The organism is Saccharopolyspora terrae (genome assembly GCF_004348435.1).
Taxonomy (GTDB): Bacteria; Actinomycetota; Actinomycetes; order Mycobacteriales; family Pseudonocardiaceae; genus Saccharopolyspora; species Saccharopolyspora endophytica.
The window spans coordinates 113,921-168,462 of the sequence record NZ_SMKS01000006.1 but is presented as its reverse complement, the minus strand read 5'-3'; the positions used below and the strand labels follow the sequence as shown (position 1 = coordinate 168,462).

The window sequence follows — 54,542 nt, the reverse complement described above, 5'->3', positions numbered from 1 at the left end:
AACTCGGAACCCTGATTTCCACTGAAATCCGGTCAACGGGTGGGTCAGGGCGTCCAGTGGATGACTGTGGCGTCGTCGTGGTGCTTGGCTCTTCTCGGTGGAGTGCCGTTGGTCTCGGCTCGGCGGACCTCGGCGAGGAGGCTGGCTGGGCCTCGCTCGTCGAGGAGGTCGAGGAGGCCGGGCCAGTCGGTGAGGGCGAAGTGGTCGACGTGGCGGGAGGCGCCGTCGGTGAGCAGGGCCGCCCTGCGGAACGGCTCGGTCGTGCCGGTGACGGCGTGGTGGGCGGCTTCGGGAACCGTTGAGGCGACCCAGAACCCGTCCCGGGAGTTGCGGAGTTCGGCCACCGCTTCGCGGGTGTAGCTGGGGAGGCGGTCGATGCGCCCGTCGACGATCGTGCGGACCTCGCCGTCGACGTCGAGGACCAGCGGGCTGTCGGCCAGGACCAGGTGTTCCGCCTGGTCGCGGAGCCGCAGCAGCGTCACCGTCGAGGACGGGCTGTTCGGGTTGTTGAGGTCGCAGGTGTCGGCGTGGGCCCGGCGGACGCGGTCGATCGCCTCGGCCAGGACGTCGGTGAGCGCGTCGTCGCTGGTCGTGAGCAGTTCGGCGAGCGCCCCGCCGAGATGCCGGACGAGCCAGACGACGTCGTGCACGCAGCCGCTGTCGACCCCCGCCGGAGCGGTGGCGCCGTCGAGGACGAACGCCCAGTCGGGACCGATCGCGAAGTGGTCCTCGTTGCGGCGGCCCGGGGCCGCGATGGTCGCTGCCGTCGCGGGCATCTACTCGCCGAGCTGCGGTAGCCGGTGCAACGCCTCGACCAGCGGAGCGAGCTCGGGGACCTGCTCGGCCTCCGCGAGCGCCTTCTCCAGGGTCTCGTCGTGGGTGGGCCTGGCCTTCTCCAGCAGCGCGCGACCGTCGTCGGTGAGCTCGGTGTAGATGCCGCGGCGGTCGTCGCGGCACAGCACCCGGGTCAGCAGCATCCGGTCTTCGAGCCTGCTGACCAGGCGCGTCGTGGCGCTGCCGCTGAGAGCCGTGGCGCGGCCGAGCTGCTGCATCCGCATGTGCCAGCCGTCCTGCCTGCTCAGCGCGTCGAGCACGGTGTACTCGACCACCGACAGGCCGTGATCGGCCTGCAGCGCCTTCTCCAGCGCGGTCTCGATCCTGCCGTGCAGGGCTGCGAGCGTGCGCCAGCCGCGCGCCCGGATCTCCACCGCATCGTCGGCGATCCCCACTGCACACCTCCCCTGCCGGTGACGTCCACCTCTTCCCCACTGTAGCCGTTTGCGCCGATAGAGCGCGCGTGCAACTATTTATGACGCGTGTGCAACTACCTGCGCACGCTATCTACCCACAAACGCACTTAAGGAGCGTACGGGGATGCCCGTTGCACTCGTGGCCCTCGCACTCGGCGGGTTCGGCATCGGCCTGACCGAGTTCGTCATCATGGGCCTGCTCCCGGAGGTGGCAGGCGACTTCGACGTCAGCATCCCGGTCGCCGGCTACCTGATCTCCGGGTACGCGCTGGCCGTGGCGGTCGGTGCGATCTTCCTGACCGCCGCCGTCACCAGGCTTCCGCGCAAGAAGGTCCTGGTCTCGCTGATGTTCCTGTTCATCGCGGGCAACCTGCTCTCCGCCGTCGCCCCGGCCTACGAGCTGATGCTGGCCGGCCGGATCCTCGCCGCGCTCACCCACGGCACGTTCTTCGGAATCGGCTCGGTGGTCGCCGCCGCGCTGGTCCCGCCGAACCGCAAGGCCGGCGCCGTGGCGATCATGTTCACCGGCCTGACCACCGCGAACGTCTTGGGCGTGCCGCTGGGCACGTTCCTGGGGCAGGCGCTGGGATGGCGCTCGACGTTCTGGGCGATCACCGCGATCGGACTGGTCGCGCTGGTCGGCATCCAGCTGCTGGTGCCCGGCGCGAAGGTCGACGCCGACGTGGCCCCGACGCGGCTGCGGGCCGAGCTCACCGCGCTGCGCCACCCGCAGGTGTGGTGGACCGTGGCGATCACGATCCTGGCCTTCGGAGGCATGTTCGGCGCCTTCACCTACATCGCGCCGCTGGTCACCGAGGTCTCCGGCTTCGCGGCCGGCACCGTGCCGTGGCTGATGCTGGTGTTCGGCGTGGGCCTGTTCGCGGGCAACCTGTTCGGCGCGCGGATGGCCGACCGCAACCTCGACGCGACGATGCTGGTGCTGCTCGTCGGCCTGACCGCCGTGATGGCGGCCTTCGGGCTCCTCGCCGGGTTCAAGGTGATCACCGTCGTGGCGATCCTGCTGATGGGCGGCTTCGGTTTCGGCACCGTGCCGCCGCTGCAGACCCGGGTGATGACCTACGGCGGCGACGCGCCGACGATGGCCTCGGCCATCAACATCGCGGCGTTCAACGTGGGCAACGCGCTCGGCGCGTGGCTCGGCGGCCTGACCATCGCGGCCGGGCTCGGCTTCACCTCACCGCTGTGGGTCGGCGCCGCGCTGGCCGCCGTGAGCGTCGTCCTGATGGCCACCGCAGCGGCGACCAAGCCGGAAAGGCGCGCGGACACCGCGATTCCGACCCCGGTCGGCTGATCCGCGCCGGTGGCGCCGCCTCGCCCGCGACGCCACCGGCTGACCGGATCAGTAGTCGTCTTCGGGGAAGAACATCTCCTCGAGGTGGTCGGCCGTTTCGGCGACGAAGTTCAGCGGGTCGACGAACTCGTTGATGTCGAGGTTGACCAGCGGGACGGCGTGCCGGAGCACGACGTGCTCGCCGATGACCACCGCACCGCACACCACCGAGGTCTGGCCCAGCTCGTCGAGGAGCTTGTGCAGGTCGACCTGGTCGGCTCGGCCGATCACCGAGACCACCTGCACCCAGTCCTCGGAGTCGTCGAGCCGCTCGCGAGCGACGATGACGATCTGGCTGCGGTCGTCCTCGTACTCGACGAGGATCCGGATCTCCTCCTCGCTGGACTCGATGATCCGGAACTCCGGTTCTTCCTCCAGCTCCTCGTTGTCATCGTCCTCCGGAGCCGGCTGGTACTCCGTGCGGATGAACGTGCTCAGGTCTTCCCAGGTCGCCACGTGGCCCTCCCAGCAACGGCGCGCGCATGTCGCGGCGAAGTGTAGGGGATCTCCGGCCGCCTCAGGGAGGTTTCGCCGACGATGATCCGAAGCGGACCGACCGGCTCCGCCGACGACGATGACCTGCGACTACACAAGTCCTTTGTGGGCTCACCAGTTGTTCGTGTTTCCCCTCCGGCCGATCCCGCGCCTAGCGTCGGGCTCGGGAGTCGATGACGAGGAGGGACGATGGTTTCGGACGGTGTGCGGGACGCGGTCGTGCTGGTCGGCGGAGGCGCGAAGAACCTCGGCGGCCTGCTGTCGCGGACGCTCGCGGAGGACGGCGCGAAGATCGTCGTGCACTACCACAGCGAGTCCTCGGCGCCCGACGCCGAGAAGACCGTGCGAGCGGTGCAGGAAGCCGGCAGCCAGGCCGTAGCGGTGCAGGCCGACCTGACCGCGGTCGCCGACGTGCGGCGGCTCTTCGACACGGCGGTGGACACCTTCGGTGGTCTCGACATCGCGGTGAACACGACGGGGATGGTGCTGCGCAAGCCGATCCTGGAGACCTCGGAGGAGGAGTTCGACCGGATGTTCGCGGTCAACGCGAAGGCCGGCTACTTCTTCATCCAGGAGGCCGGGCGGCGCCTCAACGACGGCGGCAAGATCATCAGCTTGGGAACGTCGCTGCTGGCCGCCTTCACCGACGGCTACTCCACCTACGCCGGCGGCAAGGCCCCGCTGGAGCACTTCACCCGGGCCGCCGCCAAGGAGTTCGCCGACCGCGGGATCTCGGTGAACGTGGTCGCACCGGGCCCGATGGACACCCCGTTCTTCTACCCGCAGGAGACGCCGGAGCGCGTCGAGTTCCACAAGTCCCAGGCGCTGGGCGGTCAGCTGACCAAGATCGAGGACATCGTCCCGATCATCCGGCACCTGGCCACCGAGGGCTGGTGGTTCACCGGGCAGACGCTGTTCCCCAACGGTGGCTACACCACTCGCTGACCGAGGGCGAGCGGGAGCCGGCGCGGGTGCGGAGGGGGCGCCCACGCCGGCTCATCGGAGCAACGGGCTGCGCACGTCGCCGACCTGGGGATACGGTCGGCACGTGCGCTGCAACCCGATCCGCTCGGCGGTCCGATCCCGATGACGCTCGACCTGAACAAGCTCGGTCATCTCATCGCGGTCGCGGAAGAGGGCGGTTTCACGCGGGCGGCGCGACGCCTGCACCTGTCGCAGCAAGCGCTGTCCACCTCGATCCGCGCGCTGGAGCGCGAGGTGGGCGTGGAACTGCTCGACCGCGCCGGTGCGAAGCTGACCGTCCTGCCCGCCGGTGAGGCGCTGATCGCCGACGCGAGGCTGCTGCACGGCGCCGCCCGGTCGGCGTTGCTGCGCGCCCGGCGGATCGGGCGCGGCGAGGCCGACGTGCTGCGGATCGGCCACACCCCCGCGGTCACCGGGGACGAGGTGACCGCGCTGCTGCACCGGGTGCACGACGTGCAGCCGGAGCTGTCCACGCAGGTCAACCAGCGCTACCCGGGCGAGCTCACCGACGGGCTGGTGGCCGGGGAGCTCGACCTCGGGCTGTGCCGCGGCATGGCGCCCGACCGCGGGCTGGTCGCCACCACGCTGGCGCACCACCGGCTCCGGGTGGCGGTGGCCGCCGATCACCGGCTCGCGCGGCGCGATTCGGTCGAGCTCGGGGAGCTCGCCGACGAGACGATCGTGGTGTGGGGCCTGCCGGGACGTTCCGGCTACACCGACCTGCTGATCGAGTGCTGCCGCCAGGCCGGTTTCGAACCGGACATCCGGCGCAATCCCATCCAGGGCACGCCTCCGGTCACCGCGGTGCAGGGCACCCGCGACCTCGCGCTGGTCACCGCGGCCGCGGGACCCGCCGCGGGCGGCACCGTGCAGGTGCTCGAACTGCTCCCACCCACGTTCGTGCCGCTGCACGCGCTGTGGCCGCAGCACACCAATTCGCCTGCGCGCGAAGACTTCCTGGCCGCCGCCACCGAGGCGTGACGTCCGCAGCAGTTCCACTGTGGATCTTGTGAAAGTTTCGGCGCCACAAGGCTTCACGTCCGATCGGACCATCAAACCGCACTGCGAACGGATGATTGACCGGACGTTCATCACTCCCGTACCGTCCCGAACGATGTCCGACTGGTCGAACATCGTTCGCGACAACGACGGAGATGGGAACCATGGCACTGGCAGCGGACGACCTCAGGTTGTCGATGAACTGGATGGACACGCTCATCCTGGTCATCTACTTCGCCGTGGTCCTCGGCATCGCGCTGGCCGCGCGCCGCAGCGTCAGCAACAGCCTTGACTTCTTCCTGGCAGGCCGAGCGCTGCCGGCGTGGGTCACGGGTTTGGCGTTCGTCTCGGCCAACCTCGGAGCAACCGAGATCCTGGGCATGGCCGCCAACGGCGCGCAGTACGGCGCCTACACGGTGCACTGGTACTGGATCGGCGCGATCCCGGCCATGGTGTTCCTCGGCCTGGTGATGATGCCCTTCTACTACAACTCGAAGGTGCGCAGCGTTCCCGAGTTCCTGCTGCTGCGGTTCAGCCGCTCGTCGCACCTGCTCAGCGCGGTCATCTTCGCGGTCGCTTCGGTGCTGATCGCCGGGGTGAACCTCTACGCGCTGGCGATCGTGCTCAAGGCGCTGCTGGGCTGGCCGCTGCCGATCTCGATCCTGCTGGCCGGGATCTTCGTGCTCGCCTACATCGTCATCGGCGGGCTGTCCTCGGCGATCTACAACGAGGTGCTGCAGTTCTTCGTGATCGTCGCCGCGCTGATCCCGCTGACCGTGCTCGGACTGGTCCGGGTCGGCGGCATCGACGGGCTGATCGAGAAGGTCACCTCGCAGCAGGGCGAGATGTTCCTGTCCACCTGGGCCGGAACGGGTTTCGGCGAGACCAACCCGCTGGGCACCAACTGGCTGACCATCACCCTCGGCCTCGGTTTCGCGATCTCCTTCGGCTACTGGACGACGAACTTCGCCGAGGTGCAGCGATCCCTGTCGGCCAAGAACCTCTCGGCCGCGCGCAGGACCCCGCTGATCGCAGCGTTCCCGAAGATCTTCATCCCGCTGATCGTGGTGCTGCCGGGCATCATCGCGATGGTCATCGAGCCGACGATCGGCAAGACCGGTGGTTACGACTACAACGACGCGATCCCGATCCTGATGCGCGACCTGCTGCCCAACGGCGTGCTCGGTCTCGCGGTCACGGGCCTGATGGCCTCGTTCATGGCGGGCATGGCGGCCAACGTGTCGAGCTTCAACACGGTGTTCACCACCGACATCTGGCGCGCCTACATCAAGCCGCACATGCCCGACGGGCACTACCTGAAGGTGGGCCGGGCGATCACCGCGATCGGCGTGGTCATCGGCATGGGCACGGCGTTCCTGGCGGCGTCGTTCAGCAACATCATGAACTACATGCAGACGTTGTTCGCCTTCTTCAACGTCCCGCTGTTCGCGACGTTCATCCTGGCCCTGTTCTGGAAGCGGATGACCGCCAAGGCCGGTTTCTGGGGCCTGCTGCTGGGAACCGCGGCACCGATCGCGTTCTACTTCTCCTACCAGGCCGGCATCGTGGAGATGGGCTCCGACCAGGACGCGAACATGACCGCATCGATGATCGCCTTCGCGGTCGACCTGCTGGTCAGCGTCCCGATCGCGCTGGCGACCAAGCCGAAGCCCGCCGCCGAGCTCGAAGGGCTGGTCTACAGCCGGGCCTCCGCCCGGGACAAGGGAGTCGTGGCCCCCGGTGACGACGCGTGGTACCGCAAGCCGGCCGTTCTCGGCTGGAGCGCGCTGATCCTGTCCGCCCTCTGCTACATCCCGTTCACCCTCTAGGAGCCCGCGATGGCCGAAAAACCGCGCGAAGAAACCGAGATCGCCCACCACGCAGCCGAGATCGACGACCTGGAGCGCAAGTCCGGCACGGCGTCGCAGCTCTTCGACGTCCGAACGGTGATCGGCGGCCTGTTCCTCGTCTACGGCCTGCTCATCAGCGCCGCCGGGATCTCCCCCGACGCCGCCGAGCTCGACAAGGCGCAGGGCATCAACATCAACCTGTGGACGGGGTTGTCGATGCTGGTCGTCGGCGCGCTGTTCATCCTCTGGCTGCGGTTGCGACCGCTGCAGGCGCCGTCGAAGGAGTAGCCGACCGCGAGACCGAGGCCGTCACCGTCCTCGCCCGAAACCGTTGACTCTCATCGTGGGTTGATGTTCATAATGTGAGCCGCTGCTCGTCAGCGCAGTGCAACGGCGCACGACGGAACGGACCCACATGTCAGACACGGCAATCCTGATCAACACGGGCGTGGCGGTGGCGGCCATCGTGCTGCTCATCGTCAGGTTCAAGCTCAACCCGGTGATCGCGCTGGTCCTGGGCGCCTGCTACCTGGGACTCTCCACCGGACTCGGCGTGGAGAAGACGGTCGACGCGATCACCACCGGGTTCGGCGACATCATGGCCGAGATCGGCCTGCTGGTCGCCTTCGGCGTGCTGATCGGCGCCGTGCTGCGCGATCTGCGGGCCATCGACCGGCTGGTGGAACTGCTGCTGCGCAGATTCGGCCCCGACCGGTTGCCGCACGCGATGGGCCTGACCATCGCGACCTTCCTGCAGTCCATCTTCCTGGACGTGCTGCTGATCATCTCCGCGCCGCTGGCCAGGGCGATCGCCCCGAAGCTCGGCCGCTACGGCACCGCGAGGATGGCCACCGCGCTGGCCATCTCGCTGGAGTGCGGCATCGTGTTCACCGTTCCCGGGGTCGGCGCGCTGGCGCTCGCCGGGCTGCTGCACGTGCCGCTGGGCACCTACCTGCTCTACGGGCTGGTCGTGATCATCCCGACCGTGGCGATCTCGATCTCGCTGATGACCTTCGTGCTCACCCGAGGTTGGTGGAATCCCGAGCTCGACGAGCTGCCCGCCACCACCCCGGACGAGCCGGTCCGCACCGAAGGGCCCGGCGCGATGGTCGCGCGGGAAACCGGCGAGCAGGCGCCGCTGCTGCTGGCGTTCGGCCCGCTGCTGGCCGCCCTCCTGCTCATCGCCGCCGGTGCCCTCGCCGACGCGGTGGACCTGCACAACCCCGTGCTGGCGCTGCTGTCGGACCCGGTCGTCGCACTGCTGCTCGGACTCGTCGGCACCTGCCTGGTCGGCCACCGCCACCTGGGCCAGTCCGCGCTGGACGCCTCGCTGAGCCGCGGATTGCGGGACAGCGGCCAGATCCTGCTGCTCAACGGCGTCGGCGGCTGCCTCGCCGGAGTCATCGACCAGGCCGGCCTCGGCGACATCCTGGGCGAGTTCTTCTCCGCCAACACCTTCGCCCCGCTGCTCGTGGTCTGGCTGATGGCCGCCGTCCTGCACGTGGCGGTCGGCTCGGTGACCATCTCGGCGATCACCGCGGCCGGTCTGCTCGCCCCGCTGGCTCCCGTCCTGGGTGTCAACCCGGTGCTCATCGCGCTCGCCGCGGGAGCCGGATCGCTGTTCATGGTCCACCTGACCAGCAACACCTTCTGGTTGCTGCAGTCGCTGCTCGGCCAGACGACCCGGGGCGCCCTCAAGACCTGCTCGGTCGGCGTGTCCGTCGCCTCGGTGGTGGCCATGGGGCCCGTGTTGGCGCTCAGCCTCGTTCTGTAGAACCACCTTTCGCGAAGAGGGAAGCAATGGGCAACGACAGCACCCGGTATCCGCTGGAGGGCGTGCGCGTCCTCGAACTGGGCAACTACATCGCCGCGCCGACGGCCGGCCGGATGTTGGCCGACTTCGGCGCCGAAGTGATCAAGGTCGAGCGGCCGGGCACCGGCGACGAGCTGCGCGGCTGGCGGCTGCACGGCGGCTCCACGTCGATGTTCTTCCACACCATCAACCGGAACAAGAAGTCCGTGGTCCTGGACCTGCGCAGCGACGAGGGAAGAGCGACGGTGCTGGAGCTGGTCCGGCACTGCGACGTGGTCCTGGAGAACTTCCGCCCCGGCACGCTGGAGAAGTGGGGCCTGGGACCGGAGGCGCTGGAAGCCGCAAACCCCGACGTGGTGCTGGCCCGCATCTCCGGGTTCGGCCAGACCGGGCCGCTCTCGCAGCAACCCGGGTTCGCCGCCGTCGCCGAGGCCATGGGCGGCATGCGGGAGCTCGTGGGCGAGGCCGACCGGCCGCCCTCGCGGGTCGGGGTGTCCATCGGGGACTCCATCGCCGGGCTGCACGCGGCCTTCGGGATCGTCGTCTCGCTGCTGGAGCGCAGGTCGGGGCGCGGAACGGGAACGCCGCTGGCCGACCGGGTCGTCGACATCGCCCTGCACGAGGCGGTCTTCTCGATGATGGAGTCGCTGGTCCCCGACCACCTCGCGCACGGGGTGCGGCGGCAGCGCGTCGGCGGCCGGATGGAGGGCATCGCGCCCACCAACGCCTACCCGTGCGGTGACGGCAGCAGCGTGGTCATCGCGGGCAACGGCGATTCCATCTTCCGCCGCTACATGCAGGCGATCGGACGTCCCGACCTGGCCGAAGACCCGGCCCTGGCGACCAACGCCGGGCGCTGGGCGCGCCGCGACGAGCTGGACCGGGCCATCGGCGACTGGACCTCGGCCCGCTCCCGCGACGACGTGCTGGCGGCCCTGGACGAGGCGGGCGTGCCGGCCGGCCCGATCTACACCGCCGCCGACATCTGCGAGGACGAGCAGTACCGGGCGCGGGACATGATCCAGGACATGCGCGTGGACACCGGCGGCGACGAGCCGGTCGACGTCGGCTTCCCCGGTGTCGTGCCGGTCATCGGCCGCACTTCGCTGCCGCTGCGCACACCCGGCCCCGAGCTCGGTGAGCACACCGCGGAGGTGCTCGGTTCGCTGCTGGTCACGACGTCCGAGAACACCGAGGAGCGGAAATGACGCACGGATTCCGGCCGCAGGCCACGCTGCGGGACGTGACGCTGCGGGACGGCCTGCAGCTGACCGGCAAGCAGCTGTCCACCGAGCGCAAGGTCTCGATCGTCCGGGAGCTGCTGGCCCTGGGCGTGCCGAACGTCGAGGTCGGTTCGCTGGCCCGCCCCGACCTGGTCCCCTCGATGGCCAACACGCTGGAGGTCGTCGAGGCGCTCACCGCCGAGGAGCGGGCGCGCTGCTGGGTGTGGGTGGCGACGCCGCGCCACGTGGAGCGGGCCGCCGCTGCCGGGGCCGTCAACTTCCAGTACTGCCTGTCGGCCTCGGACGCGCACAACCAGGCCAACATCGGACGGTCCACTGAGGACAGCATGGCCGCGATGCCGCGCGCCGTGGAGCTGAGCCGGGAGGCGGGCGGCCGGATCCAGCTGTGCATCGCCACCGCGTTCACCTGCCCCTTCGACGGCTACGTGCCCGAGCAGCGGGTGCTGGACATCGCCGCCGATCCGCGTGCCGACGGCGCCGCCGACGTCGTCCTGGCCGACACCCTGGGCCAGGCCGTTCCCGCGCAGGTCAGCAGCCTGATCACGCAGGTCGCCGAGCGCACCCCGCAGCGCCGGATCGTCTACCACGGGCACGACACGTGGGGGCTGGGCGTGGCCAACACGCTCGCCGCGGTCCAGGCCGGGGCCGAGGAGGTCGACGGGGCGCTGGGCGGTCTCGGCGGCTGCCCGTTCGCGCCCGGCGCCAGCGGCAACGCCGCCACCGAGGACCTGCTGTTCGCGCTGCGCCCGGACTGGCTGAGCACGGAGGTCTTCGCCCGGCTGGTCGCGTTGTCGGGCGGAGTGCTGGACGAGCTCGGCGAGCCCAACCGCTCCCGCGCCGCCCAGGGCTCCCGGTCCAGCGCCACCGCGTTCCCGTGGGCGCTGGGGACGGAGGGGACCTGCCGGTGAGAGGTCAGCGCGGGAGCCGGCCGCCGAGCGCGCGCGTGATGCGCTCGGCGTGCTCGATCACCACGTCGACCCACGCCTCGCACCGCTCGTAGGGCATCCGCAGCGTCGGCCCGTGCACCATCACCGCGCCCAGGAGTTCCGCGCTCGCGTCGAAAACCGGTGCGGCCAGGCCGGAAGCGCCGTCGACCCGCTCGCCGACGGTGATCGCGTAGCCGTCGGCCGCGGTCTTCTTGATCAGCCGGGCGAGCTCGTCCCGGTCGGTCACGGTGCTCTCGGTCAGCTGCGGAAGCTCCTCCGCCAGCGCGCGCTCGGCCGATGCGGGTCCCCACGCGAGCAGGACCCTGCCGGCCGAGCCGACCGTGATCGGCGCGATGCTGCCGACCGAGACCTCCCGGCGCAGTGCGTGGCGGGTCTCGGCGACCGCCACGCACACCCGGTGCGTTCCCTCGGCGCGGAAGAAGCACGCGGTCTCACCGGTGATGTCGCGGAGGTCCTTGAGCACCGGGTTGACCACGCCCAGCACGTCCAGGTCCTTGCCGGCCGCCGCCCCCCAGTAGGCCATCCGGACGCCGATGCGGAACCGGTCCTCCGCGCGGTCCAGGAATCCGTGCGCGACGAGGTTGGTCACCAGCCGCTGCACCGTGGACTGCGGCAACCCGGTGATCTGCTGGATCTCCCGCAGGGTCAGCTCGGGACGGCTCAGCGTGAAGGCGTTGAGGATCTCGGCGATCTTGCCCAAGACCAGCAGCGGCCGCTGCGCCGCACCGCCCGAATCGCGTTCCTCCGGCATGTCCCGAAGATACGGCAGACGCGGTCGCTCGTTCCGGGAAGCGCGCGGTTGGTGCTTTCGGTTGATCTCGGTTTCCCGGCGGTCGATCACCGGGTACCGCAGCAAGCGAGGGAAGGAGACGTCCGATGACATCGTTGCTGACGTTCCTGATCGCCGGAATCCTCCTGGTCGCCGTGGACGGGCACCTGCTGCGGCGCAGCGGGACCGCCTACCTCCGCGAGCTCGGGGACAACGCGGGGCCGCTGAACCAGCTGGTGACCGTCGTGTTCCACCTGGCGACGCTCGGCCTGGTCGCGCTCATCGCGATCCTGCCGATGGACCTGGGCGGCGAGCCCAAGACGGTGGTCGGCCGGATCGGCGTGCTGCTCCTGGTGCTGGCCGTGGCGCACGCCCTGACGATCTGGACCTTCGGCCGCATCCGCGCGCGCCACGAATCCGAGGTGCTGACCGCAGAGGTCGCGCGGCGGAGCTGAACAGCGTCAGGCCGGGTCGCCGCGCTCGCCGAACCAGTGGGCGAGGCGGCCTCGGCGGCTGACCGCGCGGAGGCGGTTCTCGGTGGCCTGGCGCTGGGCGACCGTGGTGACGATGAACAGCTCGTCGCCGGTTTCGATGCCCGTCTCCGGGCTGGGGACGAAGGTGTGCCGGTCCCGGATGATCAGGGTGACGACGCCGGGCTCCGGCAACCGGAGCTCGCGGACCGTGACCGCGTGCATGGCGGAGTCCGGCGGCACCGACATCGACAGCAGTTCGGCGTCGAGGACGTCCAGCGGGGCGGCCTCGACCAGGACCTCCCGCGTCGCCTCGCGCGGCAGGATGCCCAGCCACCGGGCCAACGGCCGCAGGCTCGGGCCCTGCACGACGGTGAACACCATGACCAGCACGAACACGATGTCCAGCAACCGCTGGCTGTTCGGGACGCCCTGCACGACCGGGAAGGTGGCGAGCACGATCGGCACCGCGCCGCGCAGGCCCGCCCAGGACAGGAACGCCTGCTCCCGCAACGGCACCCGGAACCAGATCAGCGACAGCACCACCGCCAGCGGTCGCGCGAGCAGCAGCAGCACCAGCCCGACGACCAGTGCCGGGATGATCTCCACCGTCAAACCGGTGGGCGTGACCAGCAGGCCGAGCAGCACGAACAGCCCGATCTGGGCCAGCCAGGCGAGCCCTTCGGCGAACGACCGGGTCGCCGAGCGGTGCGGGAGCCCGCTGTTGGCCAGCACCACCCCGCACAGGTAGGCGGCGATGAAACCGCTGGCGTGCACGGCGCCGGACCCGGCGAAGGCGACGAACCCGAGCCCGAACGAGGCCAGCGGGTACAGCCCGGACGCGGGCAGGGCGATGCGCGGCAGCACCACGGCGCCCAGGAAGCCGACGCCGAGCCCGAGCAGCGCTCCGACCCCCAGCTCGTAGCCCAGGCTCACCACGACGTGCCCCGGCGAGAACACGAGAGGGGTCACGCTGAACAGCAGCACCAGGATGACCGTGGGCGCGTCGTTGAAACCCGACTCGGCCTCCAGCAGTCCGGCCACGCGCCGGGGCAGTGGCAGCACCCGCAGCACCGAGAACACCGCCGCCGAGTCCGTCGAGGACACGATCGCGCCGAGCAGCAGCGCCAGCTGCCAGTCGAAGCCCAGCAGGAAGTGCGCGCCCGCGGCGGTGACGACGAGGCTGACGCCGACGCCGACGGTCGCCAGGATTCCGGCGGGTGCCACGAGTTTTCGCACGTCCGACCACTTCGTGGTCAGACCACCTTCGACGAGGATCACCGCCAGCGCCGTCGTGCCCACGTTGCGGGCCAGCTCGGCGTCGTCGAACTCGATGCCGAGCCCGTCCTCGCCGAGCAGCACGCCCAGCGCGAGGAACAGCAGCAGGCTGGGCAGTCCCGCCCCGCGCGCGACGCGGGTGCCCACGACACCCGCCAGCAGCACCAAGGCACCAGCGAGCAGCACCCAGTACAGCTGCTCCAGCGACATGTGACCCCCGCTACACAATCGGCCAGTGATACTAGCCAATCGCTTCACCGGCCACCGGAAACGGGCTCCTCAACCATCCCCGGCGCGCAAAAGCAAGCAAGCCGTGATCGACCTCTCTGGCGCGGCGACACCGAGGCACGTTATTTTACTCGTCAGTAGGTAATGCCCGGCCGAAGCCGGCCGATTGGAGACGCACCGTGTCAAACGCCCATCGGGGACAGGCTGGCGGCGCTCGGAAGCGCGACGCCATGGGCCTCGGCCTCGCCGCCCTGACCAAGATCGCCAGCGCGCCGATCATCGACAAGTTCGGGCTGCGCAAGCAGTTCGAGACCCTGGTGCAGTCCGGTACCAGGACCGGCTTCAAGGCCGCCGGCGCCGCGACCAGGTCCTTCAAGAAGATCCAGGGCCACAACGAGCCCGCGCGGCTGACCCCCGCCCCGGCCAAGGACCTCTTCGACCTCGAACCCGATGAAGAGCAGTCGCTCATCGCCGAGACGGTCCGGGAGTTCGCCGCCGAGCAGCTGCGGCCCGCCGCCGTGGACGCCGACGCCAAGCTCGCCCCGCCGGCCGACCTGCTGGAGCGCTCCGCCGAGCTGGGGCTCAGCGCGGTCGGCATCCCCGAGTCCCTCGGCGGCATCGGCACCGAGCGCTCCGCGGTCACCAACGTGCTGGTCACCGAAGCTCTCGCGCACGGCGACATGGGCCTGGCCATCTCGGTGCTCGCGCCCTCGGCCGTCTCGACCGCGCTCACGCTGTGGGGCGACGAGGACCAGCAGGCCACCTACCTGCCCGCCTTCGCCGGTGAGAACGTGCCCGCCGCCGCGCTGGCGCTGCAGGAGCACGTCGCGCTCGGCGACCCGCTCAAGCCCAGCACCACCGCCAAGCGCACCCCGAAGGGCTACCAGCTCACCGGCGCGAAGTCGCTGGTCCCGCGCGCCGCGCAGGCCGAGCTGTTCATCATCTCGGCGAACCTCGACGGAAGCCCCGCGCTGTTCCTCGTGGAGTCCTCCACCTCCGGGCTGTCCGTCGAAGCCGAACCGGCCATGGGCCTGCGCTCGGCGGCGACCGGCAAGGTGCACCTGGATCAGGTCGACGTCCCGGTGACGGCGCTGCTCGGCGAGGGCAAGCTCGACGTGTTCACCGACCTCGTCCGGCTCTCCCGGCTGGCGTGGGCCGCGCTCGCGGCAGGCACCGGCAAGGCCGTGCTCGACTACGTCATCCCCTACGTCAACGAGCGCACCGCGTTCGGCGAACCGATCAGCCACCGCCAGGCAGTGGCCTTCAGCGTCGCCGACATCGGCATCGAGCTGGAGAGCATCCGGCTGACCACGCTGCGCGCCGCCGCGCGCGCCGAGCAGGGCAAGCCGTTCGCCCGCGAAGCCGCCCTGGCCAGGAAGCTGGCCACCGACAAGGGAATGCTCATCGGCAACGCGGGTGTGCAGCTGCTCGGCGGCCACGGCTACACCAAGGAACACCCCGTGGAGCGCTGGTACCGCGACCTGCGGGCCATCGGCGTGATGGAAGGCGCGGTCCTCGTCTGAGGACCTTCGAGACGCGAAGGACTCTATTCTCATGATCAATCTTGAGGTCCCGAAGAAGGCGACCGCGCTGGTCAACCAGGCGTACCAGGCCGCTTCCGAGGTGTTCCGCCCGATCTCGCGCAAGTACGACCGCGCCGAGCACTCCTACCCCAAGGAGCTCGACACCCTCGCCGCGCTGCTGGACGGGCTGAACTCCTCCGGTGAAGGCGGCGCGGGCGCGGCCGGCGTGCGCAAGAGCGGCGACGACGACGCCAAGGGCAACCGCAACGGCGCCAACCTGAACCTGGTGCTGGGCACCATGGAGATGTGCTGGGGCGACGTGGCGATGCTGCTGGCCATGCCGCGCCAGGGCCTGGGCAACGCGGCGATCGCCTCGGTCGCCAACGAGGAGCAGGCCAAGCGCTTCGCGCAGGTGTGGGCGGCGATGGCCATCACCGAGCCGCACACCGGCTCCGACTCGGCCAACATCACCACCACCGCCGAGCTCGACGGCGACGAGTACGTCCTCAACGGCGAGAAGATCTTCGTCACCGCCGGTGGACGCGCCGACACCGTGGTCGTGTGGGCGACGCTGGACAAGTCCCTCGGCCGCGCGGCGATCAAGTCGTTCGTGGTGGAGAAGACCCGTCCGGGCATCAAGGTGGAGCGCCTGGAGCACAAGCTCGGCATCAAGGCCTCCGACACCGCCGTCATCCGGCTGGACAACTGCCGGGTGCCGAAGGAGAACCTGCTCGGCTCCCCGGAGATCGACACCAAGTCCGGGTTCGCCGGGGTCATGCAGACCTTCGACAACACCCGGCCGCTGGTCGCCGCGATGGCCATCGGCGTCGCGCGGGCCGCGCTGGAGGAGACCGCGAAGGTCCTCGCCGAGGCGGGCGTGACGGTCGACTACGACCGCCCGGCCAACTCCCAGCACGCCGCCGCTGCTGCGTACCTGCAGCTGGAGGCCGACTACGAGGCCGCGTACCTGCTGACGCTGCAGGCCGCGTGGATGGCCGACAACCGCAAGCCGAACTCGCTGCAGGCCTCGATGGCCAAGGCCAAGGCCGGCCGCTCGGTCGTCGACATCACCCTGCGCTGCGTCGAGCTCTGCGGCACCGTCGGCTACACCGAGGAGTCGCTGCTGGAGAAGTGGGCCCGCGACTCGAAGATCCTCGACATCTTCGAAGGCACCCAGCAGATCCAGCAGCTCATCGTCGCCCGCCGCCTCCTCGGCAAGTCCAGCGCCGAGCTCAAGTAAGCACCCCACTCGATCCGGCCCGGGAACGTCCCGCAAGGACCACCCCGGGCCGGTTCCGTTCGATTTCAGTGGAAATCAGAGTTCCGATTTCCACTGAAGTCCGGGACCCGACTTCCACCGAAGTCCCGGTCCCGACTTCCACCGAAATCCGGGATGGTCTGGTGGGGCCGGTTCGGGGGTGTCGTTGGTCGGGGTTCAGCCTTCGGCGCACTCTCCGAGGGTGTTGCCGACGAGGGTGTAGAGGGTTTCGGCGAGCTGCGTCAGCCCCGGTTCTTCGGCCGGGTAGTGGCCGCAGTTGTCCAGCATCACGACCGTGGTCGGGCCTCCGACCCGGTTGAGGAAGCGGAGGCTGAGCTCCGGCGGGGTCCAGTCGTCGGCTGCCGGGTGGGCGAGGACGAGCGGGACCGAGTCGAAGTCCTCCGGCGGGGTGTGGCCGTAGCGGACGAAGCTGGTGAGCAGGCCGATCGGGCTCCTGGCTCCGCCGCCTCGCGGGTCGGCCGCGCACAGCGCGGCGAGCTGCGGGTCCCGGCTGATCTTGCGCTCGTCGGCGAGCCACCGCATCGGCACCCGGACACCACCCACCAGCCGTTCCAGCACCGCTAGACCGGCCGGCGGGATCAACCCGAGCGGACTCCGGGTGGCCCGACGACGGACCTCGGCATCAGCCGGATCGAGCAGGCAGGTCGCGACCACCGCCGACACCTGACCGGTGCGGGCGGCGACCTCGTAGGCCAGCATCCCGCCCATGCTCGCGCCGATCAGCACCAGCGGCCGGTCATCGCGCTGCCGCTCGGCGAGGACGAGCTCGCACAGCAGCTCCACCCAGTCGCCGTAGCGGATCCGGTGCGGGCGCGGCACGACGGTGTTGCCGTAGGGAGGCAGGTCGGCGAGCAGCAGGTCGGCCATGCCCGCGATCGGCGCGCACACCGGCCACAGCGCCCCCGCGTGACCGGCGGCGCCGTGGATCACCATCACCCGCGCGGACGCCTCCGGAGCCGCGACCCGCGCGATGTGCACGCGACCGTCCCGCCAGTGCCACCAGGTCGACGTCGGCTCCACTTCGGAGGCACGCCGCCGGTAGGAATCCGGCAGGAAGCGGGCGTAGCTCTCGCTGTCCACCTCACCAGAGTGAGCGCGAAACCCGCCGACGACAACTCTCCCCCGCTCGCGTCGACTTCCGCAGCTGCGCCGGAAACGTCCGGAACGATCAGCAGGTGCCGGTGAACGACCCCCGATTCGTGATCAGCTGCGGCGTGGAGGGCGGCCGTCGGGCAGGGCGAGGAACTTCAGTCCAGATCGGACATGTCGAGGACGAAGCGGTAGCGGACGTCGTTGCGGCTCAGACGCTCCAGGGCCTCGTTGACCTGCGATGACGGCAGGACCTCGACGTCGGCGGTGATGTCGTGCTCGGCGCAGAAGTCGAGCATCTCCCGGGTCGCCGGGCGTCCGCCGCTGCCGGCGGAGGTGAGCTTCTTGCGGCCGATCAGCAGGTCCATCGTGTCCACTGAGACCGGACCGAGGTGGCCGACCTGCGCGAGCGCACCGTCCATCGCCACCAGCCGAAGGTAGGGGCCGAGGTCGTGCGCTGCGGAGATGGTGTCGATGATGACGTCGAACCGCTCCCGAGACGCGGCCATCCGCGCCTCGTCGGCGGAGACGAGCAGGTCCCGGGCGCCGAGCCGCAGGGCGTCGTCGAGCTTGCCGGGAGTCCGGCTGATGACCGTGACCTCGGCGCCCAGCGCGACCGCGAACTTCACCGCCAGATGCCCGAGACCGCCGAGACCGGCGACGGCGACCCGCGTTCCGCTGCCGACGCCGAGGGACCGCAGCGGCTCCCACACCGTGATCCCGGCGCACAGCAGTGGCGCGGCAGCAGCCGCGTCGAGCCCCGCGGGAAGGGCGTGGGTGAAGGCTTCCCGGACCACGTACTCGCGGGCGTAGCCGCCGAGCGTGGTGGTCCCGTCGTGGCGGTCGGTTCCGCCGTAGGTCAGGGTCGGGAACTCGTGGCAGAAGTTCTCCTGCCCCGCGCGGCACATCGCGCACTCGCCGCAGGAGTCGACGATGTTGCCGACCGCGACCGGGTCTCCGACGGCGAACCGGGTCACGTCCGCGCCGACCTCGGTGACGGTCCCGGTGAACTCGTGACCCGGCACGACCGGGCCTCGCGCCGCGTTGATGCTGTGCAGATCGGTGTGGCAGACCCCGCAGTGGTCGACCCGCACCGCGATGTCGTCGGCGCGCAGGTCGCGCCGCTGAAGGGACACCCGGTTCAGCTTCTCCGCAGGCCCGTCCGCTCGCCATCCTGCCGTGGTCCTCATCGGAACTCCTCCAAACAGACTGTTCTGTCTATTTCAAGCTAGACCCCGACCCGAGAGGAAAGCAAACCAACTGTTCTGTTTGCTATCGTGCGGGAATGGTCGACAAGCCCCTGACCTCGCGCGGAGCCGCCACCCGGGACCGGATCGTCGAGGCCGCCACCCAGGAGTTCGCCGAGCACGGCATCGCAGGCGCGCGCATCGAGCGGATCGTGGCCACCGCGCGCACCAACAAGGCCCAGCTCTACGGCTACTTCGGCAACAAGGAGGCCCTGTTCGACGCGATCTTCACGGCATCCCTGGACCGGATCGTCAACGCCGTGCCGATCAGCGCGGACCTCGCCGACTGGGCCGTGCGCCTCTACGACGACTACCTGCTGCGCCCCGACCTCATCCGGCTGGCCACCTGGTCGCGCATGGAGCGGCGCCCCACCGGCCCGCTGCTGGCCGACGCCGATCAGCGCAACGACCACAAGCTCCGCGCCATCGCCGAGGCCCAGGCCGCCGGCCAGGTCGTCCCCGGCGACCCGTTCGACGTGATGGCGCTGGTCATCTCGATGTCCATGGCCTGGTCGCCGGTCAGCAACGTCTACGCCGCCTCCGCCGACGAACCCGAGGAGGACCACCAGCGCCGCCGCGCACTCCTCCGCGACACCGTCCGCCGCGCCGTGATGACCAGCTGACCACGCGCAAGGCGTCAGGGCGGTGACGGGCCGTTCCTGCTGATCAGGCTGATCCACATCGGCGGAGTCGTGGCCGCGACCGCTGATGTTCCAGCCGAGCCCGAATCGCCACTTCGCCCGAGAACCCATGCGGATCTGACGCGGAACCCCCACGTGCGGCGCGGGTGCTCGGGTCGGGGCGGGAACGTGAGACACAATCACGACCATGACCAGCGCAACCGCGGCACCCCGCCGGACGTCCACGCTGGACATCGCCATGCTCGTGCTCGCGGTGTTCTCGCTCGGGCTGCTCTGCTACGTCACGTTCTTCGACACGACGCACGAGACCGCGCACGCGGTGTTCGTCATCGACACGGCGATCTGCGGCGTCTTCTTCGCCGAGTTCCTGTGGCGGTGGCGCGAGAACTCGTGGAACCGGCGGTTCCCGCTGCAGAGCTGGTACGAGATCCTCGGCATGATCCCGGTCGCGCACCCCGCGCTGCGCGGATTCCGGCTGCTGCGCGTGATCGTGCTGCTGATGCGCCTGGCCCGCACAGCCGACCGGGCGTTCGGCGAACGCATTACGCAGCGGGTGATCGAGCGGTTCTCCCGGCCGATCGTGCTGGCCATCAAGAAACCGATCACCGTCGCGGTCCTCGACGAGGTCGTCAAGGTGGTCGAAACCGGCCACTACCCCGAGAACATCGCGCGTTCGCTGGGCGAGCACCGCGAGGTGCTGCGCGAGATCGTCACCGAGAAGCTCAAGAACGACGAGCAGGTGGGCCGGATCAAGCACCTCCCGTTCCACGACGAGATCGTCAAGTCCATCGTGGACACCACGATCCGGGTCATCCTCGACGTGCTCAACGACGAGCGCACCGATCGCTTCTTCACCGAGGTCGTCCGCGAGAACCGCGACCAGATCCGCCGCTCGGTCCAGCTCGGCCTCCACGAGTCCGAGCCCGAACCGCCCGCGGAACCCAGCTCCTACAGAGCTCAATACCAGCGGAAATGAGCGTTGGACCAGCTGGCTCGACCGGCCAAGACTGGTGGCATGCGCAGTGGTCGTGAGTACCTCGGAGACGTCAGCCCCTCACCGGTGCCCGACGTGACGCGGCTGCTGCGCGTCGTCGGCGCGCACGCGTTCGCCCTGGCGGGACTCGCCGCGCTCATCGGCTGGGTCGCGCTCGCGATGTGCCTGGCGCTGGCCGGTTCCGGCTTGGTGCTCGCTCCGCGCCGCTGGTGAGGCGCTCGCTGGTGAGGTGGTCCAGCAGCGCCCGCGCGGCGGGGTTCGACAGCTCGGGGCCGCGCCCGGCGAGGTAGAGGGTGCGCTCGAAGTCGACCTTCTCGATCCGCGCGAACGGCAGACCGGCGCGCTCGGCCACCGACCGGGGCACGATCGTCACGCCCAGTCCCGCGGTCACCAGGTCGAGCAGCAGCGGCAGGTGGGTGGCCTCGCAGACCGGGTTGTGCCGCACGCCCGCATCGGCGAACCGGTTGCCGACCAGCGTCCGGATCGAACTCCCGGCGAAGTCCACGAACGGCTCGTCGGCCAGGTCGTCGAGCCGGACGCGCTGCCGGTTCGCGAGCCGGTGCCCGGGGTAGGTGACCAGGACGAGGCGCTGCTTCCACCGCACGTAGCAGGTGAGGTCCTTCGGCGGGGCCCCGTTGGTGGCCAGGTAGGCGAGGTCGAGCTCGCCCGCGTCGACGGCCGCGAGCAGATCGGGGGCCTTGCCGTCGCGCACGTGGATCCGGATCCCCGGGTGCCGCGCCTGGAAGACCCCCAGCTCGCGGGGCAGGTCGACGACCGACAGCGCCTGGATGGTGCCGATGGACACGCGGCCCCGGTCCATCCCGGAGACCGCCGCGACCTCACCGCGCGCCGCCGCCACGTCGTCGACCAGCCGGTTCGCGACCGGCAGCAGCGCCCGCCCGGCCTCGGTCAGCACCACCCGGCGCGTGGTGCGCTCGAACAGCGCCGCGCCGAGCTCGTCCTCCAGCCTGCGGACCGAAGCGCTCAGCGCCGACTGCACGATGTGCACCTGCTGCGCGGCCGCGGTGAAGCTCCCGCACCGGGCCACCGCCAGGAAGTGCTCGACCTGCCTCAACTCCACCCAGCGACGGTATCGCTGAATGGGCGCGGAATCAGCGACCCGACTGGTGCGGGCCGTACCGGGGGTCGTCCCGTTGCGGGAGGTCGAGCTCGCCCGACAGCCGCGCGGACAGCGACGAGGCGCGCTCGGGTTCGGAGTCCTGCTGCTGCTTGCGCTGCGGGGCGATCGGCGGCACGAAGCCACCGGCACCGGTGGGCGAGATCCCCGCGACGGCCGGATTCACCGCACCTGCGGCGGAAATCCCCGGAACCGGTCCGGCCTGCGCCGAACCTCCCGGGCTCGGGGTCATCTGCGGCGCACCCGCACCGCCGGGCATCGAGGCCGCGCTGGTCAGCCCGGGCGAGCTCGACGACCCGGTGCCGGTGGGAACCGAACCGGACTCGCCCATCGCGGCGGCGGAACCGCCGGGGGCGGTCGATCCGGCGGTGACCTGCTGCGCCTGGTCGGCGATTTTCGAGACGACGCCGCCGATGGCCCCGACCACCTTCATGACCTCGTCGACGTGCCCCAGCAGGCCCTGCGCGCTGGTGAGCAGGTTGCCCATGTGGCCCGAGATCCGGACGCCGCACTCGGTCGCGATCTGCACGACCTGCGGGATGGCCGCCGCGATGCTCCCGCCGAAGGTCGCCTGCGCTGCGGCGAGGGCCTGGTTCATGATGATGACGATCCGGCCGACCGCCTCGTTGACCAGGACCGTCACCTCGTTGGTGGTCTTGACGACCGCGTCGCCCATGCCCGCCAGGGCTTCGCCGAGCCCGGTGCTGGCCTCACCCATCCCCTTCAGGCCACCGACGAGCTCGGCCGCGGTCTTGAGGTACTCGGTGGCGGCAGCGCCGGACCAGCCGCTGGTCTCCGGACCCGCCGCCTGACCGTACGAGTCGGAGATCGAGGCGACGCCGCTCCCGGTGTCCCGCAGGCTCTGCGCGCTGGAGGCCACCGCGCCCGGATCACCCGCGAGCTGCTGCAACGGCTCCCCCAGGAACGGCACCAGGTCGGCCAGGAAACCGAATCCGGACCCGGCCAGCGCCGACAGCGGGTCGCCCGTGCCGCCAGCGGGTTCGGAACCGTAGTCGCCGGAGTCCCAGCCACCGCCGCGCACCGCGTCGTTGGTGGAGCGCACGTCGGCGACGAACCGCATGGTTCCCGCCGACCCCAGCGGAAGGCTCAGGTCCACGCTCATCGGACCTCCCCTCCGCGCAGCGCCGCGACGCCCTCGTCGTCGGCGCGCTGGTAGTCCTCGGCGCTGCCGGCGAGGCCCCGGCTCACGCTGTCCAGCGCTCCCGAGGCGTCCGAAACCGCTTGGGCGGCCCGGGAGATGGCGTCGCCGAGCCCGAGGGTGGCGAACTCCATGAACGTGCCGAGCGCGTTGCTCGCGGGCCCGCCGGTCATCGCTCCGGCCGCGGTCGACAGGCCGTCGGACAGGCCCGCCACGGTTCCGGCGTGGGCGCGGATCTGCTCGTGGTCGACGTGGAATTCGGTGCTCATCAGACGATCACCCTTGGGTTGTCGAAGAAGTCGTCGTCGTCCTGCGGCTCCGGCTCACCGGCGTCGACGGGCATGTTGTCCCGCACGAAGTCCAGGGCCGGGCCGTCGCCGAGGTAGTCGGTCATGATCTCCATGACGTGGGTGCCCACCCTCCGCTGCGCCTGCTGCGCGGTCGCGAGGATGAGCTGGGCGAGCTTCTCGGCCTCCATCGCGCGGGCCGCCGGGGTCAGCCGGATGTCCACCAGCGCACCGCTGGGCCCGACCTGCACCGAGATCTCCCCGCGCGGCGAGGAAGCCGTGCCGCTGACCTGCCCGAGCGCGGCACCGGAGGCCTTCGCGTCGGCCGCCGCGCGCGCCAGCGTCGCGTCGTAGTCCGCGAGCCACTGCTGTGCTGAGTTCACCGTGATTCCTCTCGAAGGTCAGCGCTGTTCGCGAGCGATCGCGACCAGGTCCGCCAGCGCCGCGCGCACGACCGCTGGCCGCAGCGGGTTGATGCTCACCCAGCCGCCGTCGGTCCGGCTCACCCGCAGCCGCCCGTGCGGACCGTCCAACCAGGACAGTTCCTGTCCCTGGCGCCGGTGCCCGCCACCGGTGCGCCGGGTGGCGCCGAGCTGGCCGCGACCGGTGAGCGCCGGGAGCACGCTGACCAGCCGGTCCAGCGACCCCGGATCGCCGCCGCAGTCCCGGACGAGTTCGCGGAAGCGCCGCCGCTTGGTGCTGTCGTCGTCGATGCGGTTGAGCTCGGCGACGTCGTCCACCACGCGTTGCGGGAGGTTGATCGGCATCGACCTCGCCGGTTCCCGGTCCGGCACGAGCGCGAAGAGCTCGTCGACCAGCGCGTTCGCGGGGATGCGGCGGATCCGCACGGTGGTGGCGGGATCGTCGTCCAGCGGCTGCTCGAAGAGCAGCGCCGAGGAGCGGTAGACCATCGCCAGGACACCCGTGGCCCCGGACTCGCCGACCACCACCAGGTCGACGGCGCCCCGGTGCTGCCGGAGCGCGTCGAGGAGTTCGGCGGCGGCTCCCGCCGGGCCGTCGGAGTCGGCGAGCCCGCGCGCCCGCAGCATGTGCCCGGCCGCGGCGAACAGCACCTCCCGCTCCCCTGCGATGCGTCCGAACGACGGGACGCGCAGCGGGAACGGCCAGCTCACCCCGGCGTGGGTGGCGAGCAGGTCGAGCTCGATCTGTCCGAAGTGGATCCCATCGCTGCGCGGACGGGTGAGCGCGGTCGTCATGTCGCCGTCCCCTCGGTGCCGCGGAGCGCGTCCGCGGCGGCGCTGTCGGTGTTCTCGTAGCCGGTGGCGGTCTCGTGCAGGGCGCTGTGGAAGTCGCCGAGCTCGGTGTGCGCCGCGGTGATCTCGCGGGTCAGCCCGGTCTCGCCCGCGCTCTGCCGCAGCCGCATCGCCAGGTGCAGGGCAGGTGGCGCGGTGCCCAGCATCGGCATCCGCTCGGCCAGCTCCCGCGCGGAGCTCACCAGCAGCTCGGTCTGCTCCCCGACCCTGGACAGCTCGCCGACCTGCGCGGTGAGGTTCTCGGTGGTGACTCGGTATCCGCTCAACGGTCCACTCCCGCCTCAGCCGATGACCGGCGCGCTGGCCGGTCGGTCGTCGTCGAAAAGTCCTTGGTCGATGGTGGGCAGCTTGTTCTCGTGCACCTGCTCGTCGTCGTCACCACCGGCGGCTCCTCGCGCGGGCGCCGCCCCGTTCGCACCGGCACCGGAAGCGCCGAGACCGCCGAACACGCCCCTCGCGCCGACCAGTCCGAGTCCCGCGCCCGCACGGCCCGCTCCGCCCAGCGGATCGGCTCCGCCGACCAACTTCGCCCACGGCGCTCCGCCGCCGGTGGCCGCTCCGCCGGCACCGGAGAACCCTGCCGCCGAGGTGGACGCGGGCGCCGACCCCCAGCCGGCGCCCTGCGCTCCCGCCGGAGCGATCGCGGCACTGCTGCGACGCAACGCGGCCTCGTACTGCGACATGACGTGCACCGCCTCCGCCTTCTTCTCGGCGGCGTTGGCGGAGGCCAGGAACATGCTGGTCCCGCCTGCGGCGGCGGCACCGACGGCCGCGCCGATCATGGCGCCGGGCACCGCACCGACACCTCCGGCAGCGGCACCGATGACGCCGCCGACCACCGCACCCGCGCCCGCCCCGGCGACGCCGGTGCCCATCACGGCCCCGGTCGCGTCACCGGGAGGCGGCGGCATCGAGTTCCGAGCGGAAGCCAGCGCGTCGCCCGCGTTCTGGGCGGCGTGGGACACGGTGCTCGCCCGCTCCCCCACGCCGGACGTCCTGTCGCCGATCTGCCCGAGCCTGCTGGTGGCCGCGTCGGCGGACTCGCTGGTCCAGTGCGTGCCCATCTCCGCGCGCTGCCGCTGCATCGCATCGGCGTGCCCGGCGAGTTCGGTGCTGTGCCTGCCCCATTCGTCGGCGACACCGGTGACGTCGGCGACGTCGGCGTTCTCCCACACCATCGCGTACAGCTGCTCGTGGGTGTAGGCGTTCCAGTTGGTGCCCTCGGGCGGGATCGGCGAGCCGAAGTAGCCCTCCCACACGTTGGTGAGGGTGCGCACGACGGGTTTTCCCACCTCGCCGACCGGCCCGGCCTCCTCGAGCACGGACGTGGTCGCCCTCGCCAGGTCCTGCACCCCCGCGGACGCCGCGGCGACGACGTTCACCTCTCCGGATTCGGTCATGTCCGGTTCTGCCTTCCTCTGATCGGCCGGTCCCCGCGGCCGAAGTCGCGGCGCTGGAAGGCGAAACGCGCCCGCTGCCCCCATGCCAGCGGCGCTCCTCCAGCGCGGTACCGAAAGATCATTAGAAGGCGGCGTCCGAAACATCGGTGATGTTGCTGATGTTCGCGCCGGAGCCCGTTCAGCAATGCGGCGCAGCCGCTGCTGAAGGTGCGGGACTCAACCGGCACCGCCGCGGGTTCTACGCCGCAACGCCGCGTATTCGCCTGGCGCACGGAGACCACGGAGCCGCTCAGGTTCCGCCACGCACGATGAGCCTGGAACAGCCCTCAAGAGCGGTCCCGGTACTTGACCGCTAGTTCGAGGCGGGAGGAGCAGTCGAGTTTGCGCAGGATGCGCGAGACGTGGGAGTCCACGGTGCGCACGGACAGGATCAGCCGCTCGGCGACCTCGCGGTTCGTCAGCCCCTGGGCGACGAGCTCGACCACCCGCATCTCGGCACCGGTGAGGCTGTCCCAGCCGTGCTTGGGACGTCCGCGCGGGCCGGACGCGCCCAGCTGCACCCCGTAGGAGCGCAGGTTGGCGGCCGTCCGGTCGATCTCCCGGTGGGCCGCCATCGCGGTGAACCCTTCGATCGCGCTCTGGTAGGCGGCTTTGGCGGCGTCGGATCTGCCGGAGGCGGCCAGCGCCACCGCCGCGTCCTGCGCGGCCTGGGCGGCGGCCAGCGGGGTGCTGTTGTCGGCGAAGTCCTGCGCGGCGGCGAGCAGCCGGTCCACGTCGCGATCAACCAGGCCCGTGCAGTAGCCGATCCTGCTGTCGTCCTCGTCGCTCCACTCCCGCATCCGGTCGATGAGGCGGCGGGCGAGGTCGCGTTCACCCCCGGCGACGGCGATGCGCACCAGCGGAACGCAGACCGGGGCGACCGAGCGGTCGTGGCGCATCCCGACGTCGTGGTCGACGACGTCGCGCACGACGTCCACCGCCCGCTTCAGGTCGCCGTCGACGCCGGCCACCACGGCGCGGGTGACCATCATCAAGGACTCGTAGAACATCGCCACGCCGTACAGGTCGGCTTCGTCGGCGAGTTCGGCGTGCACGCGCGCGGTCGGCAGGTCCCCGCGGTTCAGCAGGATCGTGGCCGCCACCGCGTGCAGCGGACCCGCCATGCCGTGCTGGTGCGGAAGCGCCAGCCCTTCCTCGACTTCGGCCAGCGCCCGGTCCCACTCGCCGAAGTTGAGCGCCGTCACGGCGGCGATGGTGTGCGTCCACGGCAGGAAGCCCAGGCCGAGTTCGCGGGCGACCGGCCGCGCCTGCTCGATGGTCTCGGTGACGGCGGGGTCGTGCTCGAGGTTCTGCAGCACCGCGCGCAGCAACCGGGACATCAGCCACTGCGCGCGGTCGTAGGCGGAGATCTCCAGCAGCACCGACGCGCGGTCCAGCTGCTCACCGGCAGCGGCGTAGTCGCGGAGCAGGCACTGCACGATGGCGCGGACGTTGCACAGGTAGATCTCGACGAGCGGGTCGTCGGCCGCCGCCCGGCTCGCCCGGGCCACCGCGCGTTGGGTGGCCTCCAGGTCTCCGGCCAGCAGGTGGGCGTAGGCGTCGAGCGCGGCGAGCCGTGCGGGCAGTTCCCCTTCTCGCCGTTCGGTTTCCCACACCGCCAGTGCCGCTTCGGCGTCGAACTCACCGTTGGCGATGACGCCCAGCACGACGAGCAGCCGGTGCCGGATGGCCTCGTCCGGGTCGGCCAGCAGACCTTCGGAAGCGGCCCTGCGCGCCTGCTCGGTCCGGCCGCTCCACAGCAGGGCCTCGACCCACGCCACCCGCAGCTCGGGCAGCCGCGGGTCGCCGGGCAGCAGCGCGGCCACCGCCCGCTCCAGCAATCGCGCCACGGCCGGTGTGGCTCGGGAGGACAGCTGGTGGGCGCGTGCGGCGAGCCAGTCGACGGTCCAGGGGTCCACCGGCGCGTGCACGAGGTGGTCGGCCACGCGCTCGGCGGGCGCTCCCCGGTCGGCGAGCGCGCGAGCCACCGAGCCGCGCACACCCGCCGAGGCGGCGGCGACGTCGTCGCGCACCAGCGGATATCGCACCCGCACCTGGCCGCCGGACTCGTCGACCAAGCCCCGAGCGGACATCCTCCCGACGGCGGAGAGCACGTCGCTCGGCGTCGCACCGGTCACCGCGGCGAGGTCGTCGACGGTGGCGGCGTCGCCTAGCAGCGCGGCGCAGCGCAACACGTGCACGTCGGAACCGGCCAGGTCCGCGGCCCAGGAGGTCACCTGCGCGACCCTGTCCGCGTCGTCGATCCGGCTCAGCAGCCACGGATTCCCCCCGGCTGCGGCCGCGTTCGGCAACGGCCCCTGGAGCATCGCGCTGACGGCGTCGTCCTCCAGCGGGGCCAGGTCGTGCACGATGGCGAACCGGTCGAGCGCGGCGAAGCGCTCCGGTGCGACGCCGCGATGCCGACCCACCACGACCAGCAGCGGGTGGCCGTAGATCTCCTCCGCGAGGCCGTGCAGCGTCAGCAGCGTTTCGTCGTCGGCGTGGTGCAGGTCGTCGACGACGACCATCGCGGGCTCGTCCCAGTCCGGCGTCCCGGCCGACAGCGAGGTGCGTCCGCTCGGCCGCAGCACCGGAACACGGTGGAGGTGCAGGCCGGAGTCCCGCATCGCCGCGAGGTGCGCTTCCAGCAGGGCCGTGACTCCGATGCCGGGGTCGGCCCGCACCACGACCAGCGACCCCTGCCCGACCTTCGCGGCCGAGGTGGCATCCGCCAGAACGCGCAACGAATCGTCCCGCCCGACGAGCGTCACGCCACCCCCAGCTCTCCCACGACCTTCCAGAACCAGACTACGGCGAACCCCACTGCCCCACACCGCCTTCGGCAGAACAGCGGCCAGGCTCCGCCGGCTCCTGCTCACCCGCGAGCAGCTGGCCTGGTCACATCGCCTGCGAGCACCGCACCCGGCGGTGGACCACGGACCAAAGACCCTTACGGTTGGCGATTTTCACGCGCTTACTTGCTAGGAACTCCGGAGTGGGGCCTCTGCCCATCGGACACCCCTCCTCAGCAGAACGACGCGACAGGGAACCGTCATGGCGCAGCAATCCGCTCCAATCCCTCCTCAGCCCCCGGTGGCACCGAAGAACGGATTCGGCATCACGGCCCTGGTGCTGGGCATCATCGCCCTGCTCTTCGCCTGGATTCCGTTCGTCGGTTTCATCGGCTTCGTCCTCGGCGTGCTGGCCATCGTGTTCGGTGGCGTCGCCGTCAACCGGGCGCACAAGAGGCTGGCGAACAACAAGGTGATGTCCTACTTCGGCCTCGCGCTGGGCGTGCTCGCGTTCGTGATCTCGATCGCGATCTTCGGCAGCGTCGTCAACTCGATCAGCTCCACCACACCACCACCCGCGAATGCTCCCACCGGCGAGGTGACCGAACACGCGTTCGGCGGAACGGCCACGTGGAGCGGTGGGGAGCAGATCACGGTGGCCGTTCCCCGTGCCGTGGCTGCGGACAATCCCTACCTCGGTCCCGCTGACGGCAAGCGCTGGATCGCGGTCGATGTGACCGTCACCAACACCGGCACCAGGCCCTACGACGTGATGAGCACCGCCTTCACCGCGCAGCACTCGAACCGGGTGGCGCAGGAGGCCTACATGTCGGAGGCGAACGACTCGCTTCCGAGCACCGAACTCGCTCCGGGGAGCAGTGTTTCGTTCATCAAGGTCTTCGAGATCGAGGACTCTGCAGGTGAGCTCAGGCTCTCGGTCAAGCCGAACGCCTTCGCCTCCACCACGGCGTACTTCACCGGCACCGTCTAACCCAGGTCTTCGAGGAAGTCTGGTGGGGAGTGGCGGTCCAGGGCTCGGAAGAGGACGGCGTGCTCGGTGCCGAGGAGCTTTCCGTTGGCGGCGAGGATCTTCGGGATGAAGTCCGCCGGGGCGGGGTGCTCCGGGATCGCGGCCAGGTAGGCGGCGTGGGCTTCCAGCGAGGCGACGCCGAGCTGCATCGGCCTGCCGGTGACGTCCACGCCGTGCGTCGCGTCCAGCTCCCCGGCCATCCCCGGGAGGAGGAACCAGCGGGTGCTCCACGTGTCGAGGCCGTCGTCGTCGATCTGCTCGGGGAAGATCCACCGGTTGCCCGCGTCGTTGATCGCGTCGATGGTCGCCAGACCCGCGACGCGGTGGTCGGACTGGTTGAACCCCATCGGCGTCTCGATCTCGTAGGGCGTGCCGACCACGGCGTCCGGTTTGAAGCGGCGGATCTCGCGGCAGATGTCGTGGCGGAGGTCCAGACCGTAGACCAGCACGCCGTCGGGGTGCTGCAGCACGGTGAGGTGTTCGACGCCGACGGTCTCGCACGCCGCCCGCTGCTCGGCCAAGCGCAGCGCCGCGGTCTCCTCCGGCTGGTTGGGCATGCCCGCTTCACCGCGCGTGAGCAGCAGGTATCCGACGTCGATGCCCCGCGACCTCCAGCGCGCGACGGCCGCCGAGGTGCCGTACTCCATGTCGTCCGGGTGTGCGACGACGCAGAGCACGCGCCGGAAGGTCTCATCGGGCAGAGCGGGCAACAACTCGGTCATCGCAACGAGCCCCCTCGGTTGGACGTGCCCCCGATTCTGCACCCGCGCCCACCTGCCCGCCGCAGGCAGCGAAGCCGTCGAACAGCAGTTTTCGCCGCGCGCGTTCCGGTAATCTTCGCCGCGTGCGGTGGTTTCTGGCGCAGGACCCGGTGAGCCCGTTGGAGACGACCTCCTGGCTCGGCAGCATCGGCTCGTTCGTGCTGGCCATCCCGGCCACGCTGCTGTCGATCTGGGCGTTCCGGCTCAGCTGGAGGCAGCAGCGCGAGCAGGAGCGGCAGGCGCGCGAAGCGTCGCGGGCCATGCAGCTGGTCGTCGACGAGCTGCGGGCCATCGCCACGACGATGGAGTCCGTCAGCCTCCAGCGCGACCCGGGCCCCGACCGGTCCGGCGCGGTCGCGATCAGCGAGTTCGAGGGCACCGATCCGCGGTTCACCCCGGTGCCGGCCGCCGAGGACGAGGATCGGGCCTTCGGCGGGGCTCCCGCGTCACCGCCCGGCTTCGGGTACGACCAGGGCTACTCGCCGCCGCCCGCTCCCCCGCAGCCGACGCCCGGAGGTGCGGAGCCGGGCGCTCTGCACTCGATCGCCAACAGGCTCGCCCGGATGGAGTTGGACGCGGAGTTCAACTCCCTCCGGTCGAGGGGCCGCCAGCGCAGGACGAACGTTCTCGCCGCGGTCTCGGCCGCCGTCGCCCTGAGCGCCTTCGGCGCCGGCCTGCTCAACGCGTTCCCGTGGTGATCCTCATGGGACTCCGACGATCACGGAGGCGCTGACCGCCGCGCTCGACGCGGCGGTGGCCGCTGCGGCACGGTCAAGCGTCGGACCACGCCGCCGCGTGGACGTCGGCGAACTCCTCGAAGGACCGGGGCGGGCGGCCGGTCAGGTCGAGAACCGCGGTGCTCACCTGGTCCTCCCGTCCCTCCCGGATGCCGTCCTCCACCGCCGCGATGCTCAACGCGAACTCCTCCGAGACGCCCGAAGCCCGGTAGTGGGCGACCTGCTCGTCCGTTCCGATCTCCACCAGGCGGACCTCGCGACCGGTGCGGGCGGTGATGATCGCCGCGGCGTCCCGGTAGCTCAGGGCCTTCGGACCGGTCAGCAGGTAATCGCTCTGACCTGCGCGTTCGGCGCCGGGCCGCAGCAGGGCGAACGCGGCGGCGGCGATGTCGTGCGCGTCGATCCACCCGACCCGTCCGTCCCCCGCGGCCGTGCGGATCTCACCGCGCCGCCGGATCCGCTCGCCCACCGGGTGCGGGCTGAGGAAGTTCTGCATGAACGCGGACGCGCGCAGCACGACCCAGCCCGGCTGGGCCCGGACCGCGTCCGCCATCTCCAGCGCGCTCGGCGCGTTCGGCAGCACGATGGCCGAACCCAGCAGCACCACGCGGGCCACCCCGAGGCGCTTCGCCTCGGCGAGGAACGGCGCGACCAGCGGCATCGGGTCCACCGAGTTCACCGGAGCCACCAGGAAGACCGAGTCCACGCCGCGCAGCGCGGGCGCGTGGGTGGCCGGGTCGTGCCAGTCGAACCGGATCGAGCTCGGGTCGCCGATCACCGGGTTGCGGCTGGCCACCCGCACCGGAACGTCGTCGGCGCGCAGGAGTTCCACCAGGGCGGTTCCGGTCTTCCCGGTTCCGCCGGTCACGAGAACGGTCATCGGGCGACCTCCGAGTTCAGCGATGCGACCAGCTCGGGCAGCGTTCCGGACGCCTCGGCGTTGGCCAGCGGGTTCCAGTAGTCGCGGAAGCGGGTGATCAGCCCGTCCTGGACGGTGATCACCACGACGTAGTCCATCCGGTAGGGCTTCCCGGTGCGCAAAGACCGCCCGGTCGCGTGGTACTCGACGATCGCGGTGTCCGGCCGCTGCGTGCGGTGCGCGGTGAACGCGGGAACTTCCCGCATGTCGTACACCTGCGGGAATTCGGCGAGGTATCGGCGGACTTCCTCGCGTCCGGCCAGGCTGCGCGGCGAATCCCCTGCGGCGAACGGGAACTCGGTGATGCCGTCCTCGGCCCACAGGTCGGCCACGGCGTCGGTGTCCTTCGCCAGCATCAGGTCCAGCAGTCTGCGCATCGTTTCTTCAGGAGTGCGCGGCATTGTCCCTCCAGCGCTCATCGGGTCGTGCCACCGAGCCTGGTCGCGGCGGTGCCGCTCGGGAACTGCCGGCTGAGCCCCGGAACGCCAGTGGGTGCCTGAGCTCCTCGGGCCGTGCCATTCTGATCGGGTGAGCAGAGCTGACCTGGCCGATTTCCTGCGCAGGCGGAGGGAGTCGCTGCACCCGGACCGGGTTCCGGCCGCCGTCGACCCGCCGGGGAAGCGGGCCCGGCGCACTCCGGGGCTGCGCCGCGAGGAGGTCGCCGCGCAGGCGGGCATCTCGGTCAACTACTACGAGCGGCTGGAGCAGGCCCGCGTCTCGCACCCGTCGCCCGAGGTGCTGGGCGCGCTGAGCGCGGCGCTGCGGCTCACCGACGCCGAGCGCGAGCACATGGCGCGGCTGGCCGGGCAGATCCCGCCCGCCACCGCCGAACGTCGGCCCGTCCCCGCCGAAACCCGCCGGATGCTGGACCAGCTCGGTCCGATCCCGGCCTACCTGGTCGACGAGCGGCAGGACATCGTGGCCTGGAACGACGCGGCGGTCGCGCTGATCACCGACTTCGGCCGGATCCCGGCCGAGGACCGCAACGCGCTGAAGCTGCCGCTGCTGCTGCGCGACACGCTCTGCTCCGCCCCGCCCGGCGAGGAGGGCGAGTTCGTCCAGCACACCGCGGCCCAGCTGCGCACGGCCAGCGCCCGCTACCCGACCGACCGCGCCCTGAGCGAGCTGATCAACGAGCTCGCCTCCCTCAGCCCGGATTTCGCCGCCGCCTGGCGGGACCACGACGTGCGCCCCAGGACGACCCTCCGCAAGCGCCTGCACCACCCCCGGCTGGGCGTGCTCGACTTCGACCTGCACACCCTGCTGCTGGCGGGCAGCAACCTCCAGCTCGTGATGTACACGGCCACCCCGAACACCCCTGCGGCCGAAGCCCTCACCCCGCGCTGAAGGTGTCGAGTCCCGTTGCCCGGGGGCGGTTTTGGACCGAACCGCCCGTGATCGAAGTCCGTTCCGCGGACCAAGAACCGCCCGGCTCACGCGAACGGGGCCACGAGCGCGTGCTCGTGGCCCCGTCGACTCGGATCGGTCAGGGCTGATCCGGCAGGGTGTTGCAGTTGTTGATCGCCGCCGCCCCGGAGAGGCGGTCGGTGAGCCACGAGATCGCGTTGCTCTGATCGGCCAGCAGCGGCGTGATGTGGTTGGTCAGCAGGCCCTTGCCGAGGTCCGGGATCTGGACGGGCTGGTAGGTGACCTCACCGCCCTGGTCGCACCAGTCCACGGCGAGCTGCCGGGCCTGGTCGTGCGGCACGATGTCGTCCTGCACGCCGGTGGCGACGCGGACGGCCGTGGCCGGCTTCCGGGTGCCGATGAGCTGGTCGTCGAGGACGTCCCGCACCGCCGGCTCGGCCTCGACGACCTCGCCGAGGGTCTGGCCGGTGGTGGTCCACTCGGAGCTGCGGCGGAAGGCGAAGCGCGCGATGCCGTCACCGATGCACGACGTGGACAGGGTTTCCAGCGCGGCCTTGCCGTCCGCGTTGAGGTACTCGTCGGCGACGGGCTGCAGCTCGGGGTGGGCCTGGATGAACCCGTTGAGCGACCATCCGAGCGCGCCGACCAGGGCGCTGCCGTCGATGCCTTCGACGACCTCGGTGAGGTTCGCGGGCGGAGCACCGACGTAGGCGCCGGCGAGCGCGACGTCCGGGGCGTAGCCGGGCTGCAGCTCGGTGGCGGAGGCAGTGGCCCCGCCGCCCTGGCTGTAGCCGTAGAGGGCGACGCGCGAGTCGGGCGTGACCGAGGCGTCGGGCAGCTGACGGGCCGCGCGCACGGCGTCGAGCACCGCGTGCCCGCCGTCGACGCGGTTGACGTAGGTGTGCAGCCGGTCGGTGGCGCCCAGGCCCACGTAGTCGGTGACGACCACGGCCGCGCCTTCAGCCAGCAACCGGTAGATCGCGATGTCCTCGTAGCCGACCGACACCGAGTTGCCGTCGAAGTTGATCGGGCGTTCCAGACCCATCGAGGCCGAGCAGGAGTCGCCCTGACCCATCGTCCCGGGCGCGACGGCCACCAGCGGGCGCGGACCCTCGCCGCGCCACGGCGCCGACGGCTCGATGTAGGCGCCGGTCACCGCTGCGGGCTGCCCGTTGGAGTCGGTCGTCTTGTACATCAGGCGGGTCGCCGTACCGGGCAGCTGCTTCCCGCCGATGCTGGGCAGGCTCAGCGCGAGCGGCAGCTCCTCGGTGCGCACCAGGGCGCCGTCGGCCGCGGGCAGTTCGGCGGGCGGGTCGTAGAACCCGGCGCTGACCATGCCGGGCGTGCTGGGCGCGTCGTCGGCGATCGCGGGCACGGCTTGCGAACCGACGATGACCAGCGACAACGCGGTGGCTGTGACCAGCCGTCGCGCCACGGCGGGCGGGTGGTGGGCGGATCGGGGCATGCGGTCGCTCCCTGCGTCATTGGATGGTGCGAACTGCGCGAGTCGATCGGGTCCGCGGCCGATCACCGCGACCCGTGCGCGTCGTCGACCGAGTCGACTTCTGGGGTGAACAACGACGCATCACGCGGAAAGTTGCGCAGTACAACGACGCTCGCTGCCCTGGCGAGAACTGGACAGTCGGCGCTCAGCGGAAGGCCGCGCTGTTGACGGGGAAGTCGAAGTACTCGTCCGGGAAGGGCTCCTGCGGCAGGTTGAAGTGCCACCACTCCCCCGTGTAGCCCTTCAGCCCGACGGCGGTGAGCGCGTCGTGCAGCCTCTCCCGGTTGGCGCGGGCCTCGCCGGTCACGCGCGGGTCGTCGGTGTGCGCCCTGTCGTCGAAGCAGTCGAAGCCGGTGCCCATGTCGACGCCGTTGTCCGGGAACCGCTGCCCCACCGGCGCCGTGCACGAGGCCAGCGGCTCGCCGGGCACGTAGGCGCGCTGCGGGGGCACGGGCAGCCGCACCAAGGTCAGGTCGACCGAGCTGCCCCGGCTGTGCCCGGAGTTCTCGGCGATGTAGCCCGCCGAGTACAGCTGCGACTTGTCCAGGCCCGGGTAGAACTCGTCCTTCATGCGCTGGTCACCGACGTCCTTCGCCCACTCGACGAACCGGTCGTCGGCCTGCTGCGGCCGGTAGCAGTCGTAGACCTTGAGCGTGTAGCCCTGAGCGACGAGGCCCCGCTGCGCCTCGCGCAGGGCCTCGGCCAGCTGGCGCGTCAGCACGCACATCGGCTCGTCGTACCCCGGAACGGGGTCGCCGGTGAAGTTGTGGGGCGTCGCGTACCGGACCTCCTCGACGATCGAGGGGTCGACGTCGCGCAGCCGCACGAACCCGTCAGGAGCCTGCTTCACCTGCGTCGCAGGCGCGGGCGGAGGTGCGGACGGGCTGGGCGCCGGGGGCGGTGCGGGCGCAGGTGGTGCTGGTGACGGCGGCGGTGCGGCCGTCCCGCACGCCGCCGTCACCAGCACGAACGCCACCACCGACATGAGCCCCCGAGTCATGCCGGTCACGATAGTTATCGTCGATCGGAGTCGCTTGCCGGGCGAAACTCCTGGTCAGCCGCGAGCCGTGCCGCCAGGGGCGTCCCCTTCGGGTTCCTGCGGGACGGCCTCGATGACCTCGTCCTTGTTGGCGTACCGGCGCGCGGGGATCGACCGGAGTGCGGTGAGGGTCTCGGAGTCGGCCTCGCGATCGGTGGCGAAGTCGACGAGCTGTTCGCGGTCAGCGGGGAACTCGAGTCCTTGCAGTGCCTTGTCGACCCGCATCTCATCGCGCTTGGTCATGTCCTGTCCTTCCCGCGGCGTGCCATCGGTCCAGTTGAGGACTACCCACTCGACCCGCTCGTCTCACCCGCCTCCTCGGCACCGGGCAGGCGGCGGAGGCGGGGCGCCGCCACCGCCACGACCGCGAGGAGGACGACGGCGGCCCCGAGGATCACCGCCTGCAACGAGGTGACCTCGGCGATCGGTCCCGCCAGTCCCGCGCCCAGCGGCATCAGGCCCCAGGCCAGGACGCGGTGCGCGCTGGTCACGCGGCCGGTCAGCGGCCGTGGGGTGAGGCGCTGCCTGTTCGCCGCCGACAGCACGTTCCAGGCGCCCGCGCCCGCTCCCATCACGAAGTACGCGACCCAGATCAGCGGCGGAACGGCCACCGCTCCCAGCAGCGCGATTCCGGCCGCGAGCACGAGGAGCGCGCTGATCATCACCGCTCCGCTCCCCCACCGCGCGGCCCACCGGGACGCGACCGGCGCGGCCAGCAGCGTCCCGATCGCGGTGCACACCAGCAGGGTCGGCACCGACGCCGCGGGCAGCCGCACCACCTCGATCGCGTAGAGGAACGCCACCGCGTTGACACCGCTGGTCAGCAGCGCCGTGACACCGACGACGCCCACGACCGCGCGCAGCGCGGGTTGCTTCACCAGGAATCGAAGTCCCGCAACGACTTCCGACCGCAGCGACGTCCTCTCGGCGACCGCTGGTTGCACGTCGCGCACGGCGAAGGCCAGCAGCGCCGCCACCGCGAGCGCCACGCCGACCGCCGCGAAGCACAGCGCGGGCTCCCACGCGAACAACGTCGCCGCCGCGAGCGGACCGGCGATCTCGACCCCCGTGGTCTCGACGCTGACCACGCGACCGTTGGCCCGCTCCAGCTCCGACGGCCCGGCCAGCGACACCAGCAACGACTGCGAGGCCGAATCGGCGAAGGTCTCCGCGCTGCCGAGCAGGAACCCGCCCACCACCAGGACCGGCACCGCCGGGGCACCGGTGGCGATCACGGCCGCGAGCGACAACGTCACCGCGGACCGGAAGAGGTGGCTCACCACCAGCGTTCGCCGCACCGGCAACCGGTCGACGATCGCGCCCGCGGGCAGCGCCACCAGCAACCACGGCAGCACCGTCGCCAGCGCCACTGCGGACATCGCCAGCGGATCCCGCGTGATCACCGCTGTGACCAGAGGCAACGCGGCCGACAGCACGCCGTCGCCGACCGACGACACCGCCCACGCCGCCAACAGGTGGCGAAAAGACCGACTCCCCAGCCCCGACCGCACCCCTCGCGTCATCGCGTTCCAGTGTCTCGACGCGCGCAAGGGCCAGCGATCAGCGCATCACGATCCCGCCGCCCGGGCGAAGGAGCGGGTGATCCAGGTGGGATCGGTGATCGCGGTTCCGACGACGACCGCGGTCGCCCCCAGGCGCAGGGCCTCGGCGACCGACTCCGGCGAGTGGTACCGGCCTTCGGCGACGATCGGCTGGTCCCGGAGCGCGTTGCGCAGGCCCGCCACCAGTTCGAGGTCAGGGCCCGGCCCGGTGCGGCCCGCCGTGTCCTCGGTGTACCCGGACAGCGTGCTGGCCACCAGGTCGGCACCGGCAGCGGCGGCGAGCTCCCCGTCCGGCAGCGTCGCGACATCGGCCATCACCAGCGCACCTTCGTCGTGCACGGCCTTGATCACCGCCGCCAGGTCGAGGCCGTCGGGTCGCGGCCTGCTGGTCCCGTCCAGCGCGACGATCTCGGCGCCGCGGCGGGCGACCGCGACGGCGTCGTCGAGCGTGGGCGTGATGAACACGCCGTCCCGGTCCTGCTTGGTCAGCCCGATCACCGGCAGCGCCACGGCTTCTCGCACGGCGGCGACGTCGTCGAGGCCACCGACCCCGCCGCAGCGGATCGCGCGCGCTCCGCCATCCGCGGCGGCACGGGCCATCCGCGCGATCGTGGCGGAGTCGCGCAGCGCGTGCCCTCGACCGGCCTGGCAGGACACGATCAGACCGCCGGCGAGCTGCTGGATCAGACGATCGCGATTCATGGACGTCCTCCGGGAAGGTGGTGCGCGGCAACCAGTGCCGCACCGAGCACGGGTGCATCGGGCGTGGCGGGACGCAGGACGGGCGTGCGCCTGGCGGTCGGGCGCGACTCGGCGTCGAGCGCTTCGGACAACGGGTCCAGCAGCGGTGCGCCGAGCGCGGTCGCACCACCCGCGACCACGACGGCGTCGAGGTCGAGCGCGGTGATCAGGCCGGACAGCGTCCTCCCGAGGAGGCGCCCGGCCCGTTCCACGACGGCCGCGGCGTGCTGCTCACCGTCGCGGAGCCGGGCGGCGACCTCGTGCAACGTGAGCGCGACGTCGCCGCTCGTGACGGCGTACGCGGCGGCGATCGCCGGTCCCGCCGCGACGGCTTCGAGGTGGTCGTGACGCCCGCAGCCGCACGGCAGGTGGCCGCGTTCGGGCGCGATCAGGTGGGCGATCTCCCCGTGGGTCCCGAACCGCCCGCGCAGCACCCGACCATCGACGATCAGCGCCCCGCCGACGCCGGTGCCCAGCGAGACGTACAGGACCCGCCCGTGCTCGCGCACACGCTCGTCGAGAGCGACGGCGGCTGCGGCGGCCCGGACGTCGTTGTCGACCGCGACCGGCACCCCGGCCCGCTCGGACAGCGGACCGGCGATCTCGGTGCCCAGCCAGCCGGGCACGGTGTCGGTGCAGGAGGTCACGCGACCGGTGACCGGGTCGATCGTGCCCGGGGCACCGACCCCGACGGCCCGAACCGGCTCGGCGCTCTCCCGCAACAGGCCGGTGACCAGGCCGTTCGCCCGTTCGACGATGTCGCGTCCGCCGGTGCGCGGTGTCGGGCAGCTGCGCCGGGCGCTGACCCTCCCGCCGTCGTGGACGAGTCCCGCGACGATCTCGGTGCCGCCGATGTCCACGCCGATGAGAACGTCGCTCACAGCAGTCCCGCCCGGTCGAGCAGGGTTCGGATGATGACGACCTCCTGCTCGCTCAGCGGGAGCTGCGGCGGCATCGTCGCCGGGCAGTCGATGATGCCGCGCAGGTGCAGAGCAGCCTTGAACGAGCCCAACCCAGCGGAGCTGGGTCCGATCCGCGCGGGATCTCCTGCCTCGACCATCCCGAAGAGGTCGGCGAGCCGGTCCTGCTCGGCGGCCGCTGCCTTGAGGTCGCCGTCGCGCACGTGCCGGGCGAGCGCGAGGTAGCCGTGCGGGTCGACGTTGCCCAGACCCGGCACGACACCGTCGGCGCCGTTGGCCAGCGCATTGTCGACGGTCAGCTCCGAACCGGTGAGCACGACGGGCCGACGCCCGCCGCGCATCCGCAGCAGCCGCCGCAAACCGGCGTCGTCACCGCTGGAGTCCTTGATCCCGGTGATGACGCCGTCGTCGGCCAACCGCAGCAGGAGCTGCGCGGAGAGCTTGGTGTGCACCGACACCGGCAGGTCGTAGGCGTAGAGCGGCACGTCGACCCCGGCGGCCACGGTCCGGAAGTGGTGCTCGACCTCGGCCGGGTGGGTGCGCGTGTAGAACGGCGCGGTCGCCACCACCGCGTCGACCCCGGCGCCCGCGGCCGTGCGGGCGTGGGAGAGCACTCGCGGCGCCGTCATGTCGATCGCCCCTGCGAGGACCGGGACCTGACCTGCGGCGACCGAGGTGGCGACCTCGATCACCTTCGCGCGCTGCTGGTCGGTGAGGTAGGCGGTCTCGCCGCTGGACCCGAGCACGAACAGCCCGTCCACCCCGGCCTCGATCAGGAAGCTGAGCAACCTTTCCAGCGAGGCGGTGTCGACGTCGAGTTCGGGGGTCAGCGGGGTGCACACGGGCGGGACGACGCCCGTGATCGCAGCGGTGCTCATCTGGTTCTTCCTCGTGGTTCTCGTCGTGCGGTCGGGTCAGGTGGTGCGGGCTGGAGCGTCGATCGCGTCGGCGGCGTCCGGCCTCAGGAGTCGTTGCAGGCGGGCGGGTGCGTCGATGCCGATGAGCACCAGCACGACGGTGGTCAGGGAGAACGACAGCACGGCCAGCGCGGTGCCGAGGCTCATCGAGGCCCCGAGGGTGGCGCCGAGGGTCGGAGCGACCGCCCCACCGAGCGCGCCCACGTTGCAGAGGAACCCGAGGGCGGCGACGCGCTGCTTGATGGAGAAGTAGCCGCCGATCCACTTCGGGAGCAGACCGGAGATGCCCTGGCCGAAGACCTGCTGCACGAACAGCAGCGCACCCAGCACGACGAGGCTCGATCCGCCCACCGCGAAGACCGGGAAGATCACGATCTGCGAGATCAGCAGGCTGCCCCAGTAGGCGCGGCGGGTGCCGAAGCGGTCACCGGTGAACCCGGCGACGATGCAGCCCGCGGCGGCGCCGAGCCCGGAGAAGGACAGGACCTGGCTCGCCTCGGCCGGGGAGTAGCCCAGGTCGGTCTTGAGGTAGGTCGGCAGCAGCGACTGGATCGGCCACGAGTAGAGGAAGGCGCAGAACACGATGGCCATGACGGCCAGACCGGTGGGCCAGCGCGGGCCGGAGAACTGGACCACGTAGGACACGAAGACCGCGGCCACGAGCAGCCCGAGGACCGCGACGAGCCAGGTGGGGACACCACCGGCGGTGAAGATCACCACGAGCGCGACGGTCGCGAGAACACCGGTGGCGATGTTCACCAGCGTGCGCGGACCGCCGAAGAGGGTCTCGGTGACCGGCGGGGCGTCGGAGTCCTTGCCCTGCTGGCTCTTCCAGTCCCGCGACTCGGGAAGGCTGCGGCGCAACCACACGGCGACGCCGATCGGCAGCAGTCCGATGATGAACAGCGCCCGCCACCCGAAGGACGGGACGACGAGGCTGTAGACGCCGGCGGCGAGCACGGTTCCGATCGAGTAGCCGGAGATCAGGAAACCGCTGGCCTTGTTGCGCATCCGGGTGGGCCAGGACTCGATCACGTAGGTCGAGCTCGCGCCGTACTCACCGGCCATGCCCAGCCCGATGACCAGCCGCGCCGCGAAGAGCACCCCGTAGCTGGGCGCGAGGCCGCAGGCCAGGGTGCCGAGCGAGAACAGGGCGATGCTGAGCACCATCCCCGCCCGCCGTCCGAAGCGGTCGGAGTAGGCGCCGATCGCCAGGCCGCCGATCCAGCGCGAGATGAACGCCGCGGACACCAGCGTGGCCGCCTGCACGTCGGTGAGGCCGAAGTCCGCGCTGATCTCGGTCAGGACCAGGGTGATGAGGACGAAGTCGAAGCCGTCGAGCAGGTACCCGATCCACGCCGCGAGGAACGCCTTCCACTGACTCCGCTCGAGCTGCCGGTACCAGGGCACCGAAGAGCTCCCCTGGGCCTTCTGACCGTCCATGTGCTGCACCTCTGCTCCCTTGCAGGCCATGCTTCACGACGTAGGATGTCTGACGTCTGGTGTTCGCAGAACCGTAGAGCCAGGAGCGAGGTGTTGTAAAGCCTGATCGGACAGGAGATCTGATGTCCTACGTCAGGTAGGGTTCTGGCAGAGGGACTAGGAGTGGATCAGATGCGCACTGCCAATCGCCGGTCAGGCGGACGCTCCGCCGGCGTGAAGACCGGCGGGCGGTCGGCCCCTCGGCAGGAGACGACGGCCGACCGGATCAAGGACTACATCCTCGGCGAAGGACTGCAGCCGGGAGACCTGCTGCCGACCGAGGCCGAGCTGTGCGAGCACCTGGGAGTCTCGCGCTCCAACGTCCGGGAAGCGGTCCGCCAGCTGACCACGTTGGACATCGTCGAGGTCCGGCACGGCCACGGGACGTTCGTGGGCAACATGTCGCTCGACGCGCTGGTCGAATCCCTGGTCTTCCGAGGCGTTCTCGTCCCCGGCGACGACCTCCGCGCCCTCCGCGAGGTGATCGACCTGCGCCTGACGCTGGACCTCGCCATGGCCGAGCGCATCGTCGACGCCTTCCGCGGCACCACCAACCCGGAACTGCACGCCCTGGTGAAGGAGATGGTCGCCAAGGCCACCGGCGGCTCACCGTTCCCGGACGAAGACCGCGCCTTCCACACCGGCCTCCTCGCCCGCCTCGACAACTCCCTGGTCGGACAACTCGTCGGCGCTTTCTGGGACGTCCACACAGCAGTGGTCCCCAAACTCGGCGTCTCAGTAGCGGTAGACCTCGAACGAACCGCCAGAGCCCACGGCGAAATGCTCGAAGCAGCAGAAGCAGGCGACGTCGAACGCTTCCGCCTCGCCGTCACCACCCACTACGAACCGATCCAACGCTCATTGGACGAAAGAGCGGAGTAGAGCACGGGTCACCTTCGAGCGGCGACCCTGGAGTTCGCAACCGTCCCTGCATCCGGCGGATGCACTTCCGCACCGAACGACCGCGAAGGCGATGGCGAGGAAGTCACCCCTGGCTCCGCGGACGGTCGATCAGACGAGCAAAAGGAACCGGGGCCGATGCGCGGAAGCGTCGGCCCTGGGCATCTGGGTGGAGCTGAGGGGATTCGAACCCCTGACCTTGACTGCCACACATCACAGCCGGAGCTCGCCGAGCTTTCCCGGCGGCCGACCGGTCGCCGTGCCGGGGACCGCCAGACGGCGATAGAGCGGGCAGGTCTCGAGCAGCCCGTCGTGATCGCCCGCCGCGACCACCTGCCCGTCGTCCAGCACGACGATCTCGTCGGCGTGGCGCACGGTGGACAGCCGATGTGCGATCATCAGCACCGCGCACTCCGCCGCGACGTTGGCCACGACTTCCGCCTGCAGCGCCTCGTTCAGCGGGTCCAGGTGAGACGTCGGCTCGTCCAGGAGCAGCAGCGAGGGGCGGGCCAGCAGTGCTCGGGCGATCGCCACGCGCTGCCGTTCCCCGGCCGACAGCGCCCCACCGCGCTCCCCCGCGCAGCTGTGCAGCCCGTCCGGGAGCCGCCGCACGACCTCGCCGAGGTTGGCCAGTTCGACGACGCGCTCGACCTCGGCGGGGTCCGCGTCCGGAGCCGCGTAGGTGAGGTTCTCCCACAGCGTCCCGTGCATCACGTGGACGTTCTGGTCGACCAGGGCGATCCGGGACCGCCAGTCGTCCAAACTCCGCGCGCCGGCGGGCTGACCACCGAGAAGCACCGCGCCCCGCGCCGGTTCGTAGAAGCGCGCAGCCAGGGCGAAGACCGTGCTCTTGCCCGCCCCGGAGCGGCCGACGAGCGCCACCGTGCTCCGCGGCGCGACGGTGAACGAAACCCCGCGCAGGACCGGGCGCTCGGAGTATCCGAAGTGGACGTCGCAGAACTCCAGCGCCGATCCGGCGGCGACGGGGTGCACCGCCGCGCGCGGCACGTCCTGCTCGACCGGCAGGGCGCGGATCTCCTCGATGCGCTGCAGCGACCCCATGCCCTTCTGCAGCAGGCCGACGGCCTGGAACATCGACGACAGCGGCACCACCAGGTAGGAGGCGTAGAGTAGGAAGGCGACCAGGTCACCCGGCGAGCTCGCGTGCCCGGCGACCCGCATCCCGCCGATGACGAACACCAGCAGGAAGGAACCCTGCACCGCCAACTCCACCGCGGGCGCCATCACCGAAGCCAGCTTCGCGGTGCGCACCCCCGCCGCGCAGGCGGCGTCGACCTGCGTGCCGACGCGTTGGGCCTCCCGCTGCTCGGCACGGTTGGCCCGCACCAGGCGGATCGCGCCCAGCGCGCGCTCCAGGTCCGCGGCGAGCGCGCCGACGGCGGACTGCGCGTTCTCGCTGGCCGCGCGGATGCCGCGCAGGAGCGTTGCGACGACCGCAGCGGCCACCGCGACGGTCAGCGCGACCAGCAGCACCAGGACCGGGTCGAGCCACAACATCAACGCCAGCGCGCCGACCGCCGTCAACGCGCCGGTCAGCAGGTCCACCACGCCCTGGGACATCACGTCGCGGACCAAGGTGGTGTCAGTGGTGACCCTGGAGACCAGGTCTCCGACGCGGTGGTCGTCGTAGACGCCCACCCGCAGCCGCAGCAGCCGGTCGACCATGGTGCGCCGCAGACCGAGGACGACCCGCTCGCCCATCCGCTCCAGCAGGTACCGGCCGCAGGCGTTGACCACGGCTTCGGCCAGGAACAGCAGCACCAGAACGCCGAGCAGCAGCCACACCCCGGTGCTGCCCGGCGCACCATCCACCGCCCGCTTGGCCACCAGCGGCTGCGCGAGGCCGAGCCCGGCACCCGCGAGGGTCAGCGAGACGGCTACCGCGATGGTGCGGTGGTGACCGCTCATCAGCCGTACGAGTTCGCCGAGTCCCACCTGCCCGGTAGCGCTCGCCTTCCGCACGGTCAGCCCGTTGAGCTGCTGCGCGGAGCGATGACGACCAGTCGGCTGAAGTAGTCGTCCGGTACCTCCTCGCCGACCAGGTGCCCGTCCACCTCGACCCAGGCGTGCGCGCCGAACGGCGGGGCCGTGCGGGCGCCCGCGCACCACGTCGGCCACGCGCCGGACAACCGGCACAGCAGCGCCGTCGCCAGTGACCGGGGCAGGCAACCGCGTGGCCCCGCGCACGCGAGACTGGCCGCGCACACCGCGTTCCTGGCGTCCTCCGCGTGCTGGAACGTCGCGGGCGCCGCACCGCGGCGCAACAGCGAGAGGACCTTCCGGAGGCGGTGCGGCGGCAGCAGAGCGAGCAGGTGCGCGACGGCGACCGCGAACGTCGCAGCGGCTCTGCGCCCGAACGGGACGCCGGTGGGTCGGTTGATCGCGCTCGGCGTGGTCACGGCCGCACCAACCCGCAGTCGTGCAGCTCGGACAGCAGCGCAGCAACGTCCCGAGCGGCTTGGTCGCGGTCCACGTCGAACTCCGCGGCCAGCGCCGTGATCGCGTCCTCTTCGCCACCACCGGACAGCAAGGTGCGGGCGACCAGCGCACCGGTGGGGTTGAGCTGCCAGTACTGGCCGCTGCGCTCGTCGAGCAGCACGGTGCCGTACTCGGTTTCGGTGGTGGAGACGTGCGTGCTCAACTGCATTCTCTTCGTCCCTTCAGGTTTGGTGCGGGTTCGAGAGCGCGCAGCCAGACTTCGCAGGCGATCGTGGAGTACAGGATCGCCTCGCGCAGGGCGGGTGTGTCTGGGCGCAGGGCCAGGTCGCGCAGCTGCTTCGCGTCGACCAGGCCGAGTTCGGCCAGCCGCGAGTTCTCCCACAGCGCGACGAGGTCGCCGCAGTGCTCGCGCAGTCCCGCGCTGGCGTCCAGCGCGGCCTGGGCCTTGTTCGCGCGGTGCAGGCAGTGGTCGGGGACGATGCCGCGCATCGCCGCGGCCAGCGCCGGCTTGTAGTGCCACGGCGTGACGCGTTCCTCCGGGCGCACCGTCAGGAACGCCTCCACGACCCGGTCGTCCAGGAACGGTGAAGCCATGGGCAGGCCGGCACGCGCGGCCATCTCGTCCCACTGGCGGAGCAACCGGGTGCACGCGCGGATCTGCTCGAGATCGCCGTGCATGCCGCGGTCCGGGGCGAGCGGCCGCGCCGTCGCCGCCGACTCCCGCAGCACCCGACCGGCGAGGTCAACAGCATCGGCGGTCATCCACGCGAAAACCCGCGGGGCAGCGCCCCAACCGAGGGAGCCTTCGACCGGTGGCGGTGGAGGGCCGGTGAGGTCATCGGTGGCGTCGGCGAGCCATCGGCGATACGAGCGGGCATCGGCGAGCGTGCGCGCCGATGCCGCCAGCGGCCACTGCCACAGCGCGCGGAAACCGCGCAGTTGGCGCAGCGCGAACAGCGGCCGGCGGCGCAACAGTCGGTGGTAGTACGCCTCCGAGCACCAGGCGACGTTGTCGCCGCCGATCCCGGTGAGGTGCAGCTCGCTGCCCCGGTCCCGCAGCTCCGGCAGGTGGGCGAGCATCCGCGCCCGGTCCATCACGCCGATGGTGGGCTCGTCGACCAGGTCGTCGATGCCCAGCAGGTCGGCGTACACCAGCGGTGACTGCTCGGCGGGCCAGACGATGTGCTCGACTTCGGGCAGGTGCTGGGCGGCGCGCAACGCCCACCACAGGTCGGTATCCCCCCGGTCGCGGCCGGGCCAGGTGCTGGCCAGCAGCTTCGCCGCTGAGCGGGCGGCGAGGAAGGCCACCGAGGTCGAATCCAGGCCGCCGGAGAGATCGCAGCTCACTGTCCTGCCGCGGGTCCGGACGTCGACCGCGGTGGTCAGCGCCTCGCGCATGTCGGGAGCGGCCTCGGCGATGGAACGCACGGCCTGGGGAGGGTTCCACCACCGCGAGTGCCGGGCTTGCGCGGCACCGCGCACGATCAGCGCCGACCCCGGAGGCACTGCGGCGACCTGTCGCCACATCGACTGCTCGGGCAGCGGATGCGGCAACGGCCACAGCAACCGGGCCGCCACCCGGCTGCGATCCGGTTCGGCTCCGATGGCAGCTGCGAGCACGTCTGCGCGGTCGGCTGCCACGACCACCCCGTCCACCTCCGCGTGGAACACCAAGCGCAGTCCCGCTGCCGATCCCTGCACGCGCAGGCACCCGTCGAGTTCCGCGACGAGGTGGAAGCTGCCCGGGAGCGTGCGCGCCAGGTGGTCGAGCTGGGCCACGTCGCGCAACTGTGCGGCGTGCCGGGCGAGCTCTCGCTGTTCGACGGGGCAGCAGCCGATGATCGCGATGCGCGCCCTGCCGGCCTCGGCGTGGACGATGTCACCCCAGTGACCGACGAGCCACGGTCGGCCGGAGGCGTGCGGGACGATGTGGGCGTCTGCGGATCCGATGCGACGAACCACGGCTGGTGCGCCCACGCAGTCGGGGAAGACCGCGAAGTGCGCCACGCCGTGGCTCGTCTTGTGATCAGTGGCTGACATCAGTGCCGTTTCGCCACGTCAGTTCTTGCTGAGGATGAGCCGGTCGTTGCCGCGCTTCAGCAGCAGGCCGGTCTTCTTCCGGAAGGAGCCGAGCGGGATCAGCGCGGGCGGTTCGTAGGTTCGTTTCATAGCATTCCCTTCTCTCATTTCTTCCCGGGTGCGTCGAGTTTTCCCCCGGGACCGGATTCCCGATTGCGGGTCCGGTGCGACGAATGATGTCCCGCTCTGACCCGCTGAACAAGAGCGCTATTTCGGAACAACTCTTCCGGGTGGTTCGGATCACCCCGTTGCCGGAGTCGCAATTCGGCGGAGCGCAGTTCCGTTTTTCCCGGATTCCTGGTCGTGCCAGGGCATGCCGTTGGTGGACAACGTGAACCGGGATGCGAAGAACATTCGAACGACAGGCGGCGCCACCCGAGTTTCAACTCGTGATGCCGGCCTTCCACGTATGGTTTCACTCCCGCCGAAGCGGACCGCCCAGTGTCGTCGAGGCGGTGGTTCGTTTGCTGGCGGCGAGCATCATTCTGAAACGGCCTCGAGCGAAGTGATACGGCACTAAGAAGCCCCCAGAAGGAATCGCCACCACGCAGGGGCATCTACTGGATTGCGTTGACGCGCTTCGGATCAGACCAAACGCACACCCAAAGAAGACGAGTTCATGTTTTTGTCGCCCTTTATTGCAGAGGCGGAGAAACATGGCTCATTTGAAGTCAGGAATGGTGGCAGATCGCCGCGAGGCGATACAATTAACCGCCGAGGATCGTCACGGAAAAGTGCGCCAAAGCGTGCTTCTTCCGAAGAAGTTTCGCGAGGCACTCGTAACAGCATCGCTCGTGGTCGGAACCCGATCGTCAAGTTCCGAAGGATCACTCGATGTTCAAGACCAGTCGAAGCGCCCCACGGCCGACCTGTAACCGTTACCCCGCAACGAGAGACCCGAGCCTCGTGGGCGACGCGTGGCGTCCACGAGTCTGGGGCCGATCGTTAGACAGGCAACAACGAACTAGGGCCGATGCTCGGAAGCATCGGCCCTAGTCACTGGGGTGGAGCTGAGGGGATTCGAACCCCTGACCCCTTGACTGCCAGGCACATCACACAGGTGTGCTACATGCATAGCCTGCCGCTCTGACCTGCACCGGCGGTCCTCCCCCGTCCACATCCGTCCACAGCCGTCGCCACCGATTGACAGGCAGTTAGACAGGCACCAGGCACGCCCAGACGCTGGCATAGGTCGTTGCCCAAGACGGCTAGCCCCGCCCCCTCCGCGTTCCTCCCACCAGAGCCAAACGAATACAACTGAGACAAGACAGCCGCTGCTGCTGGCAAGATCACGACCATGATCGATCCGAAGCGAGATGGCGAGGCACGCAGCGCCAGGCCTCTACCGAGCGTGATGCCAGCGTGGGCAATCTGGGTCGGCGCTGGTGTGGTACTCGGCGTCGCGGCAGTAACTATGTCGATTCTCTTCGCTCTGTACGGATCTGGAACTCCAGCTGACAGAGTTCAGCTAGAAATTGTCAAGCTCGCAGGAAGTATCGTCGTTGGCACCGGCGGAGCAGCCGCTCTGTTGCTAGCAGCACGTCGGCAACGCTCAACCGAACTGAGTCTCGAACAAGCCGAGCACGATCTCGCACACAAGGAGAGCACAGCTGCAAACAGCAAGCACGATGCCGATGAGCGTCGCGCCACGGAGCTCTACACAGCTGCGGCCGAACAACTGGGGTCCGACAAAGCTCCCGTGCGCATGGCGGGCCTGTATGCCCTGGAACGATTCGGGCAAGCAAATATCGAGTACAGACAAACAGTTGTAAACCTACTCTGTGCATATTTGCGAATGCCCTTTCAGCATCCATACGGCTCTACTGAATCCGCCTTCAGTGCAACACCCAAAGAAGGCTCCGCGGCATACATATCCGAACCGGACAACAAGCCAATACTGATCGACCTTGCTCCGTCATTGGCAGCCGCAGCCGGATTGTCCCTCGACGGAGACGACAGGCTTCACCAAGAACTCGAGGTACGGCTGACTGCACAAGACATCCTCACAAGCCACTTGCGTGATAAAGACCCAAGGACCCCCAAAGAAATGTTCTGGGAGGGCATGGATATAGATCTCTCCAGAGCAGTACTACACGGCCTGGACATGCAGGACTCCCGCGTTAATAGTGCACTCTTCACCGAGGCCGAGTTCTACGACTTCGCCCTGCTAGATAGAGTGAAATTTGAAGGCCGAGCCAGTTTTAGAAATGCGCACTTTCACTGTGAAGCTGATTTCAATTCAGCAAAATTCGAGCGTTTACCCAACTTCAACAGGGCACACTTCGAGGGCGACGCAGGTTTCGCTGATGCCGAATTCTCATTCGCCATCTTCGACGGAGCCCACTTCCACGGGGTAGCCCATTTCAGCGAATCTAAGGTCCGCAGCATGTCTTGCCATCATGCCGTTTTCCACAGGGCCGCACTTTTCGAAGAGGCACACTTCCGCGCAAGACCAGATTTCAGGACTTGCCGGTTTCGCGGAGAGGCAGAATTTGCTGGTGCACAATTTGAACGTGGCGCCAAGTTTGGAGCGGCGCACTTCCGCCAGCCACCTGACTTTAAAGACGCACGAATCCGTTTGGATATCAAGACTGACCAGAGAGTCTGGCTACCTCCTGGCTGGCAACCAACACCACCGAAAACATCCGACGATGGCCTGTTAGAAGGCAGGGAAGGAACCTGGGGCTACATTACGAGCACCGACGGGCCCAAGGAAGACAACTAGTCCTTTTCTGTCCGACACCCGACCTGGTGCGCCCGTGGGGGCGGGCCGACCGAAATGGGTGCAGTCGGTCGGCCCGCATCGGACCGGGAGAGCTTCCCCATCTCCGCGGACCGACTTGAAGACATACTAGAACCCGCGTTCGAAAGATCGCCAGTTTTGCGTTGTGCTCGATCGGGGTGTGTTGGCGCTGGCATGCTGGATCTTGCCTCCCGCCGGAGGTGTTGGCCCCCAGGGGACGCTCTGGGGGCGCCGGTGGGGGTTTCCGGCGGGAAGGTAGAGGACCATGTCCGAGGAGTCGTTCGGGCAGGCTTTGCGGCGGCATCGTCGTGCGGCCGGCCTGTCTCAAGCCCAACTTGCCCAGGAACTTCACCTTGACCAGGGCAATCTCTCCCGGTACGAGAACGACCGGCAACGCCCCGAGCCCGCGACCGTGGACGCCTTAGACGCACTACTGTGCGCCGGCGGCGAGCTCCGCGCCCGGGCCAACGCTATTCCCCCACACCCCGAGACGAGGGGTATCCCGGCCGCTGGTGCGGTGCATCCGAGTGATGAGACGGATGCGATGGAGCTGGCCCGCAGGGTCGCGGCGTCCGACATCAGTGCCGAGACGCTGGCCCAGTTGGAAATGGCCTTCGATGACCTTGCCACCGCCTACCCCGCCAGCAGCCCGCACGATCTCCTACCCCGGTTGCGGGAGCACCTGGGCTACATCTCCCAGCTCATCGACGCGCCCCGCAAGACCCTCGCTGCCCACCGTCACCTGCTGGTGCTGGGCGGCTGGTTCTCGCTGCTGGCTGCCACGGTGCACATCGATCTGAATCAGCACGCGCCGGCCACCGCCCGGCTGCGCACCGCCGCCGGGCTGGCCACCCATGCCGAGCAGGACGAGATCCGTGCCTGGTGCTACGAAACTGAGGCCTGGCGCACGCTGACCGGCGGCGACTACCGGCGCGCCGCCGAGCTATCCCAGCACGCGCAGTCGATCGCCCCGTCTGGGAGCTCGGCGGAGATCCAGGCGACCGCGCAGGAAGGCCGGGCGTGGGCACGGCTCGGTGAAGCTGACGCCACCTACCGCACCGTTGAGCGCGTGCACTCGCTGTCGGCTCATCTGCCGAAGCCGGTGCCGGCCGAGCACCACTACCGCTACGACCCGGGCAAAGCCGCGGCCTACACCGCCACCACCCTGGCCTGGCTCGGCGACCCCGAGGGCGAACAGCACGCTCGCCAGGTCATCGACCGATTCCGGCCCACCGACGACTTCCAGCCCTGGCCTCGCCGCTACGCCACCGCCCACGTCGACCTGGCCCTGTGCGCAGCCCGCAACGGCCGCCTCGACGAAGCCGCCGACGCCGCCCAGACCGCCATCGAATCCGGGCAGGTTGCCCCGTCCAACTGGTGGCGTGTGCGCGAAGTTGTCAACCACGTCACCGCAGGAAAGCTCCCAACCGCAGGCGAGCTCCAGGACTCCTACCGGACCATGACCAGCCGCTAACCAGCGCATGGCTATGCGCATCAGCCCGCCGTTGATGCGCATAGCCCCGCATTTCCGATCACGACCGGTGCTGGTTCGGCAGCGTTGGGTGCATGGATGCGGCACGACCAACGCCACCGCTCGACGCGGGCCTGTGGACCAGCCCTGACGGCTGCGTCCATATCCGCAACGCCGGCACCGGAAACACCTTCTGCGGCCAACCCGTCGGCAACTACGGCACCCAACCCACCCATGCCTGCGACGACTGCGTCGCGGTGAGCCTGCGCGAGTACGCACGCATCCACGCCTGCAACCTCATCTGCCGGAAGCAGGCCGAGTCATGAGCGCCCCGACGAAGTCCGAGCAGCGCTACGCCCAGGTATGGACCGATCACCTCGGCGTCGTGCACGAACGCCAGCAAGACGAGCGCGGCCAGACCCTCTGCGGCCTCAACGCCGGCGAGAGCAACCACCCGATCTCCGCTCGCGCCTGCCGAAGCTGCATCGCCGAACGCCTTACATCCGAGATCCCCTAGCAGCCGAGGGGCGCGGATGGCCCCGAGCTCCGCGCCCCTCGGCGTTCCACGCCCCTTCCAACCCTCCGGCCGTGCCCGAACAAGCCGGGTATGGCGCTCTCAGCGCGCCATGAAATGGCCAACACCACCACTGACCAGCGAGGCAAAGACAAGGCCGCCTCCCCGAAAAATCCGCGAGAGCCTGGCACAGCGCTCCGTAATCGCCGGGATCCGATGCACAACCCAACTCGCCGATGACCGATCGAGACCGTGAAAGGTAGCGTGAGCGCACATGGAGCTGGTCCAGCAAGCCGCCGAGACTGCCGAACGCTTCGTGGCCCCGCTGGGGCGCCGTTGGGAGCATGTTCAGGCAGTCGCAGCACGCGCGTCCGAGCTCAGCGACGCCGTGCCACCGCAGGACCGAGAAACCTTGGTCGCCGCGGCTTGGCTGCACGACATCGGATATGCCCCCAAGATCGGCCACACCAAGTTCCACCCGCTCGACGGTGCCCGGTACCTCCGGGAACAGGGGTGGTCCGAGGTGATCGTGAACCTCGTTGCGCACCACTCCGGGGCGCGGTTCGAGGCGGCCGAGCGTGGCATGTCCGACGAGCTGGCCGAGTTCCCGTTCGAGGACTCAGCCCTGTTGGACGCCCTGGTCACGGCTGACCTCACCACCGGGCCGGCAGGACAACGCCTGACCTACAACGAGCGGATCGAAGAGATCTTCAGCCGCTACGCGCCCGAGGACCCGGTTCACCGCACGTGGGTAAAGGCGCGCCCGGTGCTGGCTGAAGCTGTCCAGCGCACCGAACAGCGCTTGACGGCTCAGCCCAGGTAGGGCTGCGTGCGCGTCTCGTCCAACGCGTGATCGATGCGCAGGCGCATCGAGGTGTGGATGTTGAGTCGAAAGAGGTCCGCTGGGGCGACCCAGCGGACCTCTTTCGTTTCGCTACCGTCTTCGCGCGGCCGGCCGCCAACCCACTTGGCCTCGAAACAGAGCGAGAACTGCTGCCGCACTTCCCCATCGTCGTAGGCCATGACGTGGTGGGGGTTGGTGTAGGTGCCGACCAGGCGCACGACCTCGACGTCCAGGCCAGTCTCTTCCTTGACCTCACGAATCACGGTGTCGGTAAGGGATTCGCCGGCGTCGTGGCCACCGCCTGGCAGCGCCCACAGATCATTGTCAATCTTGTGGATCAGCAGGATCTCGCCAGCGTCGTTGCGGATTGCGGCGGTCACCGACGGCACGACCGAGTTGGCCGCTGGCGCGTTGGGGTCGTTGAAGTAGTCCACGCGAGCCACTGTTGTGCTCCTCAAACGGTTTCCGGCGTGGCTTCCTGCCACACGCGCTCGAAGGACCGCAGGTAGTGCTCCCACATCGGCCCGTCCTCGACCTGGCGCAGATGCAGCACGGGATTCTCGCCCGCGAGGGAGCCGAAGGCATGCCCGTTGACGAGCATCTGGTCATCGAAGCGATAGATGGAGTTGTAGAGGATCGTCCCGTGAGTGCGGACCTCGACGTTCTCCAACTCCGCGACCTTGCTCAGGTAGCGGCGCATCATCTGAATACGGCCTTCCAGCCCGCCGGTCGTGCCTTCCTCCTCCGCGCGCTGGATGACAGCGGGAGAGGTCTCATCCCCCACTGCGAAGCGAAAGAGCGCACCGTCTTCGGCTTTCCGCCTGATCACCGGCAGGATGTTGTGCTGCTCCACGAGGAACTGTCCGGAGAAGACCAGCACCTCCATGCGCTCCTGGACGCCGTGGATCAGCTCGTTCCACAGCTCGAACGGCACGGCCGAGCGAGACGGGTACAGGTGCACCAGCTCGACGTCCTGGTTCGGGGCGGTGTACAAGTCCTCTGCTAGGGATGGCCACAGCTGAACCTCGGACGCGCCGAGCAGCTCAGCGACCTTCCTCCGAGTTTGCCGGTGCGGCTTCCGCTCCATCGTGATCCAGCGGCCGGCAGTCTTCTCGTCGACTCCCACCTTGGCGGCGACCTCTTCAATCGTGAGGCCGGCCGCGCGTACCGCTGCACGCAGACGCTCGTTCGCCATCCGCACCCCCGGGACGTTTTGAGGACCTTTCAGGACGTCGAGCAGACGGTATAGAGCTGCGAAGACGTCTGCAACCGCCCCGGAAAGACCCGTGGGAACGTCCGCGGTTTCGCGGTGAACTTGTTGCCAGAGACGGAAAAACCCCGACCACCAAATCGGCGGCGGGGCTGACCGAGGAGGCAACTAATGGCGAAGAACGCGTTCCCGATGATGCCGAAGGCCGGCGGCGGCGTGATGCCGAAGCTGATCGGCTTCCTGGTTCTGTTCGCGATCTGCTCGATGATCATCAAGCAGCCGGTCGAGTCGGCTCAGGTGATCGGCGACCTGTGGGCGAAATTCACCGGCGCCGGCGACGCCCTGGCGACCTTCCTTCAGGCGATCGGCGGCTGACCGATGTCAGGCCTGCTTCTCCTCCAGCGCGACGAGGCGTTCCCGCAGCTCAGCCACTTCTTCGCGAAGTCGGGCCACGTCCTCCTGAAGGTCCGGCTCGTCTTCCGGGGCGTCACCTTCGAGGACCTGAGCCAGGTGGCCCGACGGCCAGCGGAGGGCTTCGGAGATGGCGGCCAGCAGGCGCGGGCTGCGGCGGCGCGGCTCGTAGTTGTTCTGGAGCTGGCGCAGGGTCGCGGTGCTCACCCCGGACCGCTCGGAGAGCTCTCGCTGCGTCAGGTCGAGCTCCGCCAATCGGGTGTTGATTGCGGTCGCTACTGCGTCCCAGTCCTTGCTCACGACACCTCCCGTTGACCCACTCCTATCAGCGCAAATCCTAGCGCTGAAGTTCCATCTTCCTCGCGAAATCCCACGCCGGAGTTATCCCCA

Annotated in this window: 58 protein-coding genes; 24 read left to right on the top strand and 34 right to left on the bottom strand. The window is 70.1% G+C overall.

Annotated features, from left to right (window positions below; translation table 11 throughout):
• Positions 1 to 44: 44 nt before the first annotated feature.
• Positions 45 to 776: a protein phosphatase 2C domain-containing protein gene (locus E1181_RS06770; protein ID WP_132673056.1), complete on the bottom strand. Its 732-nt coding sequence runs from the start codon at positions 774 to 776 to the stop codon at positions 45 to 47.
• Complete coding sequence (locus E1181_RS06765) at positions 777 to 1,229, bottom strand: MarR family winged helix-turn-helix transcriptional regulator (RefSeq protein WP_132673055.1); 453 nt, start codon at positions 1,227 to 1,229, stop codon at positions 777 to 779. It lies immediately after the preceding gene.
• 145 nt (positions 1,230 to 1,374) lie between these two features.
• Between E1181_RS06765 and E1181_RS06760 the strand changes: the two genes are divergently transcribed.
• Complete coding sequence (locus E1181_RS06760) at positions 1,375 to 2,562, top strand: MFS transporter (protein ID WP_132673053.1); 1,188 nt, start codon at positions 1,375 to 1,377, stop codon at positions 2,560 to 2,562.
• A gap of 48 nt (positions 2,563 to 2,610) precedes the next feature.
• On the opposite strand, the gene E1181_RS06755 is transcribed toward E1181_RS06760, so the two are convergent.
• A complete protein-coding gene (locus E1181_RS06755; protein WP_132673052.1) occupies positions 2,611 to 3,057 on the bottom strand; it encodes a hypothetical protein in 447 nt (148 codons plus the stop codon).
• A gap of 228 nt (positions 3,058 to 3,285) precedes the next feature.
• Here E1181_RS06755 and E1181_RS06750 point away from each other — a divergent pair, with 228 nt between their 5' ends.
• The 7 genes from E1181_RS06750 to E1181_RS06720 all read left to right on the top strand — a co-directional run bounded on the left by E1181_RS06750 (position 3,286) and on the right by E1181_RS06720 (position 10,894).
• Positions 3,286 to 4,041: an SDR family oxidoreductase gene (locus E1181_RS06750; RefSeq protein ID WP_132673050.1), complete on the top strand. Its 756-nt coding sequence runs from the start codon at positions 3,286 to 3,288 to the stop codon at positions 4,039 to 4,041.
• A 141-nt stretch (positions 4,042 to 4,182) separates the two neighbouring features.
• Positions 4,183 to 5,061: a LysR family transcriptional regulator gene (locus E1181_RS06745; RefSeq protein WP_132673049.1), complete on the top strand. Its 879-nt coding sequence runs from the start codon at positions 4,183 to 4,185 to the stop codon at positions 5,059 to 5,061.
• A 182-nt stretch (positions 5,062 to 5,243) separates the two neighbouring features.
• Entirely contained in the window at positions 5,244 to 6,908 is a 1,665-nt protein-coding gene (locus E1181_RS06740) for a sodium:solute symporter family protein (protein WP_132673047.1), read from the top strand.
• Between the two features lie 9 nt (positions 6,909 to 6,917).
• Positions 6,918 to 7,217, top strand: coding sequence for a hypothetical protein (locus E1181_RS06735; RefSeq protein WP_132673046.1), 300 nt, complete (start codon positions 6,918 to 6,920; stop codon positions 7,215 to 7,217).
• Between the two features lie 127 nt (positions 7,218 to 7,344).
• On the top strand, positions 7,345 to 8,703 hold the full coding sequence (locus tag E1181_RS06730; RefSeq protein ID WP_132673045.1) for a GntP family permease: 1,359 nt from the start codon (positions 7,345 to 7,347) through the stop codon (positions 8,701 to 8,703).
• 26 nt (positions 8,704 to 8,729) lie between these two features.
• A complete protein-coding gene (locus E1181_RS06725; RefSeq protein ID WP_132673043.1) occupies positions 8,730 to 9,950 on the top strand; it encodes a CaiB/BaiF CoA transferase family protein in 1,221 nt (406 codons plus the stop codon).
• Entirely contained in the window at positions 9,947 to 10,894 is a 948-nt protein-coding gene (locus E1181_RS06720) for a hydroxymethylglutaryl-CoA lyase (RefSeq protein ID WP_132673042.1), read from the top strand. Before E1181_RS06725 ends, E1181_RS06720 begins: the two co-directional genes overlap by 4 nt.
• A gap of 4 nt (positions 10,895 to 10,898) precedes the next feature.
• Here E1181_RS06720 and E1181_RS06715 read toward each other — a convergent pair whose 3' ends face one another.
• A complete protein-coding gene (locus tag E1181_RS06715; RefSeq protein ID WP_132673041.1) occupies positions 10,899 to 11,684 on the bottom strand; it encodes an IclR family transcriptional regulator in 786 nt (261 codons plus the stop codon).
• Positions 11,685 to 11,809: 125 nt separating this feature from the next.
• On the opposite strand from E1181_RS06715, the gene E1181_RS06710 reads away from it, so the two are divergent.
• A complete protein-coding gene (locus tag E1181_RS06710) occupies positions 11,810 to 12,157 on the top strand; it encodes a hypothetical protein (RefSeq protein WP_132673040.1) in 348 nt (115 codons plus the stop codon).
• A 6-nt stretch (positions 12,158 to 12,163) separates the two neighbouring features.
• Here E1181_RS06710 and E1181_RS06705 read toward each other — a convergent pair whose 3' ends face one another.
• Positions 12,164 to 13,654, bottom strand: a complete 1,491-nt coding sequence (locus E1181_RS06705; RefSeq protein WP_408009337.1) for a potassium/proton antiporter — start codon at positions 13,652 to 13,654, stop codon at positions 12,164 to 12,166.
• Between the two features lie 254 nt (positions 13,655 to 13,908).
• Here E1181_RS06705 and E1181_RS06700 point away from each other — a divergent pair, with 254 nt between their 5' ends.
• Both E1181_RS06700 and E1181_RS06695 read left to right on the top strand, forming a co-directional pair.
• Positions 13,909 to 15,201: an acyl-CoA dehydrogenase family protein gene (locus E1181_RS06700; protein ID WP_132673082.1), complete on the top strand. Its 1,293-nt coding sequence runs from the start codon at positions 13,909 to 13,911 to the stop codon at positions 15,199 to 15,201.
• Positions 15,202 to 15,232: 31 nt separating this feature from the next.
• Entirely contained in the window at positions 15,233 to 16,441 is a 1,209-nt protein-coding gene (locus E1181_RS06695; protein ID WP_132673037.1) for an acyl-CoA dehydrogenase family protein, read from the top strand.
• 195 nt (positions 16,442 to 16,636) lie between these two features.
• Here E1181_RS06695 and E1181_RS06690 read toward each other — a convergent pair whose 3' ends face one another.
• Positions 16,637 to 17,560: an alpha/beta hydrolase gene (locus E1181_RS06690; protein WP_132673035.1), complete on the bottom strand. Its 924-nt coding sequence runs from the start codon at positions 17,558 to 17,560 to the stop codon at positions 16,637 to 16,639.
• A 167-nt stretch (positions 17,561 to 17,727) separates the two neighbouring features.
• Entirely contained in the window at positions 17,728 to 18,759 is a 1,032-nt protein-coding gene (locus E1181_RS06685) for an NAD(P)-dependent alcohol dehydrogenase (protein WP_132673033.1), read from the bottom strand.
• Between the two features lie 95 nt (positions 18,760 to 18,854).
• On the opposite strand from E1181_RS06685, the gene E1181_RS06680 reads away from it, so the two are divergent.
• From E1181_RS06680 to E1181_RS06670, 3 genes are all read left to right on the top strand, one after another.
• Positions 18,855 to 19,439, top strand: coding sequence for a TetR family transcriptional regulator (locus E1181_RS06680; protein ID WP_132673032.1), 585 nt, complete (start codon positions 18,855 to 18,857; stop codon positions 19,437 to 19,439).
• A gap of 205 nt (positions 19,440 to 19,644) precedes the next feature.
• Entirely contained in the window at positions 19,645 to 20,433 is a 789-nt protein-coding gene (locus tag E1181_RS06675) for an ion transporter (RefSeq protein WP_132673030.1), read from the top strand.
• Positions 20,434 to 20,472: 39 nt separating this feature from the next.
• Complete coding sequence (locus E1181_RS06670; protein ID WP_132673029.1) at positions 20,473 to 20,664, top strand: hypothetical protein; 192 nt, start codon at positions 20,473 to 20,475, stop codon at positions 20,662 to 20,664.
• Here the strand turns inward: E1181_RS06670 and E1181_RS06665 are convergent.
• The 8 genes from E1181_RS06665 to E1181_RS06630 form a co-directional block, all read right to left on the bottom strand.
• Positions 20,588 to 21,532 (bottom strand): LysR family transcriptional regulator, encoded by a 945-nt coding sequence (locus E1181_RS06665; RefSeq protein ID WP_132673027.1) that lies wholly within the window; start codon positions 21,530 to 21,532, stop codon positions 20,588 to 20,590. The two genes, E1181_RS06670 and E1181_RS06665, sit on opposite strands and share 77 nt — an antisense overlap.
• 31 nt (positions 21,533 to 21,563) lie before the next feature.
• A complete protein-coding gene (locus E1181_RS06660; RefSeq protein ID WP_132673026.1) occupies positions 21,564 to 22,712 on the bottom strand; it encodes a WXG100 family type VII secretion target in 1,149 nt (382 codons plus the stop codon).
• Positions 22,709 to 23,017: a type VII secretion target gene (locus E1181_RS06655; protein WP_132673025.1), complete on the bottom strand. Its 309-nt coding sequence runs from the start codon at positions 23,015 to 23,017 to the stop codon at positions 22,709 to 22,711. Before E1181_RS06655 ends, E1181_RS06660 begins: the two co-directional genes overlap by 4 nt.
• Positions 23,017 to 23,418 carry a YbaB/EbfC family nucleoid-associated protein gene (locus tag E1181_RS06650; RefSeq protein WP_132673023.1) on the bottom strand — a complete coding sequence of 134 codons (402 nt, stop codon included), beginning with the start codon at positions 23,416 to 23,418 and terminating at the stop codon, positions 23,017 to 23,019. Before E1181_RS06650 ends, E1181_RS06655 begins: the two co-directional genes overlap by 1 nt.
• An 18-nt stretch (positions 23,419 to 23,436) precedes the next feature.
• Positions 23,437 to 24,252, bottom strand: coding sequence for an ESX secretion-associated protein EspG (locus tag E1181_RS06645; RefSeq protein WP_132673022.1), 816 nt, complete (start codon positions 24,250 to 24,252; stop codon positions 23,437 to 23,439).
• Positions 24,249 to 24,575 (bottom strand): type VII secretion target, encoded by a 327-nt coding sequence (locus tag E1181_RS06640; protein WP_132673021.1) that lies wholly within the window; start codon positions 24,573 to 24,575, stop codon positions 24,249 to 24,251. The genes E1181_RS06645 and E1181_RS06640 overlap by 4 nt, the downstream gene beginning before the upstream one ends.
• A gap of 15 nt (positions 24,576 to 24,590) precedes the next feature.
• Positions 24,591 to 25,709: a WXG100 family type VII secretion target gene (locus E1181_RS06635; protein ID WP_132673020.1), complete on the bottom strand. Its 1,119-nt coding sequence runs from the start codon at positions 25,707 to 25,709 to the stop codon at positions 24,591 to 24,593.
• Between the two features lie 326 nt (positions 25,710 to 26,035).
• Positions 26,036 to 28,519, bottom strand: a complete 2,484-nt coding sequence (locus E1181_RS06630; protein WP_132673018.1) for a LuxR family transcriptional regulator — start codon at positions 28,517 to 28,519, stop codon at positions 26,036 to 26,038.
• A 322-nt stretch (positions 28,520 to 28,841) separates the two neighbouring features.
• Between E1181_RS06630 and E1181_RS06625 the strand changes: the two genes are divergently transcribed.
• Positions 28,842 to 29,531 (top strand): DUF4352 domain-containing protein, encoded by a 690-nt coding sequence (locus E1181_RS06625; RefSeq protein ID WP_132673017.1) that lies wholly within the window; start codon positions 28,842 to 28,844, stop codon positions 29,529 to 29,531.
• Here the strand turns inward: E1181_RS06625 and E1181_RS06620 are convergent.
• The gene (locus E1181_RS06620; protein ID WP_132673016.1) at positions 29,528 to 30,292 is read right to left on the bottom strand and encodes a PIG-L deacetylase family protein; all 765 of its coding nucleotides are present in this window, start codon (positions 30,290 to 30,292) and stop codon (positions 29,528 to 29,530) included. The genes E1181_RS06625 and E1181_RS06620 overlap by 4 nt on opposite strands.
• Before the next feature lie 122 nt (positions 30,293 to 30,414).
• Between E1181_RS06620 and E1181_RS06615 the strand changes: the two genes are divergently transcribed.
• Complete coding sequence (locus E1181_RS06615; RefSeq protein ID WP_132673014.1) at positions 30,415 to 31,029, top strand: hypothetical protein; 615 nt, start codon at positions 30,415 to 30,417, stop codon at positions 31,027 to 31,029.
• Positions 31,030 to 31,102: 73 nt separating this feature from the next.
• On the opposite strand, the gene E1181_RS06610 is transcribed toward E1181_RS06615, so the two are convergent.
• Both E1181_RS06610 and E1181_RS06605 read right to left on the bottom strand, forming a co-directional pair.
• A complete protein-coding gene (locus E1181_RS06610) occupies positions 31,103 to 31,948 on the bottom strand; it encodes an NAD(P)H-binding protein (RefSeq protein ID WP_132673013.1) in 846 nt (281 codons plus the stop codon).
• The gene (locus E1181_RS06605; RefSeq protein WP_132673011.1) at positions 31,945 to 32,364 is read right to left on the bottom strand and encodes a nuclear transport factor 2 family protein; all 420 of its coding nucleotides are present in this window, start codon (positions 32,362 to 32,364) and stop codon (positions 31,945 to 31,947) included. The genes E1181_RS06610 and E1181_RS06605 overlap by 4 nt, the downstream gene beginning before the upstream one ends.
• A 151-nt stretch (positions 32,365 to 32,515) precedes the next feature.
• Between E1181_RS06605 and E1181_RS06600 the strand changes: the two genes are divergently transcribed.
• On the top strand, positions 32,516 to 33,334 hold the full coding sequence (locus E1181_RS06600; RefSeq protein WP_132673010.1) for a helix-turn-helix transcriptional regulator: 819 nt from the start codon (positions 32,516 to 32,518) through the stop codon (positions 33,332 to 33,334).
• A 139-nt stretch (positions 33,335 to 33,473) separates the two neighbouring features.
• Here E1181_RS06600 and E1181_RS06595 read toward each other — a convergent pair whose 3' ends face one another.
• The 8 genes from E1181_RS06595 to E1181_RS06560 all read right to left on the bottom strand — a co-directional run bounded on the left by E1181_RS06595 (position 33,474) and on the right by E1181_RS06560 (position 41,481).
• Positions 33,474 to 34,820: a lipase family protein gene (locus E1181_RS06595; protein ID WP_132673009.1), complete on the bottom strand. Its 1,347-nt coding sequence runs from the start codon at positions 34,818 to 34,820 to the stop codon at positions 33,474 to 33,476.
• 184 nt (positions 34,821 to 35,004) lie between these two features.
• A complete protein-coding gene (locus E1181_RS06590) occupies positions 35,005 to 35,859 on the bottom strand; it encodes a M15 family metallopeptidase (RefSeq protein ID WP_132673008.1) in 855 nt (284 codons plus the stop codon).
• 54 nt (positions 35,860 to 35,913) lie between these two features.
• Positions 35,914 to 36,141, bottom strand: a complete 228-nt coding sequence (locus tag E1181_RS06585; RefSeq protein ID WP_132673007.1) for a DUF2795 domain-containing protein — start codon at positions 36,139 to 36,141, stop codon at positions 35,914 to 35,916.
• 41 nt (positions 36,142 to 36,182) lie between these two features.
• On the bottom strand, positions 36,183 to 37,421 hold the full coding sequence (locus tag E1181_RS06580; protein ID WP_132673005.1) for an MFS transporter: 1,239 nt from the start codon (positions 37,419 to 37,421) through the stop codon (positions 36,183 to 36,185).
• Between the two features lie 45 nt (positions 37,422 to 37,466).
• Entirely contained in the window at positions 37,467 to 38,162 is a 696-nt protein-coding gene (locus tag E1181_RS06575; protein WP_132673004.1) for an N-acetylmannosamine-6-phosphate 2-epimerase, read from the bottom strand.
• A complete protein-coding gene (locus tag E1181_RS06570) occupies positions 38,159 to 39,082 on the bottom strand; it encodes an ROK family protein (RefSeq protein WP_165944536.1) in 924 nt (307 codons plus the stop codon). The genes E1181_RS06575 and E1181_RS06570 overlap by 4 nt, the downstream gene beginning before the upstream one ends.
• The gene (locus tag E1181_RS06565; protein WP_132673001.1) at positions 39,079 to 39,999 is read right to left on the bottom strand and encodes a dihydrodipicolinate synthase family protein; all 921 of its coding nucleotides are present in this window, start codon (positions 39,997 to 39,999) and stop codon (positions 39,079 to 39,081) included. Before E1181_RS06565 ends, E1181_RS06570 begins: the two co-directional genes overlap by 4 nt.
• A gap of 36 nt (positions 40,000 to 40,035) precedes the next feature.
• Positions 40,036 to 41,481, bottom strand: a complete 1,446-nt coding sequence (locus tag E1181_RS06560; protein WP_132673000.1) for an MFS transporter — start codon at positions 41,479 to 41,481, stop codon at positions 40,036 to 40,038.
• Between the two features lie 171 nt (positions 41,482 to 41,652).
• Here E1181_RS06560 and E1181_RS06555 point away from each other — a divergent pair, with 171 nt between their 5' ends.
• Positions 41,653 to 42,402, top strand: a complete 750-nt coding sequence (locus E1181_RS06555; protein ID WP_132672999.1) for a FadR/GntR family transcriptional regulator — start codon at positions 41,653 to 41,655, stop codon at positions 42,400 to 42,402.
• Between the two features lie 231 nt (positions 42,403 to 42,633).
• Here E1181_RS06555 and E1181_RS06550 read toward each other — a convergent pair whose 3' ends face one another.
• From E1181_RS06550 to E1181_RS06530, 5 genes are read right to left on the bottom strand one after another with little or no spacing between them, the layout of a single operon-like run.
• Positions 42,634 to 44,349, bottom strand: coding sequence for an ABC transporter ATP-binding protein (locus E1181_RS06550; protein ID WP_132672998.1), 1,716 nt, complete (start codon positions 44,347 to 44,349; stop codon positions 42,634 to 42,636).
• A gap of 56 nt (positions 44,350 to 44,405) precedes the next feature.
• A complete protein-coding gene (locus E1181_RS06545) occupies positions 44,406 to 44,840 on the bottom strand; it encodes a lasso peptide biosynthesis B2 protein (RefSeq protein WP_132672997.1) in 435 nt (144 codons plus the stop codon).
• Entirely contained in the window at positions 44,837 to 45,088 is a 252-nt protein-coding gene (locus E1181_RS06540) for a lasso peptide biosynthesis PqqD family chaperone (RefSeq protein ID WP_132672996.1), read from the bottom strand. Before E1181_RS06540 ends, E1181_RS06545 begins: the two co-directional genes overlap by 4 nt.
• Positions 45,079 to 46,920: a lasso peptide isopeptide bond-forming cyclase gene (locus E1181_RS06535; protein WP_132672994.1), complete on the bottom strand. Its 1,842-nt coding sequence runs from the start codon at positions 46,918 to 46,920 to the stop codon at positions 45,079 to 45,081. The genes E1181_RS06540 and E1181_RS06535 overlap by 10 nt, the downstream gene beginning before the upstream one ends.
• 18 nt (positions 46,921 to 46,938) lie before the next feature.
• Positions 46,939 to 47,049 carry a keywimysin-related RiPP gene (locus tag E1181_RS06530; RefSeq protein WP_132672993.1) on the bottom strand — a complete coding sequence of 37 codons (111 nt, stop codon included), beginning with the start codon at positions 47,047 to 47,049 and terminating at the stop codon, positions 46,939 to 46,941.
• 1,207 nt (positions 47,050 to 48,256) lie between these two features.
• On the opposite strand from E1181_RS06530, the gene E1181_RS06525 reads away from it, so the two are divergent.
• The 5 genes from E1181_RS06525 (at position 48,257) to E1181_RS06505 (ending at position 52,510) form a co-directional block, all read left to right on the top strand.
• Positions 48,257 to 49,684, top strand: coding sequence for a pentapeptide repeat-containing protein (locus tag E1181_RS06525; RefSeq protein WP_132672992.1), 1,428 nt, complete (start codon positions 48,257 to 48,259; stop codon positions 49,682 to 49,684).
• 283 nt (positions 49,685 to 49,967) lie between these two features.
• The gene (locus tag E1181_RS06520) at positions 49,968 to 51,176 is read left to right on the top strand and encodes a helix-turn-helix domain-containing protein (protein WP_132672991.1); all 1,209 of its coding nucleotides are present in this window, start codon (positions 49,968 to 49,970) and stop codon (positions 51,174 to 51,176) included.
• A 92-nt stretch (positions 51,177 to 51,268) separates the two neighbouring features.
• On the top strand, positions 51,269 to 51,499 hold the full coding sequence (locus E1181_RS06515) for a hypothetical protein (RefSeq protein ID WP_132672990.1): 231 nt from the start codon (positions 51,269 to 51,271) through the stop codon (positions 51,497 to 51,499).
• Entirely contained in the window at positions 51,496 to 51,690 is a 195-nt protein-coding gene (locus E1181_RS06510) for a hypothetical protein (protein ID WP_132672989.1), read from the top strand. The genes E1181_RS06515 and E1181_RS06510 overlap by 4 nt, the downstream gene beginning before the upstream one ends.
• Before the next feature lie 271 nt (positions 51,691 to 51,961).
• The gene (locus E1181_RS06505) at positions 51,962 to 52,510 is read left to right on the top strand and encodes an HD domain-containing protein (protein WP_132672987.1); all 549 of its coding nucleotides are present in this window, start codon (positions 51,962 to 51,964) and stop codon (positions 52,508 to 52,510) included.
• Here the strand turns inward: E1181_RS06505 and E1181_RS06500 are convergent.
• Positions 52,498 to 52,974, bottom strand: a complete 477-nt coding sequence (locus E1181_RS06500; RefSeq protein ID WP_132672986.1) for an NUDIX hydrolase — start codon at positions 52,972 to 52,974, stop codon at positions 52,498 to 52,500. The two genes, E1181_RS06505 and E1181_RS06500, sit on opposite strands and share 13 nt — an antisense overlap.
• Before the next feature lie 11 nt (positions 52,975 to 52,985).
• Positions 52,986 to 53,726 (bottom strand): helix-turn-helix domain-containing protein, encoded by a 741-nt coding sequence (locus E1181_RS06495; RefSeq protein WP_132672985.1) that lies wholly within the window; start codon positions 53,724 to 53,726, stop codon positions 52,986 to 52,988.
• A gap of 186 nt (positions 53,727 to 53,912) precedes the next feature.
• Between E1181_RS06495 and E1181_RS06490 the strand changes: the two genes are divergently transcribed.
• Complete coding sequence (locus tag E1181_RS06490; protein WP_132672984.1) at positions 53,913 to 54,116, top strand: hypothetical protein; 204 nt, start codon at positions 53,913 to 53,915, stop codon at positions 54,114 to 54,116.
• 6 nt (positions 54,117 to 54,122) lie between these two features.
• Here E1181_RS06490 and E1181_RS06485 read toward each other — a convergent pair whose 3' ends face one another.
• The gene (locus E1181_RS06485) at positions 54,123 to 54,452 is read right to left on the bottom strand and encodes a helix-turn-helix domain-containing protein (RefSeq protein ID WP_132672983.1); all 330 of its coding nucleotides are present in this window, start codon (positions 54,450 to 54,452) and stop codon (positions 54,123 to 54,125) included.
• Between the last annotated feature and the right edge of the window lie 90 nt (positions 54,453 to 54,542).

Excerpts from the sequence above, each read along its gene's own strand:
- E1181_RS06645 (WP_132673022.1), bottom strand. The coding sequence starts at position 24,252 with ATGACGACCGCGCTCACCCGTCCGCGCAGCGATGGGATCCACTTCGGA.
- E1181_RS06675 (WP_132673030.1), top strand. The coding sequence starts at position 19,645 with ATGACCAGCGCAACCGCGGCACCCCGCCGGACGTCCACGCTGGACATC.
- E1181_RS06710 (WP_132673040.1), top strand. The coding sequence starts at position 11,810 with ATGACATCGTTGCTGACGTTCCTGATCGCCGGAATCCTCCTGGTCGCC.
- E1181_RS06575 (WP_132673004.1), bottom strand. The coding sequence starts at position 38,162 with ATGAATCGCGATCGTCTGATCCAGCAGCTCGCCGGCGGTCTGATCGTG.
- E1181_RS06585 (WP_132673007.1), bottom strand. The coding sequence starts at position 36,141 with ATGACCAAGCGCGATGAGATGCGGGTCGACAAGGCACTGCAAGGACTC.
- E1181_RS06680 (WP_132673032.1), top strand. The coding sequence starts at position 18,855 with ATGGTCGACAAGCCCCTGACCTCGCGCGGAGCCGCCACCCGGGACCGG.
- E1181_RS06510 (WP_132672989.1), top strand. The coding sequence starts at position 51,496 with ATGAGCGCCCCGACGAAGTCCGAGCAGCGCTACGCCCAGGTATGGACC.
- E1181_RS06695 (WP_132673037.1), top strand. The coding sequence starts at position 15,233 with ATGATCAATCTTGAGGTCCCGAAGAAGGCGACCGCGCTGGTCAACCAG.
- E1181_RS06610 (WP_132673013.1), bottom strand. The coding sequence starts at position 31,948 with ATGACCGTTCTCGTGACCGGCGGAACCGGGAAGACCGGAACCGCCCTG.
- E1181_RS06745 (WP_132673049.1), top strand. The coding sequence starts at position 4,183 with ATGACGCTCGACCTGAACAAGCTCGGTCATCTCATCGCGGTCGCGGAA.
- E1181_RS06550 (WP_132672998.1), bottom strand. The coding sequence starts at position 44,349 with ATGAGCGGTCACCACCGCACCATCGCGGTAGCCGTCTCGCTGACCCTC.
- E1181_RS06660 (WP_132673026.1), bottom strand. The coding sequence starts at position 22,712 with ATGAGCGTGGACCTGAGCCTTCCGCTGGGGTCGGCGGGAACCATGCGG.
- E1181_RS06530 (WP_132672993.1), bottom strand. The coding sequence starts at position 47,049 with ATGAAACGAACCTACGAACCGCCCGCGCTGATCCCGCTCGGCTCCTTC.
- E1181_RS06540 (WP_132672996.1), bottom strand. The coding sequence starts at position 45,088 with ATGCAGTTGAGCACGCACGTCTCCACCACCGAAACCGAGTACGGCACC.
- E1181_RS06760 (WP_132673053.1), top strand. The coding sequence starts at position 1,375 with ATGCCCGTTGCACTCGTGGCCCTCGCACTCGGCGGGTTCGGCATCGGC.
- E1181_RS06670 (WP_132673029.1), top strand. The coding sequence starts at position 20,473 with ATGCGCAGTGGTCGTGAGTACCTCGGAGACGTCAGCCCCTCACCGGTG.
- E1181_RS06595 (WP_132673009.1), bottom strand. The coding sequence starts at position 34,820 with ATGCCCCGATCCGCCCACCACCCGCCCGCCGTGGCGCGACGGCTGGTC.
- E1181_RS06580 (WP_132673005.1), bottom strand. The coding sequence starts at position 37,421 with ATGACGCGAGGGGTGCGGTCGGGGCTGGGGAGTCGGTCTTTTCGCCAC.
- E1181_RS06735 (WP_132673046.1), top strand. The coding sequence starts at position 6,918 with ATGGCCGAAAAACCGCGCGAAGAAACCGAGATCGCCCACCACGCAGCC.
- E1181_RS06725 (WP_132673043.1), top strand. The coding sequence starts at position 8,730 with ATGGGCAACGACAGCACCCGGTATCCGCTGGAGGGCGTGCGCGTCCTC.
- E1181_RS06740 (WP_132673047.1), top strand. The coding sequence starts at position 5,244 with ATGGCACTGGCAGCGGACGACCTCAGGTTGTCGATGAACTGGATGGAC.
- E1181_RS06560 (WP_132673000.1), bottom strand. The coding sequence starts at position 41,481 with ATGGACGGTCAGAAGGCCCAGGGGAGCTCTTCGGTGCCCTGGTACCGG.
- E1181_RS06730 (WP_132673045.1), top strand. The coding sequence starts at position 7,345 with ATGTCAGACACGGCAATCCTGATCAACACGGGCGTGGCGGTGGCGGCC.
- E1181_RS06535 (WP_132672994.1), bottom strand. The coding sequence starts at position 46,920 with ATGTCAGCCACTGATCACAAGACGAGCCACGGCGTGGCGCACTTCGCG.
- E1181_RS06715 (WP_132673041.1), bottom strand. The coding sequence starts at position 11,684 with ATGCCGGAGGAACGCGATTCGGGCGGTGCGGCGCAGCGGCCGCTGCTG.
- E1181_RS06655 (WP_132673025.1), bottom strand. The coding sequence starts at position 23,017 with ATGAGCACCGAATTCCACGTCGACCACGAGCAGATCCGCGCCCACGCC.
- E1181_RS06565 (WP_132673001.1), bottom strand. The coding sequence starts at position 39,999 with ATGAGCACCGCTGCGATCACGGGCGTCGTCCCGCCCGTGTGCACCCCG.
- E1181_RS06525 (WP_132672992.1), top strand. The coding sequence starts at position 48,257 with ATGATCGATCCGAAGCGAGATGGCGAGGCACGCAGCGCCAGGCCTCTA.
- E1181_RS06495 (WP_132672985.1), bottom strand. The coding sequence starts at position 53,726 with ATGGCGAACGAGCGTCTGCGTGCAGCGGTACGCGCGGCCGGCCTCACG.
- E1181_RS06770 (WP_132673056.1), bottom strand. The coding sequence starts at position 776 with ATGCCCGCGACGGCAGCGACCATCGCGGCCCCGGGCCGCCGCAACGAG.
- E1181_RS06605 (WP_132673011.1), bottom strand. The coding sequence starts at position 32,364 with ATGCGCAGACTGCTGGACCTGATGCTGGCGAAGGACACCGACGCCGTG.
- E1181_RS06685 (WP_132673033.1), bottom strand. The coding sequence starts at position 18,759 with ATGAGGACCACGGCAGGATGGCGAGCGGACGGGCCTGCGGAGAAGCTG.
- E1181_RS06720 (WP_132673042.1), top strand. The coding sequence starts at position 9,947 with ATGACGCACGGATTCCGGCCGCAGGCCACGCTGCGGGACGTGACGCTG.
- E1181_RS06700 (WP_132673082.1), top strand. The coding sequence starts at position 13,909 with ATGGGCCTCGGCCTCGCCGCCCTGACCAAGATCGCCAGCGCGCCGATC.
- E1181_RS06590 (WP_132673008.1), bottom strand. The coding sequence starts at position 35,859 with ATGACTCGGGGGCTCATGTCGGTGGTGGCGTTCGTGCTGGTGACGGCG.
- E1181_RS06635 (WP_132673020.1), bottom strand. The coding sequence starts at position 25,709 with ATGACCGAATCCGGAGAGGTGAACGTCGTCGCCGCGGCGTCCGCGGGG.
- E1181_RS06555 (WP_132672999.1), top strand. The coding sequence starts at position 41,653 with ATGCGCACTGCCAATCGCCGGTCAGGCGGACGCTCCGCCGGCGTGAAG.
- E1181_RS06750 (WP_132673050.1), top strand. The coding sequence starts at position 3,286 with ATGGTTTCGGACGGTGTGCGGGACGCGGTCGTGCTGGTCGGCGGAGGC.
- E1181_RS06505 (WP_132672987.1), top strand. The coding sequence starts at position 51,962 with ATGGAGCTGGTCCAGCAAGCCGCCGAGACTGCCGAACGCTTCGTGGCC.
- E1181_RS06520 (WP_132672991.1), top strand. The coding sequence starts at position 49,968 with ATGTCCGAGGAGTCGTTCGGGCAGGCTTTGCGGCGGCATCGTCGTGCG.
- E1181_RS06620 (WP_132673016.1), bottom strand. The coding sequence starts at position 30,292 with ATGACCGAGTTGTTGCCCGCTCTGCCCGATGAGACCTTCCGGCGCGTG.
- E1181_RS06515 (WP_132672990.1), top strand. The coding sequence starts at position 51,269 with ATGGATGCGGCACGACCAACGCCACCGCTCGACGCGGGCCTGTGGACC.
- E1181_RS06490 (WP_132672984.1), top strand. The coding sequence starts at position 53,913 with ATGGCGAAGAACGCGTTCCCGATGATGCCGAAGGCCGGCGGCGGCGTG.